General features: G+C 66.0%; 56 protein-coding genes and 4 tRNA genes (2 of these 60 cut by a window edge). 36 read left to right on the top strand and 24 right to left on the bottom strand.

Features of this window, described 5'->3' with window-relative positions; all coding sequences use genetic code 11:
• From F8O06_RS10385 to F8O06_RS10365, 5 genes are all read left to right on the top strand, one after another.
• Positions 1-297: the final stretch of a phosphoenolpyruvate carboxykinase (GTP) gene (locus tag F8O06_RS10385; protein WP_158038497.1), read on the top strand. Its footprint begins 1,515 nt before the window's first position; the window shows 297 of its 1,812 coding nt (coding positions 1,516-1,812); the start codon falls outside the window, past its left edge; its stop codon occupies positions 295-297.
• An 87-nt stretch (positions 298-384) separates the two neighbouring features.
• Positions 385-2,082, top strand: a complete 1,698-nt coding sequence (locus tag F8O06_RS10380; protein ID WP_158038496.1) for a hypothetical protein — start codon at positions 385-387, stop codon at positions 2,080-2,082.
• Between the two features lie 102 nt (positions 2,083-2,184).
• Complete coding sequence (locus F8O06_RS10375; protein WP_158030678.1) at positions 2,185-3,474, top strand: adenylosuccinate synthase; 1,290 nt, start codon at positions 2,185-2,187, stop codon at positions 3,472-3,474.
• Between the two features lie 18 nt (positions 3,475-3,492).
• A complete protein-coding gene (gene nth, locus F8O06_RS10370) occupies positions 3,493-4,158 on the top strand; it encodes an endonuclease III (RefSeq protein WP_158030679.1) in 666 nt (221 codons plus the stop codon).
• Positions 4,159-4,261: 103 nt separating this feature from the next.
• Entirely contained in the window at positions 4,262-4,612 is a 351-nt protein-coding gene (locus F8O06_RS10365; protein ID WP_158030680.1) for a hypothetical protein, read from the top strand.
• Positions 4,613-4,648: 36 nt separating this feature from the next.
• Here the strand turns inward: F8O06_RS10365 and F8O06_RS10360 are convergent, their stop codons facing one another.
• From F8O06_RS10360 to purS, 4 genes are all read right to left on the bottom strand, one after another.
• The gene (locus F8O06_RS10360; RefSeq protein WP_158038495.1) at positions 4,649-5,014 is read right to left on the bottom strand and encodes a GNAT family N-acetyltransferase; all 366 of its coding nucleotides are present in this window, start codon (positions 5,012-5,014) and stop codon (positions 4,649-4,651) included.
• A 154-nt stretch (positions 5,015-5,168) separates the two neighbouring features.
• On the bottom strand, positions 5,169-7,466 hold the full coding sequence (gene purL, locus F8O06_RS10355; RefSeq protein ID WP_158038494.1) for a phosphoribosylformylglycinamidine synthase subunit PurL: 2,298 nt from the start codon (positions 7,464-7,466) through the stop codon (positions 5,169-5,171).
• Complete coding sequence (gene purQ / locus F8O06_RS10350) at positions 7,463-8,263, bottom strand: phosphoribosylformylglycinamidine synthase subunit PurQ (RefSeq protein ID WP_158038493.1); 801 nt, start codon at positions 8,261-8,263, stop codon at positions 7,463-7,465. The genes purL and purQ overlap by 4 nt, the downstream gene beginning before the upstream one ends.
• The gene (gene purS, locus F8O06_RS10345) at positions 8,263-8,517 is read right to left on the bottom strand and encodes a phosphoribosylformylglycinamidine synthase subunit PurS (RefSeq protein ID WP_158030684.1); all 255 of its coding nucleotides are present in this window, start codon (positions 8,515-8,517) and stop codon (positions 8,263-8,265) included. The genes purQ and purS overlap by 1 nt, the downstream gene beginning before the upstream one ends.
• A 187-nt stretch (positions 8,518-8,704) precedes the next feature.
• On the opposite strand from purS, the gene F8O06_RS10340 reads away from it, so the two are divergent.
• Positions 8,705-10,441, top strand: a complete 1,737-nt coding sequence (locus F8O06_RS10340) for a hypothetical protein (RefSeq protein WP_158038492.1) — start codon at positions 8,705-8,707, stop codon at positions 10,439-10,441.
• 107 nt (positions 10,442-10,548) lie between these two features.
• Here the strand turns inward: F8O06_RS10340 and F8O06_RS10335 are convergent, their stop codons facing one another.
• Together F8O06_RS10335 and purD are read right to left on the bottom strand one after the other, a co-directional pair.
• On the bottom strand, positions 10,549-11,430 hold the full coding sequence (locus F8O06_RS10335; protein WP_158038491.1) for a phosphoribosylaminoimidazolesuccinocarboxamide synthase: 882 nt from the start codon (positions 11,428-11,430) through the stop codon (positions 10,549-10,551).
• 28 nt (positions 11,431-11,458) lie between these two features.
• Positions 11,459-12,736: a phosphoribosylamine--glycine ligase gene (purD, locus tag F8O06_RS10330; RefSeq protein WP_158038490.1), complete on the bottom strand. Its 1,278-nt coding sequence runs from the start codon at positions 12,734-12,736 to the stop codon at positions 11,459-11,461.
• Positions 12,737-12,780: 44 nt separating this feature from the next.
• Between purD and F8O06_RS10325 the strand changes: the two genes are divergently transcribed.
• The 4 genes from F8O06_RS10325 to purM all read left to right on the top strand — a co-directional run bounded on the left by F8O06_RS10325 (position 12,781) and on the right by purM (position 16,507).
• Positions 12,781-13,239, top strand: a complete 459-nt coding sequence (locus tag F8O06_RS10325; protein WP_192496943.1) for a sterol carrier family protein — start codon at positions 12,781-12,783, stop codon at positions 13,237-13,239.
• 14 nt (positions 13,240-13,253) lie between these two features.
• The gene (locus F8O06_RS10320; protein ID WP_158038489.1) at positions 13,254-13,745 is read left to right on the top strand and encodes a hypothetical protein; all 492 of its coding nucleotides are present in this window, start codon (positions 13,254-13,256) and stop codon (positions 13,743-13,745) included.
• 2 nt (positions 13,746-13,747) lie between these two features.
• Positions 13,748-15,319 (top strand): amidophosphoribosyltransferase, encoded by a 1,572-nt coding sequence (gene purF / locus F8O06_RS10315; protein ID WP_158030688.1) that lies wholly within the window; start codon positions 13,748-13,750, stop codon positions 15,317-15,319.
• 84 nt (positions 15,320-15,403) lie between these two features.
• On the top strand, positions 15,404-16,507 hold the full coding sequence (gene purM / locus F8O06_RS10310) for a phosphoribosylformylglycinamidine cyclo-ligase (RefSeq protein WP_158038488.1): 1,104 nt from the start codon (positions 15,404-15,406) through the stop codon (positions 16,505-16,507).
• A gap of 148 nt (positions 16,508-16,655) precedes the next feature.
• Here the strand turns inward: purM and F8O06_RS10305 are convergent, their stop codons facing one another.
• Positions 16,656-16,847 carry a DUF3073 domain-containing protein gene (locus F8O06_RS10305; protein ID WP_158030690.1) on the bottom strand — a complete coding sequence of 64 codons (192 nt, stop codon included), beginning with the start codon at positions 16,845-16,847 and terminating at the stop codon, positions 16,656-16,658.
• Positions 16,848-17,035: 188 nt separating this feature from the next.
• Here F8O06_RS10305 and F8O06_RS10300 point away from each other — a divergent pair, with 188 nt between their 5' ends.
• The 3 genes from F8O06_RS10300 to F8O06_RS10290 all read left to right on the top strand — a co-directional run bounded on the left by F8O06_RS10300 (position 17,036) and on the right by F8O06_RS10290 (position 21,636).
• Complete coding sequence (locus tag F8O06_RS10300) at positions 17,036-20,323, top strand: efflux RND transporter permease subunit (protein ID WP_158038487.1); 3,288 nt, start codon at positions 17,036-17,038, stop codon at positions 20,321-20,323.
• 9 nt (positions 20,324-20,332) lie between these two features.
• Positions 20,333-21,244: a neutral zinc metallopeptidase gene (locus F8O06_RS10295; RefSeq protein WP_158038486.1), complete on the top strand. Its 912-nt coding sequence runs from the start codon at positions 20,333-20,335 to the stop codon at positions 21,242-21,244.
• Between the two features lie 188 nt (positions 21,245-21,432).
• Positions 21,433-21,636, top strand: a complete 204-nt coding sequence (locus F8O06_RS10290; RefSeq protein WP_158038485.1) for a cold-shock protein — start codon at positions 21,433-21,435, stop codon at positions 21,634-21,636.
• Positions 21,637-21,708: 72 nt separating this feature from the next.
• Here F8O06_RS10290 and F8O06_RS10285 read toward each other — a convergent pair whose 3' ends face one another.
• The 5 genes from F8O06_RS10285 to F8O06_RS10265 all read right to left on the bottom strand — a co-directional run bounded on the left by F8O06_RS10285 (position 21,709) and on the right by F8O06_RS10265 (position 23,555).
• Positions 21,709-22,188: a MarR family winged helix-turn-helix transcriptional regulator gene (locus F8O06_RS10285; protein WP_158038484.1), complete on the bottom strand. Its 480-nt coding sequence runs from the start codon at positions 22,186-22,188 to the stop codon at positions 21,709-21,711.
• Positions 22,189-22,294: 106 nt separating this feature from the next.
• Positions 22,295-22,370: transfer RNA gene (locus F8O06_RS10280), tRNA-Phe, on the bottom strand.
• A 67-nt stretch (positions 22,371-22,437) separates the two neighbouring features.
• Positions 22,438-22,511 (bottom strand) — tRNA-Asp (locus tag F8O06_RS10275).
• A 58-nt stretch (positions 22,512-22,569) separates the two neighbouring features.
• Positions 22,570-22,642, bottom strand: a tRNA-Glu gene (locus F8O06_RS10270).
• A gap of 109 nt (positions 22,643-22,751) precedes the next feature.
• A complete protein-coding gene (locus F8O06_RS10265; RefSeq protein WP_192496920.1) occupies positions 22,752-23,555 on the bottom strand; it encodes a FadR/GntR family transcriptional regulator in 804 nt (267 codons plus the stop codon).
• A 127-nt stretch (positions 23,556-23,682) separates the two neighbouring features.
• Here F8O06_RS10265 and F8O06_RS10260 point away from each other — a divergent pair, with 127 nt between their 5' ends.
• Entirely contained in the window at positions 23,683-25,029 is a 1,347-nt protein-coding gene (locus F8O06_RS10260; protein WP_158038482.1) for a M23 family metallopeptidase, read from the top strand.
• A gap of 92 nt (positions 25,030-25,121) precedes the next feature.
• On the opposite strand, the gene ppa is transcribed toward F8O06_RS10260, so the two are convergent.
• Positions 25,122-25,613 (bottom strand): inorganic diphosphatase, encoded by a 492-nt coding sequence (gene ppa, locus F8O06_RS10255; protein WP_158030697.1) that lies wholly within the window; start codon positions 25,611-25,613, stop codon positions 25,122-25,124.
• A gap of 159 nt (positions 25,614-25,772) precedes the next feature.
• Here ppa and tilS point away from each other — a divergent pair, with 159 nt between their 5' ends.
• From tilS to F8O06_RS10180, 15 genes are all read left to right on the top strand, one after another.
• Entirely contained in the window at positions 25,773-26,780 is a 1,008-nt protein-coding gene (gene tilS, locus F8O06_RS10250; protein ID WP_225733474.1) for a tRNA lysidine(34) synthetase TilS, read from the top strand.
• A gap of 57 nt (positions 26,781-26,837) precedes the next feature.
• Positions 26,838-27,389, top strand: coding sequence for a hypoxanthine phosphoribosyltransferase (hpt, locus tag F8O06_RS10245; protein WP_158030698.1), 552 nt, complete (start codon positions 26,838-26,840; stop codon positions 27,387-27,389).
• Positions 27,390-27,550: 161 nt separating this feature from the next.
• Positions 27,551-29,551: an ATP-dependent zinc metalloprotease FtsH gene (ftsH, locus tag F8O06_RS10240; RefSeq protein ID WP_158038481.1), complete on the top strand. Its 2,001-nt coding sequence runs from the start codon at positions 27,551-27,553 to the stop codon at positions 29,549-29,551.
• Positions 29,551-30,135: a GTP cyclohydrolase I gene (folE, locus tag F8O06_RS10235; protein ID WP_158038480.1), complete on the top strand. Its 585-nt coding sequence runs from the start codon at positions 29,551-29,553 to the stop codon at positions 30,133-30,135. Before ftsH ends, folE begins: the two co-directional genes overlap by 1 nt.
• Positions 30,136-30,154: 19 nt before the next feature.
• Positions 30,155-30,979: a dihydropteroate synthase gene (gene folP, locus F8O06_RS10230; RefSeq protein ID WP_158038685.1), complete on the top strand. Its 825-nt coding sequence runs from the start codon at positions 30,155-30,157 to the stop codon at positions 30,977-30,979.
• On the top strand, positions 30,976-31,371 hold the full coding sequence (folB, locus tag F8O06_RS10225; protein WP_158038479.1) for a dihydroneopterin aldolase: 396 nt from the start codon (positions 30,976-30,978) through the stop codon (positions 31,369-31,371). The genes folP and folB overlap by 4 nt, the downstream gene beginning before the upstream one ends.
• On the top strand, positions 31,371-31,880 hold the full coding sequence (gene folK / locus F8O06_RS10220; protein WP_158038478.1) for a 2-amino-4-hydroxy-6-hydroxymethyldihydropteridine diphosphokinase: 510 nt from the start codon (positions 31,371-31,373) through the stop codon (positions 31,878-31,880). Before folB ends, folK begins: the two co-directional genes overlap by 1 nt.
• The gene (locus tag F8O06_RS10215) at positions 31,880-32,443 is read left to right on the top strand and encodes a DUF3180 domain-containing protein (RefSeq protein WP_158038477.1); all 564 of its coding nucleotides are present in this window, start codon (positions 31,880-31,882) and stop codon (positions 32,441-32,443) included. The genes folK and F8O06_RS10215 overlap by 1 nt, the downstream gene beginning before the upstream one ends.
• Positions 32,440-33,168 carry a DUF2520 domain-containing protein gene (locus tag F8O06_RS10210; protein ID WP_158038476.1) on the top strand — a complete coding sequence of 243 codons (729 nt, stop codon included), beginning with the start codon at positions 32,440-32,442 and terminating at the stop codon, positions 33,166-33,168. Before F8O06_RS10215 ends, F8O06_RS10210 begins: the two co-directional genes overlap by 4 nt.
• A complete protein-coding gene (gene panC / locus F8O06_RS10205) occupies positions 33,165-34,127 on the top strand; it encodes a pantoate--beta-alanine ligase (RefSeq protein WP_225733473.1) in 963 nt (320 codons plus the stop codon). Before F8O06_RS10210 ends, panC begins: the two co-directional genes overlap by 4 nt.
• Entirely contained in the window at positions 34,124-35,680 is a 1,557-nt protein-coding gene (gene lysS / locus F8O06_RS10200; protein ID WP_158038475.1) for a lysine--tRNA ligase, read from the top strand. The genes panC and lysS overlap by 4 nt, the downstream gene beginning before the upstream one ends.
• 10 nt (positions 35,681-35,690) lie before the next feature.
• Positions 35,691-35,978, top strand: coding sequence for a hypothetical protein (locus F8O06_RS10195; protein WP_158030706.1), 288 nt, complete (start codon positions 35,691-35,693; stop codon positions 35,976-35,978).
• Positions 35,979-36,117: 139 nt separating this feature from the next.
• Positions 36,118-38,616 carry an ATP-dependent Clp protease ATP-binding subunit gene (locus F8O06_RS10190; protein ID WP_158030707.1) on the top strand — a complete coding sequence of 833 codons (2,499 nt, stop codon included), beginning with the start codon at positions 36,118-36,120 and terminating at the stop codon, positions 38,614-38,616.
• A gap of 82 nt (positions 38,617-38,698) precedes the next feature.
• Positions 38,699-39,262 (top strand): amino-acid N-acetyltransferase, encoded by a 564-nt coding sequence (locus tag F8O06_RS10185; RefSeq protein ID WP_192496919.1) that lies wholly within the window; start codon positions 38,699-38,701, stop codon positions 39,260-39,262.
• A gap of 9 nt (positions 39,263-39,271) precedes the next feature.
• On the top strand, positions 39,272-39,955 hold the full coding sequence (locus tag F8O06_RS10180) for a hypothetical protein (RefSeq protein ID WP_158038474.1): 684 nt from the start codon (positions 39,272-39,274) through the stop codon (positions 39,953-39,955).
• A gap of 10 nt (positions 39,956-39,965) precedes the next feature.
• On the opposite strand, the gene radA is transcribed toward F8O06_RS10180, so the two are convergent.
• Positions 39,966-41,333, bottom strand: coding sequence for a DNA repair protein RadA (radA, locus tag F8O06_RS10175; protein WP_158038473.1), 1,368 nt, complete (start codon positions 41,331-41,333; stop codon positions 39,966-39,968).
• Between the two features lie 57 nt (positions 41,334-41,390).
• Positions 41,391-42,365: a LysR family transcriptional regulator ArgP gene (locus F8O06_RS10170; RefSeq protein ID WP_225733472.1), complete on the bottom strand. Its 975-nt coding sequence runs from the start codon at positions 42,363-42,365 to the stop codon at positions 41,391-41,393.
• Between the two features lie 73 nt (positions 42,366-42,438).
• Here F8O06_RS10170 and F8O06_RS10165 point away from each other — a divergent pair, with 73 nt between their 5' ends.
• The 3 genes from F8O06_RS10165 to F8O06_RS10155 all read left to right on the top strand — a co-directional run bounded on the left by F8O06_RS10165 (position 42,439) and on the right by F8O06_RS10155 (position 43,993).
• Positions 42,439-43,110, top strand: a complete 672-nt coding sequence (locus F8O06_RS10165; protein ID WP_158038472.1) for a LysE/ArgO family amino acid transporter — start codon at positions 42,439-42,441, stop codon at positions 43,108-43,110.
• A gap of 67 nt (positions 43,111-43,177) precedes the next feature.
• Positions 43,178-43,265, top strand: a tRNA-Ser gene (locus F8O06_RS10160).
• 83 nt (positions 43,266-43,348) lie between these two features.
• Complete coding sequence (locus F8O06_RS10155) at positions 43,349-43,993, top strand: GNAT family N-acetyltransferase (RefSeq protein ID WP_158038471.1); 645 nt, start codon at positions 43,349-43,351, stop codon at positions 43,991-43,993.
• Between the two features lie 6 nt (positions 43,994-43,999).
• Here F8O06_RS10155 and F8O06_RS12520 read toward each other — a convergent pair whose 3' ends face one another.
• Complete coding sequence (locus tag F8O06_RS12520) at positions 44,000-44,551, bottom strand: helix-turn-helix domain-containing protein (RefSeq protein WP_318655629.1); 552 nt, start codon at positions 44,549-44,551, stop codon at positions 44,000-44,002.
• A 232-nt stretch (positions 44,552-44,783) separates the two neighbouring features.
• Here F8O06_RS12520 and F8O06_RS10145 point away from each other — a divergent pair, with 232 nt between their 5' ends.
• The 4 genes from F8O06_RS10145 (at position 44,784) to F8O06_RS10130 (ending at position 48,857) form a co-directional block, all read left to right on the top strand.
• On the top strand, positions 44,784-46,295 hold the full coding sequence (locus F8O06_RS10145; RefSeq protein ID WP_225733494.1) for an MFS transporter: 1,512 nt from the start codon (positions 44,784-44,786) through the stop codon (positions 46,293-46,295).
• 210 nt (positions 46,296-46,505) lie between these two features.
• Positions 46,506-47,660, top strand: coding sequence for an inorganic phosphate transporter (locus F8O06_RS10140; RefSeq protein WP_158038469.1), 1,155 nt, complete (start codon positions 46,506-46,508; stop codon positions 47,658-47,660).
• 23 nt (positions 47,661-47,683) lie between these two features.
• Positions 47,684-47,908 (top strand): hypothetical protein, encoded by a 225-nt coding sequence (locus tag F8O06_RS10135; RefSeq protein ID WP_158038468.1) that lies wholly within the window; start codon positions 47,684-47,686, stop codon positions 47,906-47,908.
• Positions 47,909-47,993: 85 nt separating this feature from the next.
• Complete coding sequence (locus tag F8O06_RS10130; RefSeq protein ID WP_158038467.1) at positions 47,994-48,857, top strand: universal stress protein; 864 nt, start codon at positions 47,994-47,996, stop codon at positions 48,855-48,857.
• Positions 48,858-48,884: 27 nt separating this feature from the next.
• Here the strand turns inward: F8O06_RS10130 and F8O06_RS10125 are convergent, their stop codons facing one another.
• The 8 genes from F8O06_RS10125 to F8O06_RS10090 all read right to left on the bottom strand — a co-directional run.
• Positions 48,885-49,373: a MarR family winged helix-turn-helix transcriptional regulator gene (locus F8O06_RS10125; RefSeq protein WP_158038466.1), complete on the bottom strand. Its 489-nt coding sequence runs from the start codon at positions 49,371-49,373 to the stop codon at positions 48,885-48,887.
• Between the two features lie 110 nt (positions 49,374-49,483).
• Positions 49,484-50,542, bottom strand: a complete 1,059-nt coding sequence (fni, locus tag F8O06_RS10120; RefSeq protein WP_158038465.1) for a type 2 isopentenyl-diphosphate Delta-isomerase — start codon at positions 50,540-50,542, stop codon at positions 49,484-49,486.
• Positions 50,543-50,633: 91 nt separating this feature from the next.
• Entirely contained in the window at positions 50,634-51,752 is a 1,119-nt protein-coding gene (locus F8O06_RS10115; protein ID WP_158038464.1) for a phosphomevalonate kinase, read from the bottom strand.
• Positions 51,753-51,754: 2 nt separating this feature from the next.
• A complete protein-coding gene (gene mvaD / locus F8O06_RS10110; protein WP_225733471.1) occupies positions 51,755-52,834 on the bottom strand; it encodes a diphosphomevalonate decarboxylase in 1,080 nt (359 codons plus the stop codon).
• Positions 52,831-53,823 (bottom strand): mevalonate kinase, encoded by a 993-nt coding sequence (gene mvk / locus F8O06_RS10105; protein WP_225733470.1) that lies wholly within the window; start codon positions 53,821-53,823, stop codon positions 52,831-52,833. Before mvk ends, mvaD begins: the two co-directional genes overlap by 4 nt.
• Before the next feature lie 50 nt (positions 53,824-53,873).
• Positions 53,874-55,226: a tripartite tricarboxylate transporter permease gene (locus F8O06_RS10100; RefSeq protein WP_158038463.1), complete on the bottom strand. Its 1,353-nt coding sequence runs from the start codon at positions 55,224-55,226 to the stop codon at positions 53,874-53,876.
• A complete protein-coding gene (locus tag F8O06_RS10095) occupies positions 55,226-55,552 on the bottom strand; it encodes a hypothetical protein (RefSeq protein WP_192496918.1) in 327 nt (108 codons plus the stop codon). Before F8O06_RS10095 ends, F8O06_RS10100 begins: the two co-directional genes overlap by 1 nt.
• A 54-nt stretch (positions 55,553-55,606) precedes the next feature.
• Positions 55,607-56,046, bottom strand: the 3' portion of a protein-coding gene (locus F8O06_RS10090; RefSeq protein ID WP_158030720.1) for a DUF3151 domain-containing protein. 22 nt of this gene lie beyond the right edge of the window; the window shows 440 of its 462 coding nt (coding positions 23-462); its start codon lies beyond the right edge, outside the window; the stop codon is at positions 55,607-55,609.

The raw sequence follows: 56,046 nt of genomic DNA, 5'->3' as shown, positions 1-56,046 counted from the left end.
GGCTTCGGCGACAACTCGCGCGTGATCGACTGGATCGCTCAGCGCCTCGACGGTGACGCCGAGGGCGAGAGCAATGTTCTCGGTGTCATTCCCCGGCAGCAGGAGTTCGCGCTGGAGGGCACTGACGTCACCGATGAAGACTGGCAGGCGCTCTTCGCGCTCGATCCGAAGGCCTGGCTGCACGAGACCGACGACGTCGAGAGCTATTTCAAGATCTTCGGCTCCCGCGTGCCCGTGGCGCTGCGCGAGCGTCTGGGCGATCTGCAGCAGCAGCTCGAAGAGGCTGCCGATCACTGATCGCGTGACCTCCGGTCGGGCGAAACACATTCGGTAGGGTGGAGGCAGGTCGCACAGGTCTGCTCCGCTCTGCCGAAGGGAACCCCGATGACGAATCCCGCGCTCGAACACGAGGTGCGCGATCCTGCCACCAGCGCTGCCAGACTCGCCGAGATCGCCGTGGCAGAACCTGGCCTGGGGTCGCTGATCGCTCGGCATCCGAACGTCTATCCCGGACTTCTCGACTGGCTGGGCAGCGAAGGCGACCAGCGAGCCAGAGCAGAGGTCGCTCGACTTCGCTCGACCGAGGCATCCGGCCGGCAGGCTGCAGATCTGGCGACCAAACCGGCCACCGGTGAAGGCGGGCCTCCGCCACGTCTGCCGCACAACACCCCACCAGCCGGATCCGCACTGCAGCCAGCGCAGCCCGAGTGGTCCTCGTCGCAGCCGACGACACCAGAGCGGCCAGGAGCAGATGAGCCGCCCACGGCCACCAAGAAGGGGCGTCGCTGGATCTGGATCACTGCGATCGTGGTCGTCATCGCACTGGCGATCGGCGGGGGAGCCTGGTGGGCGGTTCGATCGATCGTGGGAGGCGGCCACTCGTCTCCGGAAGCCGCCGCGGTGAGTCTGATCGACGGGCTCTCCGCGAAGAACCCGGTGAAGCTGCTGGAATCGGTGGCGCCATCCGAGGCCGCGGTGCTCACCCCGCTGGTGCAGCAGTCCGCAACCCACGCCAGCGACTCCGGTCTGGGCGCAGAGGCGACAGACGTGCTCCAGAGCCTGCAGCAGGTGGTGCAGCTGATCGATGTCGAGCAGAAAGACGTCTCGACTCGTCAGGAGTCGATCGCAGACGACGAAGTCTCCAAAGTGACGTTCGTGTCAGGCACGCTTACAGTCTCGACCACCGACGAAGACGCACTGGCCCAGCGACTGGCCGATCTCAGCAACAGCGTGGCCGCCATGCAGGGTAGGCCTGGAAGACAGACCACACCAGAGCAGATGCAGCGGCAGATCGACCTGCCGCAGACGATCGATCTGGCGAAACCAGACGAGCACAGCACCCTGCCGCTGTCGATGGTCACCGTCAAAGAGTCTGGGAAGTGGTACTTCAGCCCGCTGCTCACCGCAGGCGAAGCAGCGCTCGGATCGTACAACGAGCAGCATCCCAGTGCTCAGGTGCAGCGCGGGAGGGTGCTCTCGGCGGCCGAGGCCCCCGGCGCGTCCAGCCCAGAAGAGGCGCTCTCGACGACGACCAAGGCTGTGGTCGACGCGATGCAGAGCGGTCGCTACGACGATGTGGCCAAGAGCCTGCCGACTGCTGAGCGACGAGCGTTCAGCCTGTACGGCCAGCCGTTCGCAGAACGACTCGGCCGGCCGAGCTCGAGCCCCCAAGTGCGATTGGGGCAGACCCCTGGGTCGAGCACGGTCAGCGGAGATCAGGCTCGCGTGATGCCCGACGGCTATGTCTTGGACTTTCCGATGTCGGGCCAGTACGTCCGCTTGGAGATCCGCCAGCTCAAGGTGACTATGACCGTGCAGGGCCGGCCGGTCACGATCGACTTCGGGGAGCCTCCGCAGGCCGGCGAGCTGGGCATCGACCAGTTCTCGTTCATCGCGGTCAAAGAGCAGGGCGGCTGGTACTTCAGCCCGCTGTCGACCATGGCAGACGTCACCAGCACGATTTCTGGAAAAATCATGCGGCTGCAGGACGAAGACCGTCTCGACAGCGTGCTCCAGGATTACGGCCGGGCGATCGGCGAGCAGGTCTCTCGGTCTTCGGGGTCGGGGTCACGGAGCTACTGACTCCGTCAGACCCGTGCACTACACTGGGAATGTCGTGCCTGCTGACGAACGCCATGTTCCTAGGCCGACGGCGCACAACAGCGAACAAGTGAGAGGTGCCGAATGCCTGCCATCGTTCTGGTCGGAGCTCAATGGGGCGACGAAGGAAAGGGCAAGGCCACTGACCTGCTCGGTTCCAGCGTCGACTATGTGGTCAAGTACAACGGCGGCAACAACGCCGGCCACACCGTGGTCATCGGTGACGAGAAGTACGCCCTGCACCTGCTGCCCTCGGGCATTCTCAGCCCCGGCGTCGTGCCGGTCATCGCCAACGGTGTGGTGGTCGACATCGAAGTGCTCTTTCAAGAGCTCGACGCGATCGAGGCTCGCGGCGTCGACACCTCGAAGCTTCGGGTGAGCGCGAATGCGCATGTCATCACGCAGTATCACCGTGTGCTCGACCGTGTGAGCGAGCGCTTTCTCGGCAAACGCCAGATCGGCACCACCGGTCGCGGCATCGGCCCCGCCTACGCCGACAAGATCAACCGCGTCGGCGTGCGCGTTCAGGATCTCTTCGACGAGAACATCCTTCGGCAGAAGGTCGAGGGTGCGCTCGAGCAGAAGAACCAGCTGCTGGTCAAGCTCTACAACCGTCGCGCCATCGACGCCGAAGAGATCGTCGACGAGCTGCTCGGCTATGCCGACCGACTGCGCCCGATGGTGCATGACACCTCGCTTGAGCTGAACCAGGCGCTCGACGCTGGCAAGACCCTGCTCTTCGAGGGCGGTCAGGCGACCATGCTCGACGTCGACCACGGCACCTATCCCTTCGTCACCTCGTCGAATCCCACCTCGGGCGGTGCAGCGACCGGTTCGGGCGTCGCCCCCAACCGCATCGACCGCGTGATCGCCGTGGCCAAGGCCTATGTCACACGAGTGGGAGCCGGGCCGTTCCCGACCGAGCTCTTCGACGAGAGCGGTGACTACCTGCGCAAGACCGGCTTCGAGTTCGGCGTCACCACCGGGCGCCCGCGCCGCACCGGCTGGTATGACTCGCTGGTGTCGCGCTATGCCGCGCGAGTCAACGGGGTCACCGACTTCGTGCTCACCAAGCTCGACGTGCTCACCGGCATCGAGAAGATCCCTGTGGCCGTGGCCTACGACGTCGACGGCACGCGCTTCGACGAGATGCCCGTCAACCAGAGCGACTTCCACCACGCCAAGCCGATCTACGAGTACTTCCCAGGCTGGAGCGAAGACATCTCCACCGCGCGCGAGTTCGACGATCTGCCAGCGAATGCCAAAGCCTACGTCGAGCATCTCGAAGAGCTCTCCGGCGCACGCATCTCGGTGATCGGCACAGGTGCTGCTCGTGACGCGATCATCGAGCGTCACAGCATGCTGCACGACTGACCCGAACCGGGCATCCGCATGACCACTTGGGCCGACGTCGAACGCGAGACGCCGCTCGCGCGCACCCGCCGTGCGCGAAAGATGGGGCGGATCCTCGCTGAGACGTATCCAGAGGCTCACTGCGAGCTCGACTTTCGCTCGCCGTACGAGCTGACGGCGGCGACGATTCTCTCGGCGCAGTGCACAGACGCCCGGGTGAACATGGTCACCCCGGCGCTGTTCGCCCGGTATCCGTCGCCGCAGGCGCTCGCCGAGGCCGACCCGATCGAGCTCGAGTCGATCATTCGCTCGACCGGGTTCTTCCGAGCCAAGTCGCGCAACCTCATCGGCATGGCACAGGGCGTCGTCGAGAATTTTCATGGGGAGATCCCGCATCGGCTGAACGAGCTGGTCACGCTGCCCGGGGTCGGGCGCAAGACGGCCAACGTGGTGTTGGGCAATGCGTTCGGAGTGCCGGGGCTGACGGTTGACACCCATTTCGGGCGGTTGGTGCGGCGCTTCGGCTGGACGAAGCAGAAAGACCCCGTCAAGGTAGAGTTCGAGATCGCGGAGCTGTTCCCGAAGAAAGACTGGACTCAGCTCTCACACCAGCTCATCTGGCACGGGCGACGCATCTGCCATGCGCGCAAGCCGGAGTGCGCCAGCTGTCCGCTCGCGCAGCTGTGTCCGTCGTTCGCGCCGTGAAAGGCGTGCTGCGCCGGCGCTTCCGGCTGTGCAAACATCGGCTGTAGGTCAGGCAAGGCGGTGCTCGCGGGCGCTGTGACTCGACCGTGGATATCGTGGTCGTATGAGCATCGTCACTTCCATCCTGGTCTTTCTGCACATTCTCGGCGCGGCGGCACTCGTCGGCGGGTGGCTGGCAACGTTCAAGACCCCGACGGTGACGCAGTGGCAGCTCATCGGCGCACTCGTGCAGCTGGTCAGCGGCATCGCACTGGTGGGCCTTGCCGAAATGGACGGGCACACGATCAACTACATCAAGATCGGCGTGAAGCTGGTGCTCGCAATCGTGATCGCCGCTGCGGCGTTCGTGGGCCGCGGCAAGGCAGTGCGCGGTGAGACCGTGCCGGTCGGCCTGGCGCATGCCGTCGGCGGGCTCGCGCTCGTCAACGTCGCGGTCGCGACGCTCTGGCACTGATCAGACCATACCTCAGCTCGCAGCCTGCCTGACCGGCTACTCGGACGCCTCACCCTGCAGTCTCTTCATGAACTCGGGGTCGAAGATCCTGCCGTAGTCATCGGTGTGCCGCGACAGCCATCCGCGCGCATACGGGCACGTGGCCTTCAGTCGCGGTTGGTCGGCCTCAGCCGCGAAGTGGTCGGCTGCGGTGCGCACGAGCCGCCCGGCGAGCCCACGACCGCCGTACTCCTTGTCGACCTCGGTGTGATGCAGATCGATCACGCTGTCTGACCCCGTCCCGTCGCGCGCATAGTCGATGCGGCCGATACGAGCGTCGCCGTCGTAGAGAGCGAAGGCGTGCTCGTCGGGCAGGTGTCTGATGTCGACGTCGTCATGTGGATGCTGTTGGTGCTCGCTCATGCCGTCACGCTACGTGATGGTCGTTCAGAAGAGCCAGCGAACTTATACGATGCAGCTCGGCCGGCGAGATGTCACCGCAGTGACTCGTTAACGAGCGACAGCGCCGACGAACGGGAAGCCCCGTCGGTCGGCGCTGTCGCAGCGCAGCAGCCTCTTAGCCGAAGTAGCGGGGCAGCGTGCCCTGATGCGCAGCCCGGAGCACGTCGACGCCCATCGAGAACAGCCCCTGCACCTCGAGGCCCACGGTCTGGTCGGTCACGCCGATGCGGATCACCGGGTAGTCCCGTGCCGAGAGCATGCCCTCGAACCGAACCTGGTCTTCGCGAGCGACCGAGACCAGCACGCGGCCCGTCGACTCAGAGAACAGCGCAGCCGTGGCATCCACCTCATCGCGCGACATGATCTCGTCGAGCCAGACCCGCGCACCGACGCCGAAGCGCATCACGCCCTCGGCAAGCGCGACGCCCAGGCCGCCCTCGCTCAGATCGTGCGCCGAGGTGACCAGACCCTCGCGGGCGAGCGAGGCGAGAATCTCGCCGAGCTTGCGCTCTGCCGCCAGATCGACTGTCGGTGGCACACCGCCGAGGTGGTCGTAGACCGTCTCAGCCCAGGCCGAACCGTCGAGCTCGTCGTAGGTCGTGCCGAGCAGATACAGGTTGTGGCCCTCATCCTGCCAGCCGCTCGGCACTCGGCGCGCGACGTCGTCGATGATGCCGAGCACGCCGACGACGGGCGTCGGGTGAATCGGAGTGTCACCGGTCTGGTTGTAGAAGCTCACGTTGCCGCCGGTCACCGGGATGCCCAGCTCGCGGCAGCCCGCGGCCAGCCCGGCGGTTGCCTCGGAGAACTGCCACATGACCTCGGGGTTCTCGGGGCTGCCGAAGTTCAGGCAGTCAGTCACCGCGGCGGGCACAGCGCCGCTCACGGCGACGTTGCGGTAGGCCTCTGCGAGCGCGAGTCGGGCGCCGGCACGCGGGTCGAGCTGCGCGTAGCGTCCGTTCGCGTCGGTCGCGAGAGCCACGCCCAGACCGGTCTCCTCGTCGACGCGGATCATGCCGGCGTCTTCGGGGAACGAGAACGCGGTGTTGCCCAGCACGTAGTAGTCGTACTGGTCGGTGATCAGCGCTGTGTCGGCCTGGTTCGGGCTTGCGATGATCGACAGCAGTGTGTCGCCCAGACCCTCGCCTGAGTTGTCGCGCTCCAGTGCGGCCGCAGTGTCGGCCTGCAAGTCGTCGATCCATGCCGGATGCTGCACCGGTCGGTCGTAGACGGGCCCGTCAACGGCGACCGTGCGCGGCGGCACGTTCACGATCTCGACACCACGCCAGTTGATGATAAGACGGTCGCCGTCGGTGACCTCGCCGATGACCGAGGTCTCGACGGCCCACTTCTCGGCGACGGCGAGGAACGCATCGAGCTTCTCAGGCCGCACCACGGCCATCATGCGCTCCTGCGACTCGCTCATCAGAATCTCTTCGGCGGTGAGCGTGGGGTCGCGCAGCAGCACGCTGTCGAGTTCGACGGTCATGCCGCCGTCTCCGTTGGCCGCCAGCTCGCTGGTCGCACACGAGATGCCCGCCGCACCCAGGTCTTGGATGCCCTCGACGAGATCGTGCTTGAACAGCTCGATGCACATCTCGATGAGCAGCTTCTCGGCGAAGGGGTCGCCGACCTGCACGGCCGGCCGCTTCGTGGGCCCGCCTTCGCTGAATGTGTCAGAGGCGAGGATCGACGCACCGCCGATGCCGTCTCCGCCGGTGCGCGCACCGAAGAGCACGACTTTGTTTCCGGCGCCCTTGGCGTTGGCCAGGTGCAGTTCGTCGTGGCGCAGCACGCCCACCGCGAGGGCGTTCACCAGCGGGTTCGCCTGATACACCTTGTCGAAGACGGTCTCGCCGCCGATGTTCGGCAGGCCGAGGCTGTTCGCGTAGGCCGAGATGCCGCGCACGACTCCGTCGACGACGCGGCGGGTGTCGGGAGCGTCGATCGCGCCGAAGCGCAGCTGATCCATCACCGCGACCGGGCGTGCGCCCATCGAGATGATGTCGCGCACGATGCCGCCCACGCCGGTGGCCGCACCCTGGAAGGGCTCGACGAAGCTCGGGTGGTTGTGGCTCTCGACCTTGAACGTGACGGCCCAGCCCTCGCCGATGTCGACGACGCCGGCGTTCTCGCCGATGCCGACCATCATGCGCTCGCGCTGCTCCGGAGTGGTGTCGCCGAACTGACGCAGGTACTTCTTGCTCGACTTGTACGAGCAGTGCTCGCTCCACATCACCGAGTACATTGCGAGCTCGCCTGAGGTGGGGCGGCGCCCGAGAATGTCACGGATGCGCTGGTACTCGTCGGCGGTCAGGCCGAGCTGGTCGTAGGGCTGTGCGACGTCGGGCGTCTCGGCGGCGTGCTGCACGCTGTCGGGCTGGGGCACGGCTGGGTTCTGTGTGGTGGTCATTCGCGAATCCCTGCGTCTGCGGTGTGGTGCTCTGGTGCGTGTGAGGTGGGCACCACATCGTCGACGGGTGCGATGCCCAGATGCGTGAGCACAGAGGTGAAGAAGGTCAGGCCGTCGGTGCCCGAGCGCATGCGCTCGGCGGTGTCGGGGCCGAAGCCGGGCACGATCGCGTGCTCGGGGTGCGGCATGAGGCCGACGACGTTGCCTGCGGCGTTGGTGATGCCGGCGATGTCGTGGGCCGAGCCATTGGGGTTGCCGTCGATGTAGCGTGCGATGATGCGGCCGTCGTCTTCGAGCTGCTGCAGCGTCGTCTCGTCGGCCACGTAGCGGCCTTCGGCGTTCTTCAGCGGAATGACGACCTCTTGGCCGCGCTCGTAGCCGTTCGTCCACGCGGTCTCGGTCGACTCGATGCGCAGGCTCTGATCATGTCGAATGAAGTGCAGGTGCTCGTTGCGCACGAGCGCACCGGGTAGCAGGTGAGACTCGGTGAGCACCTGAAAGCCGTTGCAGATGCCGAGCACGGGCAGGCCGTCGTTCGCCGCCTCGATGATCGAGCGCATGATCGGCGACTGCGTCGCGAGCGCGCCGGCCCGCAGGTAGTCGCCGTAGCTGAACCCACCCGGCAGCACGATGGCGTCGACGCCTGAGATGTCGGTGTCGGCGTGCCAGAGAGCGACGGCCTCGGCCCCGGCGAAGCGCACCGCGCGGCGGGCGTCGCCGTCGTCGAGCGTGCCGGGAAAGGTCACGACGCCGATGCGCGCCGGCCGTGCGGGGGATGCTGTGGTCGCGTCGGCCATCAGTCCTCCTTGGCGGCGGCGACGCTGACGACGTCTTCGATCACGGGGTTCGAGAAGACGTCGGCTGCCACTTCGGCCACCTTGGAGAGCAGCTCGTCGCTGACCTCGCCGTCGACCTCGACCTCGAAGCGTTTGCCGATGCGCACGCCCGTGATCTGCTCATGGCCGAGACGCTGCAGCACCCCGGCGACCGCTTTGCCCTGAGGGTCCAGAATCTCTGGTTTGGGCATGATTTCGACAATGATCTTCGACACTGATACTCGCCTTACCGTGTGAGTGATTGTTGCGCCTGATGAGACAGATCAATTCTAGTCTCAGCAGACTGGAGCCCGCATCTGAGCCGGTACCCTGCAACATATGACATCTGTGTTGAACGGCGCCATCTTGGGCTCCACTGTCTGTGATGAACGAGACAAAGCAGCTGCTCGGCAAGCTGCTGTCATGGCTCAGATCGGATTTGGTCTCCTGAGTGTTGTGTTCGTCATCGTGCTTTGGGTGAAGGGGCTGCCTGTTCTCACTTGGATGCCCGTCGTGTTTTCTGCTGGGGGAGGCATTGCTCCCATGGTACGAACCATTTTTCGACGACGAGCATTGCGCCGTGTCAAATCTGATTCCGACGATGCCGTTGATTCTGACACGAGTTCCTTCCGCGGTCTTCGGCTGGTGCCTTTGAACCGGGATATGCTCCATCTCACGGACGTGCCGATGTGGATGGCAGACTTAGTGGCAGGGCTGTGGATCGTCGCAGCTGTCTTGGCGATTGGCTTGGACGACTTGATCGCTGTCATTCTGATCTTCTCGCTGCCGTGCGTCTATGGTGGGGCACTCGCGTGGCGCTACCGGCCGTTGCACGGGTGGTTGCGCATGTTGAAGCTGTGGGCTGGCCCGGTGATTCTCGACGCGCTGCTCGTCTTCGGGCTGGTGATAGCTTCAGATGCAGGGCGTCATGATTCAGACGGGTTGGGCATGATTGCCGGTGCCGCTTTGATCGTCTTGCCGAGCACATACTTCGGTATGCGTTTGAGCGATGTGCGTGAACGATCGACTGGTACGCGTCCGCAGCTGCTGAGAAAGATCTGGCGCGATGTCGATGTCGTTGAACCAGCTGAAGTCGATTCGACCCCCATACGTTTCAATGTGCAGGCGCTGCAGAGCCGAGTGACTCAGGCCGAAGTCGCTCAGACCAAACGTGAACACCCGAGTACCTTCGAACCTCTGTTGCGCGTTCGCCAGCTCGCGTTCACCGGTCTTGCGTGGACTGTGCCATGTGTGGTTCTCATCATGCTTGTCACTCTGTCTGGGGAGGTGATAAAACACGGCGAACCGATCTTCGGGTCTCAAACGTTGGGCTTGGGCGCGTTCACCTTGCTCCTTGCGGTCGGAGGAGTGTTTTTTGCATCGTTCAGCGCACGTCAGAGTGGCCAGGTCACATCGGTTGCCGATCACATGCGTTACGGCAGGTTTGCCGACGACAACGGATTCGATTACTCCCCGCGAGGATTTCGAACCCTCGGGGACGATCTGCGTCTGGTTCGTGTGCTGCGCCGACGCAGGGGCCGCCCGATGATGATCGCCAACACGGAGCGCAGCGGCGATGGTACCGATGGGCAGGGGCAGTTTGGTGGTATCTGCGAGGTTCACACCTCAGTTAGCCTGCCGAATGTTCTGCTGCGACGTCGGCGCCGGGGATGGCCGGCCTTCTCGTCATTTCTGGCACCAGCTCAGACTCAGCGGCTATCTCTTGAAGGCGATTTCGACCGGCATTTCGACTTGTACTGTCCAAGCGGTTACGAGCGAGATGCGCTGTATCTGATGACCCCCGACGTTATGGCCTGGTTAGTGGATGACGTGCACGGCTTTGACGTGGAACTCATCGATGATCGCGTCGTGCTGCGCAGCAAGTACGATGTCGTGACACGGGATCCTGCGACGTGGGTTCGGCTGTCTGGTGCAATAAGTGTTCTGGAACGCCGAGTGCGGCGCTGGGAGAGATGGCGGGATGAGCGGCTCTGGCCGACTGCTGCCCTGACCCGTGGGGAGCAGACAACTCGACACATGCATGTGTCTCAGCCCGGACGTCGGCTGCGCACGGTGATGAGCTCGAGTGCGATCATCATCGCCGGACTGATTGTGCTCTACGTCGGGCTCAGCCTGGCATCAATGGCTGCGTCACGCTGATTGAATCGCAACGAGGCATGTCGAGCCGACGAGCGACGGCCGCACGATCGACAAGAAGAACTTCGACCTGCCGCTCAACTGAGTGCTGTCGGCTGAGCGCTGCTCCGTCAGCGCTCAGCCGGCGCGCTCTCGCCGGTGAGCTTCTCGAAGAGCTCGCGGTAGCGGGCTGCGGTCTGCTGCACGATCTCTGCGGGGAGCTCTGGCGGAACCCCGGTCTTGTCCCAGTTGTCGCTCAGCCAGTTGCGCACGATCTGCTTGTCGAAGCTCTCGCGGCGGCGGCCCTCGGCCCATGCCTCGCGACTCCAGTAGCGGGACGAGTCAGAGGTGAGCACTTCGTCTGCCAGCACCAGACGGCCGAGGTCGCTGCCGAACTCGAACTTCGTGTCGGCGATGATCAGGTCGTGCTGCTCGGCGATGGCCGCACCCTGCTGGTAGAGGTTCAGCGAGGCGTCCCGAATGGCCTTTGCCGCCTCTTCGCCAACGAGATCGATGCTCTGCTCGTACGAGATGTTCTCGTCGTGCTGGCCGGCAGGAGCCTTGAACGCCGGAGTGTAGATCGGTTCGGGCAGCTTGTCTCCGAATTCGAGTCCGGCGGGCAGCTCGATGCCGCACACGGTGCCGCTGCGGTGGTACTCCTCCCAGCCTGATCCGGCGATGTAGCCGCGAACGACCGCCTCGAGCGGGTACATCTTGAGCCGCTTCGCGATGATCGCACGACCGGCGACGGCGTCTGGCACGTCGGTGCTGAGCACGTGGTTCGCGAAGTCGAGCTTCTCGAACCACCACAGTGCCATCTGGCTGAGCAGCTCGCCCTTGCCCGGGATGGGCGGTTCGAGCATGTGGTCGAAGGCGCTGACGCGGTCTGAGGCCACCATCAGCACCTGTGTGGCGGTGTCGAGCGACTCTGCGCTCAGAGGAATGTAGAGCTCGCGCACTTTGCCGGAGTAGACGTGCTTCCAGCCGGGCAGCTCAAGGGCAGACGAAGACATGGTCACCTTTCCAGTGGTTCAGTTGTCGTCAGGCGTTCGGATCGGTCAAAAGGTCGGCGCGGGTGCGGCTCGCAGCGGCGATGTCGCCGCGATGGTGCTCGCCTTCGAGTCCGATGCGCTCGATGCCAGCATACGCTGCGGCCCGAGCCGCCTCGAAGGTGTCGGCGACCGCGACAACGTTGAGCACCCGGCCGCCGGTGGCGATCAGATGGCCGTTCTCATCGGCGGTCGCCGCATGGATGACGCTCACACCGGGCAGCTGCTCGGCCTCGTCGACGCCGGTGATCACCCGACCGGTGAGTGACTGCTCGGGGTAGCCCTCGCTGGCCATGACCACGGTGATCGCGCGCTGGGGAGAGAAACGAGGTGCCGGCACAGAGTCGAGGCGGCCTTCGGCGGCGGCGAGCAGCAGCTCGCCGAACTCGCCTTCGAGGCGGGGCAGCACGACCTGCGTCTCGGGGTCGCCGAAACGAGCGTTGAACTCGATGACGCGGAGGCCCTTCGGCGTGATGATCAGGCCGCAGTAGAGCAGACCGCGAAACTCGTCGCCCTGTTTCGCGAGCTGGGTGATCGTCGGCTGGGCCACCGTGTCGCGCACCTGCGCCACGAAGTCGTCGCCCACCCAGGGCAGCGGCGAATAGGCGCCCATGCCTCCGGTGTTCGCGCCCTGGTCGTCGTCGTCGACGCGTTTGTAATCCTGCGCGGGAGAGAGCGGTGCGACCCGGGTGCCGTCGGCGAGAAAGAAGAGCGAGACCTCCTGCCCGCTGAGAAACTCCTCGATCAGCACGCTCTGGTCGATCCAACGGCTCGCGTGTGCGACGGCCGCATCCCGGTCGTCGGTGACGATGACGCCCTTGCCTGCGGCGAGACCGTCGGCCTTCACCACATAGGGTGCGCCGAATTCGTCCAGTGCGGCCTCGGCCTCGGGCAGGGTGCTGGCGCGAACCGCGCGCCCGGTGGGCACCCCGGCGGCCTCCATGACCTGCTTGGCGAAGCTCTTCGAGCCTTCGAGTCGAGCCGCGTCACGGTCGGGGCCGAACACGGGTACGCCCAGCGCGCGCACGGCGTCCGCCACACCCGCGACCAGAGGCGCCTCGGGGCCGACGACGACCAGATCAGGTCGGTCGCGCTCGACCTGCGCGACGACGGCCGCACCGTCAGCGGCGTCGAGGGCGACGACGGGCACGTCTGCCGCGATGCCGGCGTTGCCGGGAGCCGCGACGATCTCATGGGTGGTCTGGTCGGCCAGCAGCCGACGGATGATGGCGTGCTCGCGCGCGCCCGAGCCGAGTACGAGAATCTTCACTCGCCCAGCCTACCGAAGCCGACCCGTAGAATCGCCCCGTGGCGATGAAGAGAATCGAAGAACGCGACGGCATCAGTGCGTTCGATGCGGCGCTGGCCGGCCTGAGCGCGGGCGAGGGCGATGCGGATGCGCCGGTCGAGCCCGCAGGCGAGGGCGCTAACGAGCGGGGCACGATCGCGGCTCCCCGTGCGACGATCGCGACGGCCGTGCGGTTCACGCTGCAGACACTCGCCGACGACCACCCGGGCCATTCGGTCGAGGTGCGGGTGCCGCCGTACGGCGCTGTGCAGTGCATCGAGGGGCCGCGGCACACGAGAGGCACGCCGCCGAACGTCATCGAGACCGATGCGGCGACCTGGCTGGCGCTCGCGAGCGGCCGGCTGCTCTGGTCCGAGGCGTTGTCGTCCGGTCTGGTCGATGCCTCCGGCGCCCGGGCGCATCTCGACGGCATGCTGCCGATTCCCGGTCTGCATCGGGTGCGCAGAGGGCAGCCGCACAAGTGAGATAGGGTGTCTGGGTGAGGCGAGAGACCCAAGAGGTGCAGGTGCAGGTGCGCCAGGCACCCAAATATCTGACGTTCGCGATGTTCGGAGCGGTCATCGGCCTGGTGATCTCTGCAGTCGTTTCGCTGATCGCGATGGCACAGCCGCGTGACCCGGCAGACGACGGTGACCCGACGCGACAGATCAGCCCGATGCAGGCCTTCCTGCTGCTGGGGCTGACGCTCGCCGTGGTCTGCGCCTTGGTCATGCTCGTGATCGCCCTCGTGCTCGACCGTGTGATGGCGCGCCGGGCCCGCCTGGCCAGCGCTGTGCACGAGAAGTTCACGAGTGACGGCGAAGAGGCTGCGGCGGATGCCGTGGCCGCGCCCGCCTCCGAATCTCCCGCTGGGGGTGGCCTCGCCCGGGGTGCCGGTGCGACAATTGACGCTGAGGCGTCTGACGGGGGAGCCGACGCCTCGTCTGAAGACCGCACGAACTCCGCCTCGGGTGGAGAAGACAAGGAGTGACCGTGGCTCGCGGTGACGGCATGCTCAACCACGACCTTCTGCCGAACGAGAAGGGGCCGCAGGATGAATGCGGTGTCTTCGGAGTCTGGGCGCCTGACGAAGAGGTGGCCAAGCTCACGTACTTCGGTCTCTTCGCCCTGCAGCACCGCGGCACCGAGTCGGCTGGCATTGCGACCTCCGACGGCGAGCAGATCATGGTCTACAAAGACATGGGTCTGGTCTCGCAGGTCTTCGATGAGTCATCGCTCAACACGCTCACCGGGCACATCGCGGTCGGGCACAACCGATACTCGACGACCGGCCGCTCGACGTGGGCGAACGCTCAGCCGACGCTCGGCAAGACCGCCAACGGCACGATCGCACTGGGCCACAACGGCAACCTGACGAACACCGCCGAGCTGCTTCGGCTGCTGCACGACCTGCATCCCGACCAGACGTTCGGCGAGCTCTCGCATGGGAACACCACCGACACCGCAGTGCTCACCGCACTGCTCAGCGGTGACGCCGACCACACTCTTGAAGCCACCGCGATGCAGATTCTGCCGAAGGTGCGTGGGGCGTTCTGCCTTGCCTTCATGGACGAGCACACGCTCTACGCCGCACGCGACCCGCAGGGCGTGCGCCCGCTGGTGCTCGGCCGACTCGACCATGGGTGGGTGGTGGCCAGCGAGACCGCCGCGCTCGACATCGTCGGCGCCTCGTTCGTGCGCGAGGTCGAGCCGGGCGAGCTGCTCGCGATCAACGAGAGCGGCATCCGCAGTCAGCGCTTCGCGCAGACGAAACGAGCTGGATGCGTCTTCGAATACGTCTACCTGGCGCGTCCCGACACCACGATTCACGGCCGCTCGGTCAACGCATCGCGCATCGACATGGGCAAAGCGCTGGCGCGTGAGTATCCTGTCGAAGCCGACCTCGTGATTCCCACTCCCGATTCGGGAACGCCGGCGGCGATCGGCTACTCGCAGCAGTCGGGCATTCCCTATGGGCAGGGTCTCGTCAAGAACGCCTATGTCGGGCGCACGTTCATCCAGCCGTCTCAGACGATCCGTCAGCGCGGCATCCGTCTGAAGCTGAATCCTCTGCGCGAGGTGATCCGAGGCAAGCGTCTGGTCGTGATCGACGACTCGATCGTGCGAGGAAACACCCAGCGTGCGCTGGTGGCGATGCTTCGCGAGGCCGGTGCCGCCGAAGTGCACGTGCGCATTTCGTCTCCGCCGATCACCTGGCCGTGCTTCTACGGCATCGACTTCGCCTCGCGTGCCGAGCTGATCGCGTCAGGCGCCTCGGTCGAAGAGATCCGCAGCATGATCGGCGCCGACTCACTGGGCTACCTGAGCAAAGACGGCATGATCGAGGCCTCGCAGCAGCCCGAGAGCGAGCTGTGCACCGCGTGCTTCACTGGGCAGTACCCGATCGAGCTGCCGAGCGACGACGAGCTGGGCAAAGACCTGCTCGAGCAGGCAGGAGCGAAGGCCCCGGCAGCCTGCAATCCCGGCCCCGACTCCGAGCTCGACCGGCTGGTGAGCGGGCAGAGCGGCATTACGCACGGCGCGCTCTCGACCCCGAAACGCTGACTCGATCGAGCCCTGCCGCATCCCGCACCGACACCATCCAGCACCGACCAGCGATCCCATCATCGAGAGCACCAAGGAGAACCTGTGAGCCTCTACGCGCAGTCCGGAGTCGACACCGAGGCCGGCGATCGCGCCGTCGAACTGATGAAGGCGGCGGTTCAGGCAACCCACGGCCCTCAGGTGATCGGCGGGGTCGGCGGCTTCGCCGGCATGTTCGACGTGTCGGCGCTGAAAGAGTTCGACCATCCCGTGCTGGCCACGTCGACTGACGGCGTCGGCACCAAGGTCGCGATCGCTCAGGCGATCGACAAGCACGACACCATCGGCCAGGATCTCGTCGGCATGGTGGTCGACGACATCGTCGTGGTCGGGGCGAAGCCGCTGTTCATGACCGACTACGTCGCCACCGGGCGGGTGATTCCCGAGCGCATCGCCGAGATCGTCGGCTCGATCGCACGCGCCTGTGCCGAGACGGGCACGTCGCTGGTCGGCGGGGAGGTCGCGGAGCATCCCGATCTGCTGGGGCCCGACGAGTACGACCTTGCGGGCGCCGCCGTGGGGGCGGTCGACTTCGAGCTGCGCCTCGACCCTTCGCGGGTGCGTTCGGGGGATGTCGTGCTCGCTCTGGCCTCGAGCGGCCTGCACTCGAACGGCTACTCGCTCGTTCGACGCGTGCTCGCCGATGCAGAGCTTGACTACACCTCGTCGATCGCAGACTTCTCACGCTCAGTGGGCGAAGAGCTGCTCGAGCCCACGCGTCTCTACGCCGGGCCGGTGGTGAGCGTGCTCGAGAACCCAACGACCAAGGGTGCGGTGCACATGCTCAGCCACATCACCGGTGGAGGCATCGCGGCGAACATCGCTCGGGTGCTGCCCGCCGGTCTGTGGCTCGAACTCGATCGCTCGACCTGGCAGCCTCCGCAGGTCTTCCGCGTGCTCGCCGATTTGGGAGGCTTCGCACTGGGCGAGGTCGAAGACACCTGGAACCTGGGCATCGGCATGGTGGCTTTGGTCGAGGCCGATCGCGCCGAAGCCGTGCAGCAGGCCTTCGTTCAGCTGGGCATCCCGACCTGGCAGGCCGGTGTGGTCAGCGATGCCCAGCGCGATCTGGCGGCTGACGGATTCACCGTCGGTGCGAAGGGCGTGCATGCGGGCGGTGTTCGTCTCGTCGGAGACTTCGCCAGCTGAGCTCGGGGCGAGCCGCGTGCTGTCGACGCAGCATCGCGGCTCGGCGCCTGCACCACGCCGCGTTCTGGCAGCGTTCGACGCTCAGTGTGAGTGTGAGAGAACAGGGGTGTGCAGGAGCGAGCGCAGTGCTCTGCTCAGCGCTCGGAACTCAGCGTTCGTCTTCGTCGCGCTCGTCGTCGGCGGGGTAGTGGTACTCGCTCCAGTCTTCGCTGGAGCCCTCGTCGTGATGAGCACGGCTGCGCAGCTCTCGCTCGAGAGCCTCGTAGTCAGTTGCAGGAACGTTGTATTTGAGTTCCCGGGCGACTTTGGTGTGTTTCGCCTTCTGGCGGCCGCGTCCCATGAACGAGACCTCCTGTCACTGTCATGATTCGTTAAGACGGCGCGTACGACCACTGTCACGTGGATTGCGCACATGCTGGCCGCAAGTCTATCACGGCTGTGGCCGATGCGGCCTGGCCGAACCTCTCAAACAGGTGTGAAACAATGCACCAAGCGGCCCGACTCCCGGAACCCGTCAGGTAAGGAAACATGTCACGACTGACTGCTCTCAGCATGCGTAACCGAGCGCTGATCGCGCTGATCACCATCGTGGTCGCCTTCTTCGGCGTGTTCTCGATGACCGGCGCTCGACAGGAGCTCATGCCGAGCATCGAGCTGCCCATGGTGGTCGTGCAGTCGTCGAGCCCGGGCGACGCCCCAGATGTGGTCGATGCGCAGATCAGCGCACCGATCGAAGCCGCGGTGCAGAGCGTCGAAGGCATCGAGTCGACGTCGTCGACGTCGAGCACCGGGGTTTCGATGGTGACGGCCAAGTTCGCCTTCGGCACCGATCGCGTCGGTGCCGAGCAGAAGGTGCAGCAGGCGGTCAACCGCATCTCGAGCCAGCTGCCGAAAGACCTCGATCCGATCATCGCGACCGGTTCGACGGACGATCTGCCGGTGATCATGCTCTCGGCCGCCTCGTCGCAGGTTGCGCCGGTCGACATTGCTGAGCGGCTGCGCTCCACAGTGACCAACGATCTCGAACACGTTGACGGCGTCGCCTCGGCCACGGTGGTCGGCGGGGGCAGTCGCGAGGTTCGGGTGGTGCCCGACCAGACCGAGCTGGCCCAGCACGGGCTGACCGCAGCTTCGATCTCGCAGGCGCTCGCTGCCAACGGCACCGTCGGCGGTGCCGGCAGCATCACTGAAGGAGACCGAGATCTCTCAGTGCGCGTCGGCGACTCGTTCGCCTCGACAGACGACCTGGCGGCGCTGCCGCTGCTGCCTGCCGCCGGTGGTGCGAGCCAGTCTGCCGCCGGTGCTGCTGGTCAGTCTGCCAGCGCTGGTGCGAGCCAAGGCGCCACTGCCGCCGGTGGGGCGGCGCAGTCCGCTGCGATTGCGCCCGTGCGGCTGGGAGACGTCGCCCAGGTCACGCTGACCGAGGCGCCGGTCACCGGCATCAGCAGAGTCGACGGTCAGCCGGCCGTGACCATTCAGGTGACGAAGCGCCCGACCGGCAACACCGTCGAGGTGTCGAAGCAGATCAACGCTCAGGTGGACGAGCTGCAGGCGAAGGTCGGCAACGACATCACCCTCTCAGTGATGTACGACCAGGCGCCGTCGATCGAGCAGTCGATCGAGTCGCTGACAACCGAGGGGCTGCTGGGGCTGGCCTTCGCGATCGTGGTCATCCTGCTCTTCCTGCTCTCGGTGCGCTCGACGCTGGTCACCGCAATCTCGATCCCGACCTCGCTGCTCGTGACGTTCATCGGCATCGAAGCCGCCGGGTACTCGCTGAACGTGCTGACGCTCGGCGCGCTGACGATCGCGATCGGCCGAGTCGTCGACGACTCGATCGTGGTGATCGAGAACATCAACCGTCATCTCGCCCTGGAACGGGGCGAGCGCAAGTCGGCGGTGATCCTGCACGGTGTGCGCGAGGTGGCCGGCGCGATCACCGCGTCGACGCTCACCACCGCGGCTGTGTTCCTGCCGGTCGGGTTCGTCACCGGCCTGGTCGGCGAGCTCTTCAAACCGTTCGCGTTCACCGTGGTCATCGCACTGATCGCCTCGCTGCTGGTGTCGCTGACCATCGTGCCGGTGCTGGCCTACTGGCTGCTCCGGGGGCCCAAAGAGTCGGATGCCTCGGTGGGCGAAGGGGAAGGGGAAGGCGACGCGCTGCCGCGTGGGGAGTCGCGGCGTCGTCAGCGTACGCTCGGAGCGACCGACGCGCTCGCAGACGAGCCCCGCACCCGCCTCCAACGCTGGTACGAGCCGGTGCTGCGCGGCACGCTGCGGCATCCCGCGCTCACGCTGGTCGGTGCGGTCGTCGTCTTGGGCGTCACGCTGGCGCTGACGCCGCTCATGCAGACCAACTTCATCGGCGACTCGGGGCAGAACACGGCGAGCATCTCACAGGCGCTCAGGCCGGGCACGAGCCTCGAGAGTGCGACGCAGCGTGCGCTGCCGGTCGAGCAGGCGCTGCGCGACGTCGACGGCGTGCAGACCGTCTCGACCACTGTCGGCAGCTCCGGCGGTATCAGCATGGCCTCGTTCGCCGGCGGCGGTGCGGGGCAGAGCACATTGTTCCAAGTGGCGTTCGCCGACGGGGCCGATGCCGCCAAGGTGCAGCAGAAACTGCGTGACGCGCTGAACGCCCAGCCTGACGCCGACGATCTCTCGCTGTCGACGTCGGGTGGCGCCGGAGTCTCGAACGACATCGCGATCGACGTCGAGGCACCTGACGACCAGCGCCTTGAGGACGCTGCGAATCAGCTGGTCTCGGGAGCACGCGAAATCGACGACGTGGCCGAGGTCACGAGCAGCCTGAGTTCGACGATTGACACGCTGCATGTCGCCGTCGACCGTCAGCGTGCGGCGGAGCACGGCATGACCGAATCTCAGATCGTCCAGACCCTCGCCCCGGCGATGAACCCCCAGCAGGTTGCGAAGGTGACGATCGACTCGAAAGACGTGTCGGTGGTGGTGCGCAGCGACGAGCAGCCCAAGACCGCAGACGAACTGCGGGCACTGCCGGTGACGACGCCCACCGGCACGGTTCGCCTCGACGCGCTCGCCGACGTGCAGACGCAGCAGGTGCCGCAGTCGATCAGCTCGGTGCGGGGCAGCCGTTCGGCGACGGTGACGATCACCCCGGCAGGCGAGTCGCTCAACACCGTCTCTGCAGGAGTGACGAAGCTGCTGGATGACACCCAGCTGCCCGCTGGCGTCACCGCATCGATCGGCGGGGTGCTCAGCGATCAGGCGTCGGCGTTCAGCAGTCTGGGCCTCGCTCTGCTCGCCGCAGTGCTCATCGTCTACGTGATCATGGTGGCGACGTTCAAATCGCTGCGACAGCCGCTGCTGCTGCTGGTCTCAATTCCGTTCGCCGCGACAGGCGCGCTTGCCGCCCTGCTGATCAGCGGCACGCCGCTGGGGGCGGCCTCTCTGGTCGGGCTGCTGATGCTTGTGGGCATCGTGGTCACCAACGCGATTGTGCTCATCGACCTGGTCAACCAGTTCAGGGCCAAGGGCGTGGGCACGCTCGAAGCGATCGTCGAAGGCGCCTCTCGTCGTCTGCGGCCGATTCTGATGACCGCTGCGGCCACGGTGTTCGCACTTGTGCCCATGGCCCTCGGCATCACCGGGCATGCCGGATTCATCTCGCAGCCGCTGGCGCTCGTGGTGATCGGCGGCCTGGTGTCGTCGACTCTGCTGACGCTCATCGTGCTGCCGGTGCTCTACTGGGCGGTCGAAGGGCACCGCGATCGTCGTGACCGGGCGCGGTCACGACGGCTGTCGGCGGAGGCCTCGACCGAGAGTGCGCCTGCCTAGACTGGTGGCATGACTTTCAACCCCAACGCCAAGCTCGACCCGTCTCATGTGCGCCGATCGTCGGGCGCTCGGGGCACCGCCATCGCGGGTGGAGGCGGGCTGGTGGTTCTGCTGCTGGTGTTCGTGATCTCACAGCTGACCGGCATCGACCCGGGCACGCTCGAATCGGCCACCGGCCAGTACGGCGGCCAGATTCGCACGACTGACGGCAGTTCGGCGCCGATCGACGACTGTCTGACCGGCGCCGACGCCAACGCGCGCGACGACTGTCGCATGGTCGGTGCGGCGAGCTCCATCTCGGCGTACTGGAAAGACGAGTACCCGCAGTTGGATGTGCGCGGCACGTATCACGATCCTGACATGCAGCTCTTCTCGGGTGCGACGTCGACGGGATGCGGCAGTGCCACGTCGTCGACGGGGCCGTTCTACTGCCCCGCTGACGAGACGATCTACATCGACACGTCGTTCTTCCAGGTGCTGCGCTCGCAGTACGGCGCCAGTGGGGGGTCGCTCTCTCAGCTCTACATCGTGGCGCATGAGTGGGGCCACCACATCCAGCAGCTGGGCGGCCTGCTGACCTCGCAGCGTACACAAGACGTCGGCAGAACCGGAGGCTCGGTGCGCACTGAGCTGCAGGCCGACTGCTTCGCCGGAAGCTGGGTCGGAGCCGCCTCCACGACTCGAGACGAGAACGGTCAGGCGTATCTGGAGCCACCCACCTCGGCACAGGTGGCCGATGCGCTCAACGCCGCAGCATCCGTCGGCGACGATCACATCCAGGAGCAGGCACAAGGCCACGCCGACCCGGATTCCTGGACGCATGGCTCGTCTGAGATGCGTCAGCGCTGGTTCACGGCTGGCATGCAGCAGGGGCCGCAGAAATGCCTGCAGATCTTCGATGTGCCCGACCGACAGCTCTGAGGCAGCCGGTCACCGGACTCCGCGCGTCGACGGCGAATCCGTCTACACTTGGTCACGAGGTTTTTGTTTGATCGCCGTACCGCAGGTCGGGCTGCTCATCGCCGGCCCAACTGTTCTGTCGGAGTGCAAAGCAACACCGCACAAGTCGTCGTGAGAGTCTCGGCGCAACAGCAAGAAAGAGCAGTGATATGGCAACCGGTACCGTGAAGTGGTTCAACGCTGAAAAGGGCTACGGATTCATCTCGCCTGACGACGGCAGCGCAGACGTGTTCGCTCACTACAAGAACATCCAGTCTGAGGGCTTCCGCTCGCTCGACGAGAACCAGAAGGTCGAGTTCGAGGTCGTGCAGGGCCCCAAGGGGCTGCAGGCAGAGAACATTCGCACCATCTGAGATTCGTCAGTCGGCGCTCTGAACGCACCTGACCTGGCCCCGCACTCTGTGCGGGGCTTTTTCATGCCCAGGTCAGCGCTGCACTTCGAGTCGGTTGTCCGGGTCGAGCTTGGAGAGCAGACGCGAGCAGATCTGGTCGAGCTGCACGACCTGCTCGGCAGTGAGCTGATCGAAGACCGTCGCGCGCACGTTCTCGACATGACCGGGCGCCGAGGCGACGACTTTGTCCCACCCTGCGTCGGTCAGGCGGGCGATCGTGACACGGCGATCGGTGTCGCACGAGGAACGCTCGACGAAGCCGCGACGCTCCAGTCTCGAGACCACATGCGAGAGCCGGGGCAGTGTGGAGTTCGTCGAGGCAGCGAGCTGCGTCATGCGCATGGCACGATCGTCGCGCTCAGAGAGTTTGGCGAGCACCAGGTAGTCGAAGTGCGTGAGCTGCGCGTCGCGCTGCAGCTGTGAGTCGAGTGCCCCGGGCATGAGCTCGACGACGGCCTCGAAACGCATCCACGCGTTGAGCTCGATCGGGGAAAGCCAGCGAGGTTCGGTCATGTGCCGATTGTAGCAGCATAACTTGCTGCTACAACGAATTCTGGGCGGCCCTGAAGGGGATCGAGCGATGAGGGTGTGAAAGGAAGATATAGGCGCAGGAGGAATGTGGTGGCTCCGACGGGCGTCGATCCCGTGACCTCACGATTTTCAGTCGTGCGCTCTACCAACTGAGCTACAGAGCCGGGGCGCGCTCACACGGCCCGATCGGTGAAAGAGCCCTTCCAAAAGGAAGGGCTCCTGTCGCCGAAGCGACCCTGACGGGACTTGAACCCGCGACCTCCGCCGTGACAGGGCGGCGCGCTAACCAACTGCGCTACAGGGCCATGCAGTGTACTGCCGATACTGCCTGTGGAACTATATCATGCTGCCGGCACCGCTTTGTGACCCCAACGGGATTCGAACCCGTGTTACCGCCGTGAAAGGGCAGTGTCCTAGGCCACTAGACGATGGGGCCGCTTGTTCTGGCGTTTCTGATGTTTCCGAACCCGCAGTACCGACGTCATACATTACGGAATTCCGACGCCGAGTGCAAAACGGATTCGTCGGCGGGGTGTGTCGCGAGCCTAGCGTGCATCGTCCGGAGCGCGGAAGATGCGCACCGGTGAGAGCGAGCCGCCTCGGCGGGTGTCGATGCGCCGATACACAGCAGGGGGCTCGGCGGGCGAGGCCGCAGAGCTGCCGTTGTCACTCGTCTCGCCGTCGCTGGGAACCACGACGAGATCTCGATCACCGTGATCGTTGGCCGCGTGAACCGCCTCGACGAGATCGTGCTTCACCACTGCTTCGAAGATGCGCTCGTGATCGCGCAGCTTCTCGTCTGCAGGCGATGACTTGACTTTGCCGTCGCGGATGCCGAGCTTCACCGCATGTGCGAGCCCCTGATAGAGCTCGGTCAGCAGTGGGTTGCCGCTGGCCTGCACCAGCGCGACATGAAACGGCCCCGGTGGGTCGAGTGCCTCGGTGTGGCCGCTTTGAACGTGTTCGCGCTCCTCCTCGAGGGCGCGGCGCAGGGCGTCGATGTGCTCGTCGCTCAGGTCGAGGGCGGCCTTTCGGGCCGCCTCGATCTCGAGAGTGCGGCGGATGCCGAGCACGTCCGAGATCTCTTTCTCTCCCAAGTAGTCGGTGAGTACGGCGCTTACCGGGCTGCTCGACCGGACGAAGGTGCCTCGGCCGGGAGCAGTCTCGAGAATGCCCAGGCTGGCCAGCGCGCGCACCGCCTCGCGGACTGTGCTGCGCCCGACGCCGAGCTGCTCAGTGAGCTCTGGTTCGGTGGGGATCTTCGTGCCGATCGGCCATGCTCCGCTGGTGACCTGCTCGCGAAGCCAGGAGATGACTCGCGCGGCCCGTTTCGATCCTGTGGTCGGCATGCTGCTCCTCAATAGGTTCCTGAGTAACCAGTCTAGAACCGCTGATATTGCGCGAACGAATCGTGGTGGCCTCCCAGACGCGCGCAGGTGTGCCGTGTAGGCTGGCGAAGGTCTACGTGAAGGGAGCATGATGCGCGCACTGCGTCGAGTCGTCATCGGCACGGCACTTTCCGTGGCTCTGGTCGGGGGACAGAGTCTGGTCGCCCCGGTGGCTCCGAGTCAGGCTGCGAACTATCCGTCGTGGGATGACATCAACAACGCTAAGAACAACGAACAGGCGAAGCAGAGTGAGATCGCTCGCGTTCAGGGACTCATCTCGGATCTGAACGGTCAGCTCGACTCCGCTCAGGCCGCCGTCGACTCCGCTCAGGCCGCGGCAGACGCCGCACTGCAGCAGGTGGCAGATCAGCAGTCGACGTACGACACGCTCCGAGTGCAGCAGCTCAACGCTCAGGCACGCGCCGACGAGTCGAAGCGCGCTGCCGGGGCGAGCATCGCGCAGCTGTACCGCAGCGGCGGCACCAATGCGAGCATGAACATCTATCTCTCCGGCGACGGTGCCGACGAAGTGCTGTATCAGCTCGGAGTGATGGGGCGATTCGGTGAGAGCAGCGATGAGACATACCGTTCTGCGATCGCCGATGCGAAGACCGCCGAATCGTTGAAGAACCAGTCTGACGCCGCGCTCACGCAGCTTCAGGATTTGGCCGACGACGCCGCTGCGAAGTCGCAGCAGGCCCAACAGGCGCAGCAGCAGGTCGACAGCACGCTGAAAGAGCAGCAGACGCACGCTGGCGAACTGACGGCTCAGCTCTCGGCGCTGCAGGGAGAGACCGCAGAGCTGCAGCAGCAGCGGGCTGCCGGGGTGCAGGCCGAGGCCGAGGCTCGTGCGAAGGCGATTGCAGCTGCGCAGGCGGCTGCAGCGGCTGCGGCCTCGGGAGGAAACGACTCCGATGGTTCGTACGCGCCGGCGCCGGCAGGCGGCTCCCGTCCGTCGGGCGGCGGCGGTGGAGGCTCGCCCGCTCCGAGCCCCAGCAGCGCGATCGGCTTCCCACTGCCGTATCTGAAGGGCTCCAGCGGCTACGGCATGCGCATGCACCCGATCTATCACGAGCCGCGGTTCCACTACGGCACTGACTTCGCCGTGCCGCAGGGCACTCCGATTCTCGCCATTGCCGACGGCACGATCGTTGGCGCAGGGTTCGGCTCGTCGATGGGCAACTACGTCGACGTGCGCTCAGTGGTCGGTGGGCAGACCATCATCGCGCGCTACTTCCATCTCAGCCGCATCGGCGTCTCGAACGGCCAGCGGGTCAGCAAGGGGCAGAATCTGGGCGCCAGCGGCAACACGGGCGCCTCGACCGGCGCGCATCTGCACTTCGAGATACATATCGGATCGATCGGCTACGGCAGCCCCATGTGGAAGACCGCAGGCAACACGGTCAACCCGGTGACGTGGATGGCCAGCCACTGATCGAACTCGTCATGCCGATGAGATGACTCAGGGCCCGACCGCACGTGTGAGTTCACACGGCGGTCGGGCCCTGAGCTTTGCGATGCGGCAGACTACTTCGCCTCTTCGGCCTTCAGCCGATCGAAGCCCTCCTGAACCTCGCGCTCGGCGGCCTCGACGCCCTCCCAGCCGCCCAGCGTGACCTCTTTGCCCTTCTCGAGGTCCTTGTAGTGAGCGAAGAAGTGCTCGATGCGATCCTTGAGCTCCTGGGGCACATCGTCGATGTCCTGGATGTGGTCGAAACGCGGATCCTTCGGCACGGCGATGACCTTGGTGTCGATGCCCGCCTCGTCTTTCATGTTCAGCATGCCGACCGGACGAACCTTGACGCCGACCCCGGGGAACACCGGGATCTCGGTGAGCACCAGCACGTCGACCGGATCGCCGTCCTGACCGAGCGTGTTCTCGAAGAAACCGTAGTCGGTGGGGTAGACGAAGTTGGTGAAGAGCACGCGGTCGAGAAAGACGCGGCCGGTCTCGTGGTCGACCTCGTACTTGTTGCGTGAACCAGCGGGGATCTCGATGATTGCGTCGTAGATTGCCATGGGTTGTCTCCTTGTGCGGCGTGCCCTGGTGCGCCGGCTGTCGGCGTCGGGGCGAGCGCCCGTGTCTTTCGGATGTCGAGCGGTGGCCGATGCTGCGTGCGACACCGTGACTCAGCAGTCGCTCGGCGTCGCTCCGACCCCCGCACTAGATTAGTGCACATGCCTGAACAGCGCCCCATGGAGCGTCGCCCGTCGCTTGACGCGGCCACCGCTGCGATCCGACACGATGTGCGGCGGATGCTGCAGCAGTCTGTCTCATCGGCGCCGGCTGGCATCGGGCGCGTACTCGTCGGAGTGAGCGGCGGGGCCGACTCGCTGGCGTTGGCGGCGGCCGTCGCGCACGTGGCGCCACGACTGGACATCGCCTGGGGAACGCTCACCGTCGATCATGGGCTGCAGCAGGGCAGCGCAGCCGTGGCGAGACGGGCGCAGGCCGAGATGCTGGCCCTTGGGGCATCCTTCGCCCATGTGAGTCGAGTCGAGGTCGGCGACGCAGGCGGGCCCGAGGCCGCAGCTCGTCGGGCCCGGTATGCGGCACTCGAAGGCGAGCGGGTTGCCACGCAGAGCGATCTGATCCTGCTGGCGCACACCATGGACGATCAGGCCGAGACGGTGCTGCTCGGGCTCGCCCGTGGTTCGGGCGCCGCCTCGCTGCGAGGCATGCGCCCGCTGGTGGGAAGACTGGGGCGTCCGCTGCTCGGCCTGCGTCGCGAGACCACACGTGCCTCGTGTCGGGCGCAGGGCATCGACTCATGGGACGACCCGCAGAACCACGACGCCTCATTCGCTCGGGTGCGGGTGCGTGACCGGGTGCTGCCCGTGCTCGAACGCGAACTCGGCCCGGGTATCGTCGCGGCGCTCGCCCGCACAGCCGACCTGCTCGACGAAGACACAGCCGTCCTCGATGCGCTGGCGATCGACCGGCTGAACGCGTGCGAGCCGGGAGCGCTGCCGGTCGAGATGCTGCGCGGCCTGCCGGCCGGCCTCGCGACTCGGGTCGTCAAGGGGATGCTGGAACGAGCCACCGGGCGCGCTCCTGCACGTCGGCATGTGCGTGAGACGCTGCGCCTGGCGACCGATTGGCATGGGCAGGGGCCGCTCGACGTGCCTGGCGGTCGCGTGTGGAGGGCAGAGGGCGAAGTGCGGGCGTGCGCTCGTGCGCACTAGAGTGGTGAACGGGTTCCGACCCGTTTCCCGATCACACCCCTGAGGAGTCGAACACACATGGAGCTTGCTGACATCCAGAACGATCTGAAAGAGGTTCTGCTCACCCCGGAGCAGATCAGCACGCGGGTTGCCGAGATGGCGCGCGAGATCGAAAAGGACTACCAGGGCAAGGACGTGCTGCTCGTCGGCGTGCTCAAGGGCGCGGTGATGATCATGGCTGATCTCTCCCGCGAGCTGAAGCTGCCGGTGACGATGGACTGGATGGCCGTCTCGTCATACGGTTCGGGCACGAAGTCGTCGGGTGTGGTGCGCATTCTCAAAGATCTGGACACCGACCTGCACGGCAAACACGTGCTCATCGTCGAAGACGTCATCGACTCGGGGCTCACGCTCTCGTGGCTGCAGAAGAATCTGCGCTCGCGCGGCACCGAGTCGATCGAGATCTGCGCGCTGCTGCGCAAGCCCGAGGCGCTCGCGGTCGACATCGACGTGAAGTACGTGGGCTTCGACATCCCGGTCGACTTCGTCGTCGGCTATGGGCTCGACTACGACGAGCGCTACCGCAACGTCAAAGGCGTGGGCATCCTTAAGCCCGAGGTGTACAGCTGATTCTGCGTCTGCCGTACGCAGGCGGCTCGAACGCCGGGGTGCTCAGACGCCGACCGGGGCGAGTGCTCACAGCGAACACGCAGAACGCCGCAGAACACCTCAAGTACTATTAGGCTCTATCGCACCAACGTACGGAAGGATTCGGGGGCTGCCCGCAATCTATGAACGCTTTGAAACGGTTGACCAAGGGCCCGATCTTCTGGATTGTGGCGGCTCTCATCATCGTGCTGATCGGCATGAACATCGCCAGCATGTTCGGCGGCTATCAGAAGATCACCACCTCGCAGGGGCTCACTCTGCTGCAAGAGAACAAAGCCAGTCAGGTCGAGATCAAAGACGCCGAGCAGCGCGTCGACATGACCCTCAACGATGACTTCGAGGATCACGGCAAGAAGGTGCAGTTCTACTACGCCCAGGCCCGTGGCAGCGATGTGGTCAAGGCCGTCAACGACGCGAACCTGAGCGACGGCTACGACGACACCGTGACGCAGCCGAACATCTTCACGAACATGCTGATCACGCTGATCCCGTTCCTGCTGATCGGCGTGGTGTTCTGGTTCCTGCTCTCGCGTATGCAGGGCGGTGCCGGCGGCGGTGTGATGAACTTCGGCAAGTCGAAGGCGAAGATCGTCACCAAAGACCACCCGCAGGTCACGTTCAAAGACGTCGCAGGCGTCGACGAGGCCCTCGCCGAGCTCGAAGAGATCAAAGACTTTCTGCGTGAGCCCGAGAAGTTCCGTCGAGTCGGCGCGCGCATCCCCAAGGGCGTGCTGCTCTACGGCCCTCCCGGAACCGGTAAGACCCTGCTCGCTCGGGCCGTGGCCGGAGAGGCCGGCGTGCCGTTCTTCTCGATCTCGGGTTCTGACTTCGTCGAGATGTTCGTCGGCGTGGGCGCCTCGCGTGTGCGCGACCTGTTCGAGCAGGCCAAAGAGAACGCCCCGGCGATCATCTTCATCGACGAGATCGACGCCGTCGGCCGCCATCGCGGCGCAGGCATGGGCGGAGGCCACGACGAGCGCGAACAGACGCTGAACCAGCTGCTGGTCGAGATGGACGGCTTCGATCCCAACCAGAACGTCATCCTGATCGCGGCGACGAACCGCCCGGACATTCTCGACCCCGCGCTGCTGCGCCCCGGTCGCTTCGACCGTCAGGTCTCTGTCGAGGCTCCCGACCTCGCCGGCCGCAAGAAGATCCTCGAAGTGCACGCGCTGAACAAGCCTCTGGCCGACAACGTCGACCTCGGGCTGGTCGCCAAGCGCACCCCGGGCTTCACCGGAGCCGATCTCGCCAACGTGCTCAACGAGGCCGCCCTGCTCACAGCGCGCTCGAATGCCCAGATCATCGACGACCGAGCCCTGGACGAGGCCATCGATCGTGTGATCGCCGGCCCGCAGAAGCGGTCACGCGTGATGCGCGACCACGAGCGTCTGGTGACCGCCTACCACGAGGGCGGTCACGCCCTGGTCGCTGCCTCGCTGAACCACACCGACCCGGTCACCAAGGTGACGATCCTGCCGCGCGGTCGCGCGCTGGGATACACCATGGTGCTGCCCATGGACGACAAGTACTCGGTCACACGCAACGAGCTGCTCGATCAGCTCTCGTACGCCATGGGCGGCCGCGTGGCCGAAGAGATCGTGTTCCACGATCCGACGAGCGGTGCCTCGAACGACATCGACAAGGCGACTGACACGGCTCGCAAGATGGTCACCGAGTACGGCATGAGCTCGAGGCTCGGCACCGTGAAACTCGGCGAGCCCGACGGCGAGGTCTTCATGGGCCGAGGCATGGGCGGCGGTCGCGAGTACTCAGACGGCGTCGCCGAACAGATCGATCTCGAGGTTCGTCAGCTGCTCGATGCGGCCAACACCGAAGCCTGGAAGGCACTGACGCAGAACCGTGCCGTGCTCGACCGCCTCGCCACCGAGCTGCTGGAGCGCGAGACGCTGAACGAGAAAGAGATCGCCGAGATCTTCGCCGACGTGCAGAAGCTGCCAGAGCGCCCGCAGTGGCTGTCGAACACCGATCGCCCGGTGTCGACCCTGCCGCCGGTCGCGGTGCCGCAGAAGGTGCAGGCCGACACCGAGCTGAGCGCTCAGAGCGATGACCAGACTGCCGCAGACCAGCCCGGCGAAGGACAGTCGCCCGAAGGCAAGTGATGGTCGACCAGGTCGCCGCGCAGCAGGCGGTGCGCAGCTTTCTCATCGCCGTCGGGCTGGACCCTGACGACGACGTGCTGCGCGACACGCCAGCGCGCGTCGCCAAGGCAGCCACCGAACTGTTCGCCGGTGTGTCGGCAGACCCCGCCGTGCTCTTCGAGAAGACCATCGTCGCGCAGTCGCATGATCTGGTCGCGATGACGGGCATCACTGTTCGCTCGCTGTGCGCGCATCACCTGCTGCCGATGTATGGCACGGCTTCGATCGCGTATCTGCCGAACGAGCGCATCGTCGGGCTCAGCACGCTGCCGCATCTGGTCGATCTGCTGGCCTCGCGGCCGCAGGTCCAGGAGACGCTCACCGCTCAGATCGCCGATGCGCTGATGACCGGCATCGACGCACGCGGTGCGCTCGTCACCCTGCGTCTGCACCAGGACTGCGTCAGCGCGCGCGGAGCCCGTCAGCATGAGGCCGTGTCGATCACCGTCGCCGCACGGGGCGAGCTCAGAGAGCCCGCAGGGCAGACACAGGCGTTGGCAGCGCTGTCCGATCTGTCGACGGAAGGCCAGCGCCGTGAGGTCTGAATCGGCCCGTCCCAGAATCATGGGTGTGCTCAATGTCACTCCAGACTCGTTCAGCGACGGCGGATGCTGGCTCGAGGCGGCAGACGCGGTGCGCCATGGCCTCGACCTCACGGCGCAGGGCGCCGACCTGATCGATGTGGGCGGCGAATCGACCCGACCCGGCAGCCAGCGCGTGCCGGTCGAGGTCGAGCAGCAGCGCATCCTGCCAGTGGTGCGACCGCTCGTCGAGGCGGGCGTCACGCTCAGCATCGACACTATGAACGCCGCGACGGCCCTGGCGACGGCTCGGGCAGGCGCCGGCTACATCAACGACGTCTCGGCCGGTCTTGCCGACCCTGACATGCTCGATGCCGTCAGCGACACCGACGCCAGGCTCATCCTGTCTCACTGGCGCGGCCTGCTCACCCCGGGGCACGCACCCGCGCACTACGACGACGTGGTCGGCGAGGTGCTCGCCGAGCTCGAGCAGCGCGTCGAGGCGGCGCGTGACGCGGGCATCGACGACTCACGGCTCATTCTCGACCCGGGTCTCGGCTTCAGCAAGAACGCCGAGCACAACTGGCAGATCATCAACGGGTTCGACCGACTGCTCGCGTTCGGACTGCCGGTGATGATCGGGGCGAGCCGCAAGCGGTTCGTCGGACGGCTGCTGCCGGCGGCGCTGCGTGAACCAGATGCCGATCCTGCAGCGGTGCTGCGGGCCAAGGACGCTGCCACGGCTGCGATCTCGGCGTTGATGGCGCACCGCGGAGTGTGGGGGTTTCGCGTGCATGACGTCGCATCGACTGCCGCAGCGTTGACCGCGGCAGACCTGTTCGACCCGACAGAGGGGGAGCTCCGATGAATGCAGAGTCAGCGCAGACGAATGCGGTGGAGTCGCCAGACCTCATCCGGCTGAGCGGCGTGCGCGCCCGCGGACGCCACGGGGTGTTTCCTGCCGAGCGCAGAGACGGGCAGTGGTTCACGGTCGATGCGGTGCTCGAAGTGTCGACACGTGCTGCGGGGCGCAGCGACCGACTCGATGACACAGTCGACTACGGGGTGGCCGCCGAGCTGATCAATGCACGCATCACCGGCGAGCCGGTCGATCTGATCGAACGCCTCGCCGAGCTGATCGCCGGCGATCTCTTGGCTCTGCGCGGGGTGCAGGCGGTCGAGATCACGGTGCACAAACCGCAGGCGCCGATCACCGTCGCATTCAGCGATGTGACTCTGACCATTCGCAGGCAGCGCTGATGAACGAGAACTCGCAGCCTTCTGCGTCCCGTGCTGCGGTGATCGCGCTGGGCAGCAATCTCGGCGACACCGGAGCGACTCTGCAGGCGGCGGTGCGCGATCTCGGCGCGACGGCGGGCATCACTGTCGAACGCATGTCCCGCATCCATGAGACGGTCGCGGTCTCGCTGGACGGACCCGATCCGTCGCGCCCGCGCTTCGCGAACGCAGTGGCGCTCATCTCGACGACGCTTGAGCCACTGCCGCTGCTGCACGCGCTGCAGGCGATCGAGCAGCGTCACCACCGACGCCGTGATGTGCGCTGGGGCGATCGAACGCTCGATCTCGACATCGTCGACATCCCGGGGGTGCGACTGCAGACCGCCGAGCTCACCGTGCCGCACATACGCGCGGCCGAACGGGACTTCGTGCTCGCGCCTTGGGCCGAGATCGATCCCACTGCCACGCTCTCGGGCACACCGATCGTCGAGCTGCTCGCCCGCGTGCGGTCTGAGGGACAGGAGAGCTGATGGGCACCACCCGCATTCGCTCCCTGGTCCTGATCGCCGGCATCTTCGCGGCGCTGGGCTGGGCCGGCCAGGCGAGTCTCGTGCAGCTCGGCCAGCGTCAGCTGCTGCCACCGTGGACCCTTCCGGGGGCGCTGATCGTGATCGCGCTCGTCGTGTTGGGCATGGCCTGGAGAGTGCGGTCTCGCACCCGAGCCCGTGACCGCGAGCTGCGAGAGCACGGCAGCTCGAACGTCGAGGCGATCGATCCGTTCTTCGCCACACGCGCACTGCTGCTGGCCAAAGCCAGCTCGGTGAGCGCCTCTGGGCTGAGCGGGGTGTTCGTGGGCCTGCTGATCTTAGCGCTCATTCCTCCGGCGACGCCGAGTGCGAGCATCGTGCTGCCGCTGGTCGTCACAGCGGGCGCATCGCTCGTGCTCGCGATCTGCGGCGTGGTCGCCGAGCTCTGGTGTCGGCTGCCGCCGAGCGACGGCGACGACCAGGGCCGCGGAGGCACCCCGAAGTCCGGCACTCCGGCGACCGGGCCGATCGATCCGGCGCCCGCGCGCACCAGGAGCCGACTGTGAGCCAGGCGCCCAGACTCGACGTCGGTGTGGTCGGCGCAGGCGCGGTCGGCATCGCGCTGGGGCTGGCCCTGGCCGGAGCCGGCCATCGCATCGTTGCCGTCTCGACCTCGTCAGAACGGCATCGTGATCGTCTCGAGACCGCGATGCCGCAGGTGCCGGTCGTCGATGAGGCGCAGGTGATTGAACGGGCCGATCTGGTCGTGCTCGCCCTTCCCGGTGATCAGCTCGCCGTCTTCGTCGAAGGCACCGCCGCTGCGCAGCTGTGGCGTCCGGGGCAGCTCGCCCTGCACACTGCGCCGCAGTTCGGCGAACGCGTGCTCGATCCGATCGCACGGCAGGGCGTGATTCCGTTGGCGGTGAGCCCGGCGGTGCAGCTCACCGACACCGGGCTCGATGTGCAGCGGATGCACGGCGCGGCCTTCGCGGTGTCGGCGCCTCCCGCGGTGGCTCCGATCGCACAGGCCCTGGTGATAGAGATGGGCGGCGACCCGGTGCCGATCAGTGACGCAGACCGCTCGGTGTATGCTGAAGCGCGTGCGGTCGCAGGCGATTTCTCGCGTGCGATCGTCGATCAGTCGACGGGTCTGCTGCGCGAGATCGGTGTGCAGAACCCTGCCAGGCTGATCCGTTCGGTGATTCAGTCATCGGTGGATGCGGCCCTCGACCGATCCCAGTGGCCAGACTCGAACCCCGGTCTGACCGACCTCCGCCCAGACGAGAGATGAGCGTTTTGTCCACGTCACCCGAAGAAGCCGGCACCTCGATCCCAGCGGATCCAGTCAGCGCCGATGTCGCCCGACCGCTCGGGCCGGTCGTGATGCACCGTCTCGCCGAGATGCATGCCTACGTCAGCGCCCTGCGCGAACAGGGGCTGACGGTCGGGCTCGTACCGACCATGGGTGCGCTCCACGCGGGTCACCTCTCGCTCGTCGATGCTCTGCAGCAGGAGGTCGACACGGTGATCGTGTCGATCTTCGTCAACCCCACGCAGTTCGCACCGGGGGACGACTATGACTCCTATCCGCGCACGCTGGATGCCGATGTCGAGCTGCTCGCCACCGTCGGAGTCGACGCGGTGTTCGCCCCCACGCCCACCGAGATGTACCCGCAGGGCGAGCTGCGCACCAGCATCCTGCCTGGTCTGCCGGGGCGCTATTTCGAAGGCAAGACGCGACCGACGCACTTCGCCGGTGCACTGACAGTGGTCAACAAGCTGCTGAACATCGTGCAGCCTGATGTGGCCGCCTTCGGCGAGAAGGACTTTCAGCAGCTCGTGCTGGTCACGAACATGGTCGCCGATCTGAACCTGCCCGTGCGCATTCTGCCGGTGCCGATTCGCCGTGACACCGACGGTCTGGCGCTGTCGAGTCGCAACGCCCGGCTCAGCGAGACCGAACGTGTCACTGCGCTGTTTCTCTCGAAGGCCGTGCTCGCCGTGCAGCGGCAGTGCGTCGACGGGGCTCTGCCGAGCGAGGCCAAACGTGTCGGTCTCTCTCTGCTCGAGGCACAGCCGGGCATCGAGGTCGACTATCTCGAGATCGTAGAACCACAGACTTTCGTGCCGGTCGCAGACGATGTCGCCGGCGCCGCCAGAGTGATTCTGGCCGCACGTGTCGGCCAGGTGAGACTTATCGACAACGCTGCGGTAGAGATCGCCGGGCCATCAACGGAGGAGAACGCATGACCGAACACGATGTGACCGGCGAGCAGGGGCTCAGCGCCGAACAGCAGTTGGCGGCTGACTCGAACGAGCAGCGCGAGGTGCGTCTGGCCAAGCGCGATCGTCTGCTGGCCGAGGGCGACGCCTACCCGGTGAGTGTGCCGGTGACCACGAGCATCCATGCCGTGCGTGAGGGCCATGCCGATCTCGAGGCCGGTGAAGAGACAGACGACATCGTCGGCATCGCCGGCCGCGTCGTCCACGTGCGCAACACCGGGCGTCTGTGCTTCGTGGCGCTGCAGGCGGGCGACGGGGAGCGCATCCAGGCGATGCTCAGCCAGGGCGAGGTGGGCAAAGAGTCACTCACCGCGTTCAAAGAGCTGGTCGATCTCGGCGATCACCTCTTCGTGCACGGCAGGGTGATCGCGTCGAAGCGCGGCGAGCTGTCGGTCTTCGTCGACCGCTGGCAGATCGCCTCGAAGGCGATCCGCCCGCTGCCGAATCTGCACAGCGAGCTCGGCGAAGAGTTCCGCGTGCGCAACCGCTACCTCGATCTGATCGCGCGTGACGCGGCCCGCGAGATGGTGCTCACCCGCGCGCACACCAACGCCTCGCTGCGCCATACCTTCGCCGAACACGGCTTCGTCGAGGTCGAGACGCCGATGCTCCAGACGGTGCACGGCGGTGCCTCGGCGCGTCCGTTCGTCACGCATTCGAACGCCTTCGACATGGATCTCTACCTGCGCATCGCCCCCGAGCTCTTTCTCAAGCGTGCCCTCGTGGGCGGCATCGATCGCGTGTTCGAGATCAACCGCAACTTCCGCAACGAGGGCGCCGATTCGACGCACAGCCCCGAGTTCGCGATGCTGGAGGCCTACGAGGCCTACGGCGACTACAACAGCATCGCCGATCTGACGCAGGAGCTGATTCAGAACGCGGCGAAGGCATCCAGCCCGACCGGCGACGAGACGGTGGTCTGGAGCGACGGCACGGCGCACGACTACTCGGGTGACTGGGATCGCATCGACCTGTACGGCTCGCTCAACGAGCAGCTCTCCGCTCAGTGGGCCGGCACCGGCAGTGCTCCGCAGATCACGGTCGAGACTTCGGTCGCCGAGCTGTCGTCGCTGGCCGACGCCGTGGGCATCATGCTCGATCCGAAGACCGCCACGCACGGCAAGTTCGTCGAAGAGCTCTGGGAGCACTACGTGAAGCCGGGGCTGACGCGTCCGACGTTCGTGATGGACTTTCCGCTCGACACCAGCCCGCTCACGCGCGCACACCGCTCGAAGCCCGGTGTCGTCGAGAAGTGGGATCTCTACGTGCGCGGGTTCGAACTCGCCACCGGCTACTCCGAGCTCGCCGATCCGGTGATTCAGCGACAGCGCTTCGTCGAGCAGTCACTGCTGGCCGCAGCCGGTGACCCCGAGGCGATGCAGGTCGACGAAGACTTTCTGACCGCCATGGAGTACGGCATGCCGCCTGCAGGCGGTATGGGCATGGGCATCGATCGCCTGCTGATGGCTCTGACCGGCCTCGGCATCCGCGAGACGGTGCTGTTCCCGCTGGTGCGATAAAGGGGATGCGATGAGTGCGCAGGAATGGATGACGGCGGCCCTGTGGGCGATCACACCCACGGCGCTGGTCGGCGTGCTGTTCTGGTACACCTTTCGGTCGGTGCTGCGAGCCGACCGCACTGAGCGCAAGGTGCGCAAGAGCGTGGAACAGCAGGAAGAGGCCCGGTTTGCCGAGCGCTATGGTGCGCTCCCGGACAGCGATCGGCAGGCGAACGCAGTCGCGCGCCCCGCTTCGTCGGCTGACGCACAGGCTCGGCCGAAGCATCCGTCTGACGCAGACGCAGCCACCGACCGCTGACCTGACTCTTCTCGTCGCCGAGCAGGACGCGAGCGGAGACGCAGTCGCCGGTGTGCGCTTAGCCCACGGCGAACACGCCCCGATCTGCGGCGGGTTTCTGGTTTGATGTTCATAACCGGCAAACCGCGAAGGAGATGCCATGTTCGAACGTTTCACCGACCGCGCCCGCCGCGTGGTGGTCTTGGCCCAGGAAGAGGCCAAGATGCTCAACCACAATTACATCGGCTCGGAGCACCTGCTGCTCGGGCTGCTGCACGAGGGCGAGGGTGTCGCAGCCAAGTCGCTGGAGCAGGTCGGCGTCACGCTCGACGAAGCTCGTGAGCAGGTCGAAGACATCATCGGCGTCGGCCAGCAGCCTCCGACGGGGCACATTCCGTTTACCCCGCGTGGCAAGAAGGTTCTCGAGCTCTCATTCCGCGAGGCTCTGCAGCTCGGCCACAACTACGTCGGCACCGAGCACATCCTGCTCGGGCTGATCCGCGAGGGCGAGGGCGTCGCCGTCCAGGTGCTCGTCAAACTCGGCGTCGATCTGACGCAGCTGCGTCAGATCGTCGTGCAGCAGCTTGCGGGCTACCAGAACGGCAAAGACGCGCAGCTCGCCGGCGTGGGCGCCGAAGGAGGCACGCAGGCCAAGGGCTCGCAGGTGCTCGACCAGTTCGGCGAGAACCTCACTCAGAAGGCCCGCGACGGCAAGCTCGACCCGGTCATCGGGCGCGAGCGCGAGATCGAGCGCGTGATGCAGGTGCTCAGCCGCCGCACCAAGAACAACCCGGTGCTCATCGGCGAGCCGGGCGTCGGAAAGACGTCGGTCGTCGAGGGGCTCGCACAGGCCATTGTCTCGGGCGAAGTGCCCGAGACGCTGAAAGACAAGCAGCTCTACACCCTCGACCTCTCGGCGCTGATCGCGGGTTCGCGCTATCGTGGCGATTTCGAAGAGCGACTGCGCAAGGTGCTCAAAGAGATCAAGAACCGCGGCGACATCATCATCTTCATCGACGAGATTCACACGCTCGTCGGCGCTGGTGCCGCAGAGGGCGCGATCGACGCGGCCAGCATCCTCAAGCCGATGCTCGCCCGCGGCGAGCTGCAGACCATTGGAGCCACCACCACTGACGAGTACCGCAAGTACTTCGAGAAAGACGCCGCTCTCGAGCGCCGTTTCCAGTCGGTGCAGGTGCGCGAGCCGAGCCTGCAGCACTCGATCCAGATTCTGAAGGGGCTGCGCGAGCGCTACGAGAAGCACCACAAGGTGAAGATCACCGACGGTGCGATCGTTGCCGCGGTGAATCTCTCGGCCCGATACATTCAAGATCGGCACCTGCCTGACAAGGCCATCGACCTGATCGATGAGGCCGGTGCTCGTCTGCGCCTCAGCGTGCTCTCCGCTCCGCCGCAGCTGCGTGAGTTCGACGAGAAGATCACCGAAGTGCGTGCTGCCAAAGAGCAGGCCATCGAAGACCAAGACTTCGAGAAGGCCGCCAGCCTGCGCGACCAGGAGAAGAAGCTGCTAGGCGAGCGGCTGAAGTCTGAGAAGGAATGGCGCAAGGGCGACAAAGAGGTGCACGCCGAGGTCGACGAGGGGCTCATCGCCGAGGTGCTGGCTCAGGCCACCGGCATCCCCGTCTTCAAACTCACCGAAGAGGAGTCGTCGCGACTGCTCTTCATGGAAGAGGAGCTCGGCCAACGCGTCATCGGGCAGAAAGAGGCCATCAAGGCGCTCTCTCGCAGCATCCGCCGCACGCGCGCCGGTCTGAAAGACCCGAAGCGCCCCAGCGGGTCGTTCATCTTCGCCGGGCCCACCGGCGTCGGCAAGACCGAGCTGGCCAAGGCGCTCGCGAAGTTCCTGTTCGACGACGAAGACGCGCTCATCTCTCTCGATATGTCCGAGTTCGGCGAGAAGCACACCGTTTCACGTCTGTTCGGTGCCCCTCCGGGCTTCGTGGGGTTCGAAGAGGGCGGACAGCTCACCGAGAAGGTGCGACGCAACCCGTTCAGCGTCGTACTGTTCGACGAGATCGAGAAGGCTCACCCCGACATCTTCAACTCGCTGCTGCAGATTCTCGAAGAGGGTCGCCTGACCGACGGTCAGGGCCGCAGCGTCGACTTCAAGAACACCGTCATCATCATGACGACCAACTTGGGGTCGAAAGAGATCTCGGGCGGGCCCGTGGGCTTCCAGGTCGAGAACGACCAGACCGTCAGCTACGAGATGATGAAGGGCAAGGTCAACGACGAGCTGAAGAAGCACTTCAAGCCCGAGTTCCTGAACCGCGTCGACGACATCATCGTCTTCCCCGCCCTCGACAAAGAAGAGCTGCTGCAGATCGTCGATCTGTTCGTCAAGCGTCTCAACGACCGACTCTACGATCGTGACCTGCGCCTCGAGCTCAGCGTCTCGGCCAAAGAGAAGCTCATCGAGATCGGTTACGACCCCACTCTCGGTGCGCGCCCGCTGCGTCGTGCCATCTCGGTGCAGATCGAAGACCAGCTCTCTGAACGCATTCTGCGCGGCGAGATCTCGGCCGGGCAGAAGATCGACGTCGACGTCGACGACAAGAACGACTTCACGTTCACGGTCGTCGATGGCGAAGGGCCTGAGCCGGAGCAGGGCAAGATCGCTGCGACACAGGTGCTCTAGACGCACGATGCCGAGTCTCTGAGACGGGACGCGGTGCTGCAGAACAGAGGAGCCATGCCCTCCAGGGGTTATTCTGGGGGGCATGGCTCTTTTGATTCGCTCCGCCCGCACCAGTGACATTCAGGCCATTCGCGACCTGATCACTCCGTACGTCGAGGAACGCGTACTGCTCGGCAAAGAGCTGGTGGTGCTCTACGAGGCGACGCAGGAGTTTCTGGTCGCCGAGCTCGACGGCCGCGTCGTCGGCGCGGGCGCTCTGCACATCTTCTGGGAGGATCTCGCCGAGATTCGCACCCTCGTCGTCGACCGCACCGCGCAGGGGCACGGTATCGGTCACAAGCTGGTGTCAGCGCTCATCGAGCGCGGCCGCACGATCGGGGTGTGGCGCATCTTCTGCCTGACCTTCGAGGTCGACTTCTTCACGCGCAACGGCTTCACCCGCATGCTCGATCCCGGCGTCGACCCCGACACCTACGTCGAGCTCGTGCGGTCGCCCGACGAAGGCGTGGCAGAGTTCCTCGAGCTGCAGCGTGTGAAGCAGAACACCTTGGGCAACACCCGCATGATCCTGCACCTCGACCACGACTCGTCGAACGGCGATGAGCCAGCCCAGCAGGGGCGATTCGAAGACACCGCCGATCGGTAGTCTGAAACCATGCATGCCACGTCGAAACGTCCTTCCCCCGCGGTCTATCGTCGCAGGCGTCTCGCAGCACTCGTTCTGCTGGTCGTCATCGTTCTGCTCGTCGTCTGGGCGGTGAGCTGTGCCACGAGCAGTGGCAGGAATGGCAGCAACGATGCAGACTCGGCTGCACAGACCTCGCAGACGAGCGAGCCGCAGAGCACAGGATCTGCAGACCCCACGAGCGACGACGCAGCGAAGAGCGCAGATGCGCAGAAGACCGAATCTGCTGCCTCGGCCACGCCGTCGGCAGATCCCGGCTCAGTGCCGACCTGTGACCCCGGCGAACTCTCGGTGAGCGTGAAGACCGAGAAGGGCCAGTATTCGTTCTCACAGCAGCCGGTCTTCGTGTACGAAGTCTCGAACATCACCTCCGCGCCGTGTTCGGCCAATGTCGGCACGTCGCAGCAGGAGCTGGTCGTGGGCTCCGGGCCAGCCGAGATCTGGAAGTCGACGCCGTGCATCGCGAATCCCTCTGACGCCATGAACGTGCTGGAACCAGGCAAACCGCTGACCGGAACGGTCTCATGGGACCTCTCGATGAATGACGGCTCGGCCTGCTCGAAAGACCGTCACGCGTCAGTGACCGGCACCTACTGGGTGCAGGCCACGATCGTCGGCCGCTCGTCTGAGCAGTACGCGTTCATCATGCAGTAGGGCGCCCACATCACACCCTGCGGGGCTGCAGTGCTCTCGCCAGTGCCTCGTGCAGGCTTGAGACGCTGCGGTCATCGAGATGGGTGGCGTATCCAAGGCGCACGGCCTCGTCGGCGCGCTGGGCCGACTGCGCGGCGCGGCGCACCTGACCGGCGAGGCTGATCTCGCCGTAGGCGACGGTGTGTTCGTCGATCGCACGCCCGGTGGCGGCGGATGCGATGGCCAGTGCGATGGGCAGGTCGGCGGCCGGGTCGGTCACCTTCACCCCGCCCACAGTTGAGACGTAGACCTCCATATTGCTCACGGTGATGCCCGCACGACGCTCGAGGACGGCGATCAGCATCGAGACGCGCGATGAGTCGAGCCCGTTGGTGACCCGACGTGGCTGCGGCGCAGTCGACGACACGACCAGTGCCTGAATCTCGACCGGCAGCGCGCGGCGACCCTCCATCGCGATGGTGACTATCGTGCCCGGCACGTCGCTGCCTCGGGTGAGGAACAGCCCTGAGGGGTCGGGCACCTCACGGATGCCTTCGCCTCCCATCTCGAAGCATCCCACCTCGTCGATCGAACCGAAACGGTTCTTGTGCGCACGCAGAAATCGCAGTGAGGTCTGGGGGTCGCCCTCGAACTGGCAGACGACGTCGACGAGATGCTCGAGCAGACGCGGGCCGGCGATCGAACCGTCTTTGGTGACGTGGCCGACGAGCAGCAGCGGGATGCCCCACTGCTTCGCCGCACGGGTCAGGGTGTGCGCGACGGCTCGCACCTGAGCCGTGCCGCCGGGGATGCCCTCGATGCTCGCATCGGTGATCGTCTGCACCGAGTCGACGATGACCAGTGACGGCTGTGCCGCCTCGACCTGCGCGAGCGCGGCCGTGAGGTCGGTCTCGGCGGCGAGCAGCAGATGCTCGTGCACGGCTCCGGTGCGTTCGGCACGCAGGCGCACCTGCCCGGTGGACTCCTCGGCGGTCAGATAGAGCACGGTTCGCTCTTCGGCAGCCCAGCGTGCGGCGACTTCGAGCAGCAGGGTCGACTTGCCGACGCCGGGCTCACCGCTGAGCAGAATGGCCGCACCCGGGACGATGCCGCCGCCGAGCACACGGTCGAGCTCGCCGATGCCGGTCGGTACGTGTGTGGCATCATGCGACGAGAGCTCAGTGATCGGCCGGGCGAGGCGGTCTGCGTCGAGCGTCGGCAGCGCGCCCAACGCATCGACCATCTGCACCGACCCGCGGCGGCCGCTGACGATGCCGGTCTGCGTGCCGACCTCGACGACGGTGCCCCAAGCCTGGCATTCGGGGCATCGGCCGACCCACTTCGACGCCTTGAAGCCGCACTCTGTGCAGTGGTACGGAGCAATTGTGTTCTTCGCCATGCGTCCACAGTAGGCGACCCCACTGACATGGAGAGGGCTGGGGCGTTCCCACCTGCGCTACTCGTTGCGCAGCAGGCTCTGCGCGGCGTGTGCCACGACGGTTTCGCTGAGCAGCTCCAGCGCGTCGGAGGGCAGCTTCCACCGCTGCCAGTGCAGCGGCACGTGCACTGCAGAACCGGGCATGAGCTCGACGAGTCGGCCCGCGCGCAGCCACTCGTCGGCCTGCTGGTCTGGGAGCAGGCCCCAGCCGAGACCGAGCACGATGGCGTCGCCGAAGTCCTGCGCGGCGGGAACATAATGGCTCGGTGGCTGGGCGGCCTTGCCCAGCACTGAGTCGAGATAGCGCTGCTGCAGCATGTCGGAGCGGTCGAAGTTGATCATCGGTGCGAGCCGGCGCAGAGGCCAGCCGCGCGGGCTGTCGGCTGTCGTGTCGTCTGCATCTCGCCGCCATCGCTCGGAGAAGCCGGGCGAGGACACCGCCCGGTAGCGCATCATTCCGAGAGGTGTGCTCGTGCAGCCCTGCACCGGTTTCGCCGTCGTCGTGATGGCCGCCATCACCTCGCCTCGACGCAGCAGTCGAGTGGCGAGCTCCTCGTCTTCTCGGCGGATGTCATACACCGCGTCGATTCGATCGCGAGTCGCGGCCAGCGCACCAAGGAACCAGGTCGCGAGACTGTCTCCGTTCGCTGCGATCGGAATGGTGATCGTCAGGTTCGAGGCCGCATCCCCGGCTTCTCCGTCGCCGCGCCGCGCCGCCGCCGGGCCGCCGCCGTCGAGGCGGAGCGCACGCGCTGCATCCGCGCTCACCAGCAGCAGCTGACGGGCGTAGCGCAGAGCCACGCGGCCAGCCTGCGTCGGCTCGACCGGCGTGGTGCGCTGGACGAGCACGCTGCCGACGGCCTCTTCCATCGCGTGGATGCGCTGCGAGACTGCCGAGGGAGTCACATGCAGAGAGCGGGCCGCACGTTCGAAGCTGCCCTCGTCGACGAGAGCCACGAGGGTGGCGGCGTGGTCGAGTTGAAAAGACATCATGTATGAAGAGTATCTAATGCAGGTTTAGATGGATTAGCTGGACTTGATCTACGACTCGGGTGACGATCGAAGCATGCAAAACTCACTCCTGCTCTCGTCGGCGCTCGGCTTAATGACCGGTCTCTCGCTGATCGTCGCGATCGGCAGTCAGAACGCCTATCTGCTGCGGCTGGGGGTGACTGCGAGTCGGTCGGTGATGCTGCCGGTCGTCACCGTGTGCGCCCTGTCGGATGCTGTGCTGATCATCGCGGGTGTGGCCGGGGTCGGCGCGTTGGTGCAGTCGCTGCCGGTGGTGATGACGGTGATTCGCGTGGTCGGTGCGGCGTTCCTGATCGGGTACGGCGCGCTCGCGGCGAAGCGGGCGCTGAAGCCGACGGCGATGGCCGTCGATGCCGGGACAGAGGCAGTGACAGGTGCTGACGACACCGATGCTGAGACCGATGCAGCCCACGGTCGCCGCTCGCTAATCTCGGTGCTGCTCACCGTGCTGGCGTTCACCTGGCTGAACCCGCACGTCTACATCGACACCGTGGTGCTGCTCGGCTCGCTCGCGCAACACCAGACGCACCCGTGGTGGTGGGCCGCCGGGGCGATCCTGTCGAGCTTCATCTGGTTCTACGCGCTCGGGTTCGGTGCGCGGATGCTGCGGCCGCTCTTCGCGAAGCCGAGGGCCTGGCAGATCCTGGACATCTGTATCGCCGTCATCATGTTCGCGCTGGGGCTGCGGCTGCTGCTCGGATTCTGACGTCGTCTCTGTCGGCTGTGCCTCGGGCGATTTGGCGAGTCGGCCCGACTCCGCTATATTTGCTTGCGGTGACGTGTCTGAGCGGCCGAAAGTGCATCACTCGAAATGATGTGTAGGGCAACCTACCGCGGGTTCAAATCCCGCCGTCACCGCCACAGGTCGAAGGCCCTGTATCCAGTGTGTTAACTGGGTGCGGGGCCTTCGTCGTCTGTTCGCCTTGGCAGAGTACAGTGCTCACATGACTGCCATCTCACCGCTGCCGCAGCACCTGCTCGGCCACCGCATCCGCCTCGACCCGCTCACCGAACAGGATCTGCCCGCCCTGCACGCGGCGATCGGGCGCCCCGAGATTTTCGCAGACGGCTATGGCGGGGGAGCAGCCAACTATCATGCCGACCTGCCGAGTTTCATCGAGTGGGCGCGAGGTTACTATCCGTGGCGGGTGGGGCTGCCGTTCGTCGTGCGGGTGCTCGACGGCCCTGACGACGGGCACGTCATCGGCACCAGCTCTCTGACCGACTTCGAGCTGCATAAGGAGCGCCTGCACCTCGGTTGGACGGCCTACCATCCGCACGTCTGGGGCACCTCGGTCAATGCCGAGACGAAACTGCTGCTGCTCAGCCTCGCGTTCGACCACGGCTTCGGGCGAGTGCGCATTCAGGCCGACGCCCGCAACGAGCATTCGCGGCGGGCGATCCTCAAGCTGGGCGCCACCTTCGAGGGCATCTCGCGGCGTGATCAGCCGCGTGCTGACGGCAGCTGGCGTGATGCGGCGATCTTCTCGATCGTCGCAGCCGACTGGCCCCGGGTGCGTGAGGGGCTGCAGGCCCGTGTGGATGCTGCACCGGCGGAACCGATCACGCTCAGCGGGCCGGCGGCGTGAGCGGGCTCAGCCCTCAGCGGCCTGCATCAGCTGCCGCACCACGACGATCGCCGACTCCATGTCGCGCTGGGTCGGAGCGAGCTGCTGCGCGGCTGGCACCTGTGAGAGCGCCGAGCCATAGTAGATGCCGTCGCTGATCAGAAGAATCGTGCGAGCGAGATCTTCGTCGTGCACCGTGTTGCGCAGCAGGGTCAGCCAGCGCTGGTTGACGTCGTGAAGGGCCTGCTGCGCCGCCTCGCTGCCCTGCGCAAGACGAACGGTCGCGAGCAGAGCCCGATCGAGCGGAGTGCCGGCGTTGTTCGACGTCCGCAAGAAGTTCTCGACGGTCTCGAGCGCGGTGCCCTCCAGGCTGTGCACGTCTTCGTCCATCAGTGCGTCGAGACGTTCGAGCAGCCCGCGCTCGAGGTCGCTCTTCGACGCGAAGTGATACAGCAGCCCGCCCTTCGAGACCTCGGCGCGCTCGGCGACGGCCTCAAGCGTCGCAGCGCGCTCGCCGGAGTCGAGCAGCAGGTCGATGTATGCGTCGAGCACCCGCTCGCGGGCCGGTCTGTCACTCACGTTGATCTTCGCTCCTGTGGTCGGTCTGGTGGATGTCATACTCGACGTCCTGCGAGTCATCGGCTCGGTCGTATGCGTCGTTGCCGGTTTCGCCACCAGTGTCGTCGTCTGCTCAGCTCACTCCATTGTGCCCCTATGGCAACTATACCGTCCGTACGGTACAGTATCTCGTGTGAGGCAGCACGAATCCCCTGAAGCAGTCAGAGAAACCGACCACCGCGCCGCAGGCAGTCTGCGGGCAGAATCGGTCGAGACGCCCCCGCTCGCGACGGCTCGAGACTGGATCGCGCTGGCGGTGCTGATGCTCCCGGTGCTGCTGGTCTCGATCGACAACACTGTGCTGAGCCTCGCGCTTCCGCACATCGCCGAGGCACTTGAGCCGGACGCCGCACAGCAGCTCTGGATCATCGACGCCTACTCGATCGTGCTCGCCGGCCTGCTCGTCACGATGGGCAGCCTGGGAGACCGCATCGGCCGTCGCCGCCTGCTGCTCATCGGGGCCGCCGGGTTCGCCGTCTTCTCTGTTGCCAGCGCATTTGCGACGACCGCGCTGGAACTGATCCTGCTGCGCGGCCTCACGGGAGTCTTCGGCGCCATGTTGATGCCGTCGACGCTTGCCCTGATCCGCGGTATCTTCCGCGACCGCAACCAGCGCCGAGTCGCGATCGCCGTGTGGGCAGGATGCTTCTCGGCGGGCTCAGCCGCAGGCCCGCTGGTCGGCGGCGTGGTGCTGGAGCACTTCCACTGGAACGCGATCTTCCTCATCGCACTGCCTGTGCTGCTGCCGCTGTTCATCCTGACGCCGCTGCTCGTCAGAGAGTCCCGCGACCCGCATCCGGGCCCCATCGACGTGCCCGGAATGCTCGCCTCGATCGTCGCGCTGGTCGCCATCGTGCTGGGCATCAAGGAGTTCGCGGCTCAGGGCTTCGGTCTGCAGCCGATCGTCTCGATCGTGGTCGGCTTCGCCGTCGGCGCCTGGTTCGTGCGCCGCCAGCTTCGTCGCCCCGTGCCGCTGCTGGACCTCACGCTGTTCCGCAACCCGCTCTTCAGCGGCAGCATCGCAGTTAACCTGCTCAGCGTCGTCTCGATGGTCGGCTTTCTCTTCTTCGTCAGCCAGCATCTGCAGATCGTCGTCGGCCTCACCCCGCTGGCGGCAGGGGTGGTGCTGCTGCCGGGCATCGTGCTGATGATCATCGCGGGATTCGCCGTCGTGCCGCTGTCCAAGCGCGTCACGGCGCGCGTCATCATCACGGGATCGGTGCTGCTCTCGGCAACGGCCTACGTGCTCATGGCTGCGTTCGGCGCCGGATCCGCCTGGCAGATCGTCCTCATCGCCTTCGTCATTCTCGGCGTCGGCGTCGGCATGGCCGAGACGCTCTCGAACGACCTCATTCTCTCGGCCGCACCCAAAGACCGAGCCGGGGCGGCATCCGCACTCTCAGAGACGGCATACGAAGTCGGAGCCGTGCTAGGCACGGCGCTGCTCGGCGGGCTGCTCACGGCGCACTATCGCGGCGCGCTGGTCGTGCCTGGCGGAGTCGATGCGGATGCCGGCGCACGCGCCCGAGAGACGCTCGCCGGCGCCGAGCAGGTCGCTGCGTCGCTGCCGAACGATCTCGGCGCGGAGCTCATGCGCGTGGCCAATGCTGCGTTCGAAGGAGGCGTCACCATGACGTCGGTCATCGCTGCGGTGCTGATGCTGGCGGCGGCTGCGGCGGCCTGGTTCGTGCTGCCGAAACGCTGAGACCCGACCACAAGTATCTGACCCGATATCAGCATCTAGACTGTAGTTGCACGTTGGTTGCCTGAAGGCCGCTTGAGGTTTTCCTTCCCGTAACCTTAGGGGCGCAGACTCGGCAATTGCAGTCGACGAATCGTATATCGGGGGAAGTTCCCGGAGACCTCGTCGAGACAATCATGTATTGGTCTCTCAGAAGGGAACCACGAAGCTCAGATGGATGCTTCCACAATCATCGTCGTCGTGCTGGTCGTCGCCACGGCGCTGACATTCGACTTCACGAACGGGTTCCATGACACGGCGAACGCCATGGCCACCTCAATTGCCACTGGGGCGCTCAAGCCCAAGACCGCAGTCATCGCCGCTGGCATTCTCAATCTGATCGGCGCCTTCCTGTCGACCGAGGTCGCCAAGACGATTTCGGGCGGCATCATCAACGAGGGCGACGGCGGGGTGGTGATCGGACCTGAGGTCATCTTCGCCGGTCTCGTGGGTGCCATCATCTGGAACATGCTGACCTGGCTGGTGGGCCTGCCCTCCAGCTCATCGCACGCGCTCTTCGGTGGCCTCGTCGGTGCCGTGATCGTTGCGGTCGGCACCTCGGGCGTGAACTTCTTCAACGTGTTCACGAAGGTGCTGCTGCCGGCGTTCGTCTCGCCGGTGGTCGCAGGTCTGGCTGCGTTCTGCGCGGTCAAGATCATCCTAGCGATCGTGCGCAAGATGGATGCGAAGAAAGTCGAGAGCGGATTCCGCCACGGCCAGACCGCGACCGCTCTGCTGGTCGCCCTCTCGCACGGCACGAACGACGCGCAGAAGACGATGGGCATCATTACGCTGACGCTCATCGCAGCGGGCATACAGCCCACCGGCAGCGGTCCCGAGTTCTGGGTCATTGCGGCCTGCGGTCTCGCCATCGCACTGGGTACGTACACCGGCGGCTGGCGTGTCATCCGCACGCTGGGCAAGGGCATCACCGAGATCACCACGCCACAGGGCTTCGCCGCCGAGGCGAGTTCGGCGACCACCATCCTGGTCTCTTCCCACCTCGGTTTCGCACTGTCGACCACGCAGGTCTGCTCCGGGTCGATTCTCGGTGCCGGGCTCGGACGCAAAGGCGCCAGAGTCAGCTGGGGAGTCGCCGGCCGCATGGGCATCGCCTGGCTGGTCACCTTTCCCGCAGCGGCGCTGGTGTCGGCTGCGGCGTCGGCGCTCGCTCACACCGGCCTGATCGGCACCCTCGGCGTCGCGGTGCTCGCCCTCGCGATCGTGTGGGGCATCGTCCGGCTGTCGCATCGCAACCCGGTGACCGCTGACAACGTGAATCACGAGACCACCGGTGAGCCGGTTCCGGCCACTGTTCCGGCTGCGTAGTCTGAAAGGAACAGAACACAACAATGCCTTCTCTCATCAGCTTTCTGACCGTCCTCGTCGTCGCAGTCGTGATCGCCAGCGTCGTCAGTGCTCTCTACGCCACTGCACTGCGGCTCTGGGAATCGGGTCAGGTCGACAGCACCGGCGACGCACACTTGATCGCCCGCACCGGATCAGTGGTCTGCTTTTCGCTCTGCGTCGCCATCGTACTTTTCACCCTGTGGCTCATCGTGCCGCAGTTCCACTGAGCCGTACACGACTCGTCATCACACAGACTGCACCCGGGACGACTCTGTCGAGCCCAGCCCTGGGCCGTTGGACCAAGGAGTAACAATGACCACCATCCTCGTCGGCATCGACGGCACCGTGCGCGGTGAACGCGCACTCGCATGGGCACTGGCTCAGGCCAACTTCGTCACTGACCCGCAGCTGCACCTGCTGACCGTGGTTGACCCGCATGCGCTGCGGGGCACTGGCGTCAGCGAGACGGATGCGACGCAGGCTGCCGAGAACCTGATCGCCTCAGTGCAGCGCACTGCCGCGGAGTCGAATCCGGACCTCGGCATCACGGCATCGGTCACTCGCGGCGGCATCGTCGACGCGCTGGTAGACGCGGCCGACCAGAGTGATCTGATCGTGCTGGGATCGCACCACGGAGCATCGTTCGGCGAAGCGGTCGGCGGTGCCAAAGGCCTGCGCGTCTCGGTGTCGACGAACGTGCCGACCGCGGTGATCCCGTCAGACTGGACGCCGTCGGCCGCTGATCACGCCGAATCCGGAATCGTCGTCGGCGTGGGCCCGGACAACGTCAGCGAAAAAGCGGTCGAGTTCGGCGTCACGCAGGCGCTGGCCACGGATCAGCCGCTGGAGCTCGTCTCTGTCTGGGGGCTGCCGCCGGTGATCAGCCGGCCGGCAGAGGCAATGGGCGGAGGACTCGCTCCGGTGGGTCGCCAGTTCCAGGAGCAGCTCGACGCACGCGCCCTGCAGCTGCGCACGAAGAACGAGGATCTCGACGTCACCGGGCGCTCGGTCGAAGGCGCTCCGGCGTCTCAGCTGACTGCGGCCGCGGCCGGTCGACGCATGCTGGTGCTGGGCACTCATTCGCGCACGGTGCTCGGACGTGCGCTGTTCGGCTCGGTATCGCACGGCGTGCTGCTCGATCTTCGTGTGCCGACGGTCGTCGTACCGAACGTCTGAGCGAGACTCTTCGCGGGGCCGGCCCGCTCAGCGAGTTTCTCTGGCCTGCCGCGCTGCTGCGACGTCGCGGGCGTTGTCGATGAGCACATTGATGCGCTGCAGCAGGCTGCGTTCGTCGATGCCGGTCAGTAGAGCGTTCTCGAAGGTGTCGAGACCCTGCCACGCTTCGGTCAGTCGGCGTGCACCGCGTTCGGTGAGGGCGACGCGCTGCGTGCGACGGTCGTTCGGGTCTTGGTACAACGACGCGAACCCGACCTTGACCAGCGTTCGAGTGCGTGTGGCGGCCGCTGCGCGGGAGATGCCGAGCTGCTCGGCGATCTCTCGAACGCTGAGCTTCTCTTTGCCGGCTGCGGCAAGGGCCATCAGCGCATAGAACTGAGTGGCCGGAAGCTGCCATTCAGCACGCAGGTACTCATCGATCAGGCGATCGAAGAGCGAAGTCGCGTAGTGCAGACGAAAGCCGGCATCGGTGATGCGGGGCAGAGGGCCCTGGGAGTCTTCGTACTGCTGCGTCATGGTATCTGCAGTGAACCGCTTTCCTCTGCACAAGTCAAGGACATCGCGCGGGCGTCGCGGATTGTCCGCGAGGAGTTCTCCAACACGACATATGCGGTTGCAGGCATATCTCAGCGGCGGTGCGCCAGTTCCGCGAGATCGATGCCCCGCAGTCGAGCGAACTCCGCGGTCGGGCCGGTGATGAGCACATCAGTGCAGGCAAGGGCCGCCAGGTCGGCCGCTCCGAGCAGCGTGAGCAGAGTCTGCACCTGCTCCTTCCATGCCTCCAGCTCGGCCGTCAGAGCGTCGACCCCGTCAGAGACGAGCACGTGCAGAAAGTGGCCGCTGACCCCGACGGCGCGAGCACCCAAGGCGAGCGCGCGTACGACATCCAGCGGATTGCGTACGCCGCCGGAGGCGATCGCCTCGACCGGCAGCGCAGGCACCGCGTGCAGGGAATCGAGCAGGCACTCGACGGCGGACTGTCCCCAGCCCGACAGGTAGTCGTATTCGCTGCGCTGACGCCGACGGTTCTCGATCGCGATGAAGTTCGTGCCGCCGCGTCCGCTGACGTCGACGGTGCGCACACCGCGTTCGAGCAGCTGCTCGACGCTGTGCCTGCTGAGTCCGAACCCGACCTCTTTGACCACGACCGGCACGCCGACGTCGGCCACAATCCGCTCGATCCGGTCGAGCCAACCGCGAAAGTCGCGGTCGCCCTCGGGCATCACGAGCTCTTGGGCCGGGTTCACATGGATCTGCAGCGCGTCGGCAGAGAGAATCCCGACGGCTCGCTTCGCCTGCTCGACGGTCATCTCGGGGCTCACATTCGCGAATACGAATGCTTCAGGGGCGTTCTCACGGATCACCCGAAACGTCGATTCCAGGCCCGGGTCGCGCAGCGCAGGGCTCACCGAACCACTGGCGATCGACACACCTGCAGCCGCGGCAGCCCGTGCGAGGTCGGCGTTGAGCGCTCCGGTCATCTTGCTGCCGCCGGTCATCGCGTTGATGTAGAACGGCACCGGCCAACGCCGACCGGCCACGGTCGTGCTGATGTCGACCGCGTCGCGCGTCAGCTCGTTGAAGGTGTGGTGAAGAAACCGCACGTCGTCGAAACCCGAACCACGCTGTTCGTCGCGAAGCTCCTCGGCGAGGCGAACGTGCTCGTCTTTGCGCTCACTGCTCATGCTGCTCTGTGTCCCTTCATGTCTGCGACATCCCGTCTCGAGCTTGAACCGCAGAGCACGACGCCCGCCGAGCGACCTGCGGGGCCATGCCCTACTCGACCGTGCCCTCCGGCTGGTGCACCCGCAGATTCAGCGGCCTGATGTCGGCCCGCTCCCACGCTGCGAGCATGCCGTCGATGTCGGCGTCGCGATCGATCAGCACGATGCCGCAGTCTCCGCCACCCGCACCCGAGGTCTTCGCCGCACCGCCGCATGCCTCGGCCGTCTCGATCAGGCGCTGCAGCTTCGGAGTCTCGATGGTGATGCCCGAGTGCTCGCCCAGCCCGCGCAGCAGTTCGCGGTTGCGGCGGATGCCTGCGGCGATCCCGACGCCGTCGTCGCGTCCCAGCGCTTCGGCCAGTTCGGTCACACACGAGCGGCTCTCCGCGAGGAAGCGGCTGTAATGCACGCTGCGCTGGCCTTTGCGGGCCTGCACCCCGCTGACCAGGCGAGCGGTCGAGGCGGGCGAGCCAGTCCATCCCACGACGAGGCGAAGACGATCGGGCGGCACGATGCGGCTCACCTCGAGACCCGGCCAGTCGATGGCGAGCATCTCGGTGAGCGGTCGGGCGACGCGCTCGGCGCGCACCCACTCCCGATCGAATGCCCGGTATACGATCCAGCCGCCGAACATGCTCGCCGCCACGTCGCCGCCCGAGCCGCTGCGCTGCACTTCGATGCTTGCGATCAGGGCCAGTTTGAGCTGCTCCATACGGGTCAGATCGAGACGATAGTGCTCGCAGAGCGCCCGCACTGTGGCCACCGTGACCGCGGCAGACGACCCGAGGCCGAACTTTCGACCGGCATCATCGTCGAGCTCGCTCGTGATGTCGAGGTCGTACAGCTCGAGTGACGCGCCGAGCCCGACTGCGGCCTCCTCGACCACTCTGATGGCGGCGAGCACGAAGTCGAAGGGCGTCTGGTCAGGCTCGATCACCATGTCGTTGTCACGTCGATGCCACTCGAGCGAGAGGCTCGCGTACTGGTCTGAGGTGATGTGCCCGGTGTCGCGGGCGGGGCTCACCCGCACCTGCACATAGCGGTCGACGGCGATCAGCACCGCCGGGTATCCGGCTTCGACGACGGCATACTCGCCGGCGATGTAGAGCTTGCCGGGCGCGCGCACGACGGTGGTGCGGGCCGGAACGGCGACGTCATGGGCAGCGCACATGTCTAGAGACCTCCTGCATGGTTCGTCGTGGCGGTGTCGAGAACTGAGGTGCTGGGCACGCCGACCTCTCCCGGCCAGACCTGCAGGCCCGGGCCTGACCGTGCCACCACGGTCTGCAAGCCCGGCACACTCGGCTCCAGCCGCTGCCGCAGCCAGGATCGCACCTGCTCAGATGCCGAACCGCTGGTGAGCACCTTGACGTTGGCTCCGGCATCCATGGTCGCCCAGGCCGGCAGGCCGGCTGCGCGGGCCTCGCGCACGGCCTGCAGCGCTTCGATGCTGGAGGCGTTCAGATACTGCACACGAGGCTCTGCGGCGAGCATCGTGGCGTGCATGCCGAAGGCGTTCGCCTCGGCTGCCTCGCCCAGCCGGGGCAGGTCTGCCTGTGCGATCGCGTCGAGCGCCTCGGCCAGATCTTCGTGGCTGCGCCGCACCCAGGGCTCGTACTCGATCGATGTCTCGACGGTTCGCCGCATGGCCTCGCGGCTCGAGACCGCCTTGCGCCCTGAGTCGATCACGAGCACGACGATCGCCAGATCGAGATCGCTCGGAAGCGGCTCGGCATACGAGGATTCGTGGTCATGGCCGGCATGCCAGACGGCCAGGCCGCCGAACACCGACCGTGATGCCGACCCCGACCCCCGTCGTGCGAGCCTGGAGAGGCCGCGATCGTCGAGTTCGAGACCTGCTGCTGCGGCGGCGGCCCCGGCCAGCGCGGCGAATCCGCTGGCAGAGCTCGCGAGCCCCGCCGCAGTCGGCACAGTGTTGTGTGTGACGACATCGGCCGCGGAGGTGATGCCAGCACGCTCGCGCACGATGTCGAGAAAATCTGCGATGCGCCGCAGCGACTGACCGGTCAGCGGCCGGCCGTCGAGCACGGCACGGTCACCCGCGCCGTCGTCGACGAAACGCACTGTGGTGACCGTGTGCAGATCGTCGAGGGTCAGTGACAGGCTCGAGGTGCGCGGCAGGATCAGCCGTTCGTCGGCTTTGCCCCAATACTTGATCAGCGCGATGTTCGCGTGCGCCACAGCAGTGGCCACGCCGGGAGCCGCTGCCACCGGTTTCGCGCGATCCGTCACGCGGCGACCTCGTAGGCGTGCGGTGCGTAGACCCACGTGCCGGTGGCCCCAGCCATCCCGAGCGCAGCGGCGATGCGCTTCGCATCAGCGCTGGTGCGGGCGAGGGCGATCACGCAGCCGCCGCGTCCCCCGCCGGTGAGCTTCGCCCCGACAGCGCCCGCACTGCGCGCCGCGGCGGTGAGCTGGTCGAGGCGTGCGTTGCTCACGCCCAGCTCGGCCAACAGCCGGTGTGCGTCGTTCATCTTCTGGCCGAGCCCGCTGACATCGCCGGCGCGCACGTCGTCGACCGCCTCGGCGGTGATGCGCCCCAGCTCGGCCAGCCGTGGTCGGGTGACCTCGGGGCAGCGCTCGTGCTCTTCGCGAATGTGCCCGACGGTCTCGCGGGTGCTGCCGTGAATGCCGGAGTCTGCCACGACGATCCACGCTGAGAGATTGATCTGCACGGCTGTGGTCGCGCCAGCCTGAAAATGGATCGGCGACTGCGACGAGGTCGCGGTCGCATCGAGCCCGGACGGATGCCCGTGTGCGATGCGCTCGGCCATCTGCGTCAGGTCGAAGAGGTCTTCTGGCTCGGCGTCGACGTCGAAGGCGCTGAGCACGGCCCGGATGACCGCACCGGCCGCTGCAGCGGACGATCCAAGGCCCCGTTCCGGCGGGAACTCCGCGTGCGTCTCGATGCGCAGGCGGGCGTTCGGATGCCCCGCGAACTCGAGCGCCGCATCCACCGCCCGAACGATGCTTGCGAACCTCGCCGGCGCCTCGTCGAGCGGACCGACCCAGCCCAGGCTCGACAGCTCTGACGGGCGTGTGGTCGGTTCGACGCGGGCGATCATGCGCAGATTGCGCAGCGGCATCGCGATCGCCGGGTAGCCGTAGACGACAGAGTGCTCGCCGAAGAGGATGATCTTCGCGACGGTCTGACCGACGCCTGCGTGCATCGGAGTGTCGACCGATGAGCGGTCTGAGGGGGAGGGGTCGCCGACCTGCACAGTGAAGAAGCCTTTCCCGGTGCATGCGCACCGACGCACAACGCTGCCGCTCAGAGCAGGTTCTGCACGATCCATGGCGCGGCGTACAGCGTCATGAACTGCACGCCGTAGCTGACGCCAAGCTTATTCAGGGTACCGCAGGCGACGCCGACGAGCAGCACGCCGAAGATGTTGGCCACCCCGGCGTCGAGATAGGCGAGCAGCAGAATGAACCCGATGAAGAGCCCGAGCACGGCCTCGTGCGGGATGTAGCGCATCACGAAGTAGGTGATCTGGTACGAGTAGCGCACAGCGATCACATAGGTCAGCACGAGTGCGAGCAGAGCGCCGACGACCACCGCGGTGATGAACTGGCCGGTGCTCAGCAGCTGGTGCAGGTTGTGGTCGAGCGAGAAGACCGGTGGTGCGTTGAACAGCGCCTGCGCCGGGCCGATCGCGACCGGCGAGAGCGGAATGCCGACGGCCAGCAGCGGGATGATCACCCCAGACAGGTAGGCGGCGTGTGCGACGCCGTTCATGCTCGACACCGCGCGGTTCGCGTGCTTGAGCCTGTCGCCGCTGCGACCGGCAGAGGCCTCGCCGATCAGGAAGGTCAGGCCGACCGGGCTGAGGAAGAACAGCGGGGTGGTGATCAGCGAGGCGAGGCCGGTGCGACCCATCTCGTCACGAGTGAGGATGCGGCCGGGCGCGAGCGACTGGCCGCTCAGATCTCTGCGCGAGATCTCGACGGTGGTCGGCGCGTACCTGGGCAGACTGTCGCGGCTGCGCTTGTTGAGCAGCCCCAGGATCGAGACCAGCAGCGGGCCGATGGTGATGCCCAAGAAGAACGAGACCGAGATGTTGCCGTCTTTGGGTATCACCTCCTGCGTCCGGTAGAGCGAGAGCAGGCCCTGGAAGAGCAGCGCCATCGGGATGATCGAGATGAGCGAGAGCAGTCGATTGCTGCCGAGCAGCGCGAGCAGCACGGCGCCGAACACGAAGAGCAGTGAGCCGTACTGGCGCAGGGTCTCGGCATAGGGCGTGATCGCCGTGGCGATGGCGAGGCTCACCGGAATCGCGATGATCGTGCCCACGGCGCTGCCTGCTGCCATCTTCTTGATCGTCTCGGCGGCGCGTCCCTTGCTCTTGAGATAGAGCGAGTGCTCCATCATCGGAGTCGACATCACGCCCCCGGGCAGGCCGACCAGGGCTGTGGGAATCGCATTGGTGAGATTGAGCGTCACGATCGCGGCGATGAAGAAGGTGAGCACCACGATCGGTGCGACGCCCGCGAGCACCAGCGCCAGGGTGACGGGCACCAGCACGCTGGTCTCGTCGGTGCCGGGAATGAACCCGATGAACGAATAGAACATGATCGCGCCGATGGCGGCGATCAGCATCTGAATGATGATCGAGACGTCCATCAGCGGTCACCGGCCTTGTCGGTGTCTGCGGCGACATCGGCTTCGGCCCTGATGTGGATGCTGTGTTCGAGCCCGTCGTCGGCGCTCACGATGCGCACGTCTCGTTTCGGCGTGAAGACGAAGGTGCTGATGACGAAGCCGATGACCGAGCCGCCGAGTCCCCAGAAGAAGACGTTGAACGAGAGCAGCGTTGCGATCAGCAGCGCGGCTGCGGTGGTGCCACCACAGATCAGAAGTGCCCACGTGAGGTCTCGCGGAGAGACCAAATCGTTCCACACTTCGATGTACCGCGCCTGATCGTCCGATTGACGGTCAGTGGAAGTCATGCTTCCTGATGCTAGACGGTCGGTCGGAACAAAGAAAGATATGCGCCGCAGCGATCAGTTGATGCCGCGGATGACGATCGTCTCGGTGCCCGGGGCGTGCGCCGCCTCGTCGGCCAGGATGGCGTCGATGACCGACGGGTCGCTGTCGGTGAGGAACGTGTGCACGCGATCGACCTCGTCGGCTTCGCCGATCAGCTCGGCGGCTTTGCCCAGCTCGAAGAGCGAGAGCAGAAAGCCACGGTTCGGCTCGTGCGACCACGGAATCGGACCCTGCCCCTTCCATCCGTGTCTGCGCAGAGCGTCGAGGCCGCGGTGATAGCCGGTGCGAGCGTAGGCGTATGCGTTCACATAGTTGCCGTGTGTGCGAGCCTGCTGTGCGAGCAGCGCCCAAGGCAGTGACGCTGCGGGGAACGAGGCCGCCACGCGGTTGAGCGGCTCGTCGGCGAGAGCGTCAGCGAGACCCGGCACCTCATCGAGGAACGTCGGTGGAATCG

It is taken from the genome of Pseudoclavibacter sp. CFCC 14310 (assembly GCF_008831165.1).
Taxonomy (GTDB): domain Bacteria; phylum Actinomycetota; class Actinomycetes; order Actinomycetales; family Microbacteriaceae; genus Pseudoclavibacter_A.
This window is presented reverse-complemented; position numbering and strand designations above follow the sequence as displayed.

Bases quoted from the DNA above. Each gene is read 5' to 3' on its own strand.
- F8O06_RS10380 (WP_158038496.1), top strand. From the start codon at position 385: ATGACGAATCCCGCGCTCGAACACGAGGTGCGCGATCCTGCCACCAGC.
- F8O06_RS10375 (WP_158030678.1), top strand. From the start codon at position 2,185: ATGCCTGCCATCGTTCTGGTCGGAGCTCAATGGGGCGACGAAGGAAAG.
- nth (WP_158030679.1), top strand. From the start codon at position 3,493: ATGACCACTTGGGCCGACGTCGAACGCGAGACGCCGCTCGCGCGCACC.
- F8O06_RS10365 (WP_158030680.1), top strand. From the start codon at position 4,262: ATGAGCATCGTCACTTCCATCCTGGTCTTTCTGCACATTCTCGGCGCG.
- F8O06_RS10360 (WP_158038495.1), bottom strand. From the start codon at position 5,014: ATGAGCGAGCACCAACAGCATCCACATGACGACGTCGACATCAGACAC.
- purL (WP_158038494.1), bottom strand. From the start codon at position 7,466: ATGACCACCACACAGAACCCAGCCGTGCCCCAGCCCGACAGCGTGCAG.
- purQ (WP_158038493.1), bottom strand. From the start codon at position 8,263: ATGGCCGACGCGACCACAGCATCCCCCGCACGGCCGGCGCGCATCGGC.
- F8O06_RS10340 (WP_158038492.1), top strand. From the start codon at position 8,705: ATGGCTCAGATCGGATTTGGTCTCCTGAGTGTTGTGTTCGTCATCGTG.
- F8O06_RS10335 (WP_158038491.1), bottom strand. From the start codon at position 11,430: ATGTCTTCGTCTGCCCTTGAGCTGCCCGGCTGGAAGCACGTCTACTCC.
- F8O06_RS10325 (WP_192496943.1), top strand. From the start codon at position 12,781: ATGAAGAGAATCGAAGAACGCGACGGCATCAGTGCGTTCGATGCGGCG.
- F8O06_RS10305 (WP_158030690.1), bottom strand. From the start codon at position 16,847: ATGGGACGCGGCCGCCAGAAGGCGAAACACACCAAAGTCGCCCGGGAA.
- F8O06_RS10300 (WP_158038487.1), top strand. From the start codon at position 17,036: ATGTCACGACTGACTGCTCTCAGCATGCGTAACCGAGCGCTGATCGCG.
- F8O06_RS10295 (WP_158038486.1), top strand. From the start codon at position 20,333: ATGACTTTCAACCCCAACGCCAAGCTCGACCCGTCTCATGTGCGCCGA.
- F8O06_RS10290 (WP_158038485.1), top strand. From the start codon at position 21,433: ATGGCAACCGGTACCGTGAAGTGGTTCAACGCTGAAAAGGGCTACGGA.
- F8O06_RS10285 (WP_158038484.1), bottom strand. From the start codon at position 22,188: ATGACCGAACCTCGCTGGCTTTCCCCGATCGAGCTCAACGCGTGGATG.
- F8O06_RS10265 (WP_192496920.1), bottom strand. From the start codon at position 23,555: ATGCCGACCACAGGATCGAAACGGGCCGCGCGAGTCATCTCCTGGCTT.
- F8O06_RS10260 (WP_158038482.1), top strand. From the start codon at position 23,683: ATGATGCGCGCACTGCGTCGAGTCGTCATCGGCACGGCACTTTCCGTG.
- ppa (WP_158030697.1), bottom strand. From the start codon at position 25,613: ATGGCAATCTACGACGCAATCATCGAGATCCCCGCTGGTTCACGCAAC.
- tilS (WP_225733474.1), top strand. From the start codon at position 25,773: ATGCCTGAACAGCGCCCCATGGAGCGTCGCCCGTCGCTTGACGCGGCC.
- hpt (WP_158030698.1), top strand. From the start codon at position 26,838: ATGGAGCTTGCTGACATCCAGAACGATCTGAAAGAGGTTCTGCTCACC.
- ftsH (WP_158038481.1), top strand. From the start codon at position 27,551: ATGAACGCTTTGAAACGGTTGACCAAGGGCCCGATCTTCTGGATTGTG.
- folE (WP_158038480.1), top strand. From the start codon at position 29,551: ATGGTCGACCAGGTCGCCGCGCAGCAGGCGGTGCGCAGCTTTCTCATC.
- folP (WP_158038685.1), top strand. From the start codon at position 30,155: ATGGGTGTGCTCAATGTCACTCCAGACTCGTTCAGCGACGGCGGATGC.
- folB (WP_158038479.1), top strand. From the start codon at position 30,976: ATGAATGCAGAGTCAGCGCAGACGAATGCGGTGGAGTCGCCAGACCTC.
- folK (WP_158038478.1), top strand. From the start codon at position 31,371: ATGAACGAGAACTCGCAGCCTTCTGCGTCCCGTGCTGCGGTGATCGCG.
- F8O06_RS10215 (WP_158038477.1), top strand. From the start codon at position 31,880: ATGGGCACCACCCGCATTCGCTCCCTGGTCCTGATCGCCGGCATCTTC.
- panC (WP_225733473.1), top strand. From the start codon at position 33,165: ATGAGCGTTTTGTCCACGTCACCCGAAGAAGCCGGCACCTCGATCCCA.
- lysS (WP_158038475.1), top strand. From the start codon at position 34,124: ATGACCGAACACGATGTGACCGGCGAGCAGGGGCTCAGCGCCGAACAG.
- F8O06_RS10195 (WP_158030706.1), top strand. From the start codon at position 35,691: ATGAGTGCGCAGGAATGGATGACGGCGGCCCTGTGGGCGATCACACCC.
- F8O06_RS10190 (WP_158030707.1), top strand. From the start codon at position 36,118: ATGTTCGAACGTTTCACCGACCGCGCCCGCCGCGTGGTGGTCTTGGCC.
- F8O06_RS10185 (WP_192496919.1), top strand. From the start codon at position 38,699: ATGGCTCTTTTGATTCGCTCCGCCCGCACCAGTGACATTCAGGCCATT.
- F8O06_RS10180 (WP_158038474.1), top strand. From the start codon at position 39,272: ATGCATGCCACGTCGAAACGTCCTTCCCCCGCGGTCTATCGTCGCAGG.
- radA (WP_158038473.1), bottom strand. From the start codon at position 41,333: ATGGCGAAGAACACAATTGCTCCGTACCACTGCACAGAGTGCGGCTTC.
- F8O06_RS10170 (WP_225733472.1), bottom strand. From the start codon at position 42,365: ATGATGTCTTTTCAACTCGACCACGCCGCCACCCTCGTGGCTCTCGTC.
- F8O06_RS10165 (WP_158038472.1), top strand. From the start codon at position 42,439: ATGCAAAACTCACTCCTGCTCTCGTCGGCGCTCGGCTTAATGACCGGT.
- F8O06_RS10155 (WP_158038471.1), top strand. From the start codon at position 43,349: ATGACTGCCATCTCACCGCTGCCGCAGCACCTGCTCGGCCACCGCATC.
- F8O06_RS10140 (WP_158038469.1), top strand. From the start codon at position 46,506: ATGGATGCTTCCACAATCATCGTCGTCGTGCTGGTCGTCGCCACGGCG.
- F8O06_RS10135 (WP_158038468.1), top strand. From the start codon at position 47,684: ATGCCTTCTCTCATCAGCTTTCTGACCGTCCTCGTCGTCGCAGTCGTG.
- F8O06_RS10130 (WP_158038467.1), top strand. From the start codon at position 47,994: ATGACCACCATCCTCGTCGGCATCGACGGCACCGTGCGCGGTGAACGC.
- F8O06_RS10125 (WP_158038466.1), bottom strand. From the start codon at position 49,373: ATGACGCAGCAGTACGAAGACTCCCAGGGCCCTCTGCCCCGCATCACC.
- fni (WP_158038465.1), bottom strand. From the start codon at position 50,542: ATGAGCAGTGAGCGCAAAGACGAGCACGTTCGCCTCGCCGAGGAGCTT.
- F8O06_RS10115 (WP_158038464.1), bottom strand. From the start codon at position 51,752: ATGTGCGCTGCCCATGACGTCGCCGTTCCGGCCCGCACCACCGTCGTG.
- F8O06_RS10100 (WP_158038463.1), bottom strand. From the start codon at position 55,226: ATGGACGTCTCGATCATCATTCAGATGCTGATCGCCGCCATCGGCGCG.
- F8O06_RS10095 (WP_192496918.1), bottom strand. From the start codon at position 55,552: ATGACTTCCACTGACCGTCAATCGGACGATCAGGCGCGGTACATCGAA.